Source organism: Streptomyces sp. NPDC045899, from assembly GCF_056431485.1.
The window spans coordinates 54,565-99,406 of the sequence record NZ_JBWKKP010000028.1 but is presented as its reverse complement, the minus strand read 5'-3'; the positions used below and the strand labels follow the sequence as shown (position 1 = coordinate 99,406).

The 44,842-nt window shown below is 72.0% G+C and carries 36 protein-coding genes (1 of these 36 cut by a window edge); 19 read left to right on the top strand and 17 right to left on the bottom strand.

Features of this window, described 5'->3' with window-relative positions; genetic code table 11:
• Positions 1–368: 368 nt before the first annotated feature.
• The gene (gene trpS, locus AC07FT_RS31145) at positions 369–1,388 is read left to right on the top strand and encodes a tryptophan--tRNA ligase (RefSeq protein ID WP_479179320.1); all 1,020 of its coding nucleotides are present in this window, start codon (positions 369–371) and stop codon (positions 1,386–1,388) included.
• A 1-nt stretch (position 1,389) separates the two neighbouring features.
• Here the strand turns inward: trpS and proC are convergent, their stop codons facing one another.
• Positions 1,390–2,199, bottom strand: coding sequence for a pyrroline-5-carboxylate reductase (proC, locus tag AC07FT_RS31140; protein WP_254750527.1), 810 nt, complete (start codon positions 2,197–2,199; stop codon positions 1,390–1,392).
• 895 nt (positions 2,200–3,094) lie between these two features.
• On the opposite strand from proC, the gene AC07FT_RS31135 reads away from it, so the two are divergent.
• Both AC07FT_RS31135 and AC07FT_RS31130 read left to right on the top strand, forming a co-directional pair.
• A complete protein-coding gene (locus AC07FT_RS31135; protein ID WP_479179318.1) occupies positions 3,095–4,675 on the top strand; it encodes a SulP family inorganic anion transporter in 1,581 nt (526 codons plus the stop codon).
• 207 nt (positions 4,676–4,882) lie between these two features.
• Positions 4,883–7,147: a protein kinase domain-containing protein gene (locus AC07FT_RS31130; RefSeq protein WP_479179322.1), complete on the top strand. Its 2,265-nt coding sequence runs from the start codon at positions 4,883–4,885 to the stop codon at positions 7,145–7,147.
• A 39-nt stretch (positions 7,148–7,186) separates the two neighbouring features.
• Here the strand turns inward: AC07FT_RS31130 and AC07FT_RS31125 are convergent, their stop codons facing one another.
• Complete coding sequence (locus AC07FT_RS31125) at positions 7,187–7,501, bottom strand: SH3 domain-containing protein (protein ID WP_471205724.1); 315 nt, start codon at positions 7,499–7,501, stop codon at positions 7,187–7,189.
• Positions 7,502–7,647: 146 nt separating this feature from the next.
• On the opposite strand from AC07FT_RS31125, the gene AC07FT_RS31120 reads away from it, so the two are divergent.
• Positions 7,648–9,936, top strand: a complete 2,289-nt coding sequence (locus AC07FT_RS31120; RefSeq protein WP_479179316.1) for a serine/threonine-protein kinase — start codon at positions 7,648–7,650, stop codon at positions 9,934–9,936.
• Positions 9,937–10,014: 78 nt separating this feature from the next.
• A complete protein-coding gene (locus tag AC07FT_RS31115; protein ID WP_479179314.1) occupies positions 10,015–12,189 on the top strand; it encodes a protein kinase domain-containing protein in 2,175 nt (724 codons plus the stop codon).
• Positions 12,190–12,225: 36 nt separating this feature from the next.
• Here AC07FT_RS31115 and ilvD read toward each other — a convergent pair whose 3' ends face one another.
• The 4 genes from ilvD to AC07FT_RS31095 form a co-directional block, all read right to left on the bottom strand.
• Positions 12,226–14,076, bottom strand: a complete 1,851-nt coding sequence (ilvD, locus tag AC07FT_RS31110; RefSeq protein ID WP_479179312.1) for a dihydroxy-acid dehydratase — start codon at positions 14,074–14,076, stop codon at positions 12,226–12,228.
• 185 nt (positions 14,077–14,261) lie between these two features.
• Positions 14,262–14,882, bottom strand: coding sequence for a TetR/AcrR family transcriptional regulator (locus tag AC07FT_RS31105; protein WP_479179311.1), 621 nt, complete (start codon positions 14,880–14,882; stop codon positions 14,262–14,264).
• On the bottom strand, positions 14,879–15,724 hold the full coding sequence (locus tag AC07FT_RS31100; protein ID WP_479179309.1) for a sugar phosphate isomerase/epimerase family protein: 846 nt from the start codon (positions 15,722–15,724) through the stop codon (positions 14,879–14,881). The genes AC07FT_RS31105 and AC07FT_RS31100 overlap by 4 nt, the downstream gene beginning before the upstream one ends.
• 162 nt (positions 15,725–15,886) lie before the next feature.
• Positions 15,887–16,816, bottom strand: a complete 930-nt coding sequence (locus AC07FT_RS31095) for a Ppx/GppA family phosphatase (RefSeq protein ID WP_479179307.1) — start codon at positions 16,814–16,816, stop codon at positions 15,887–15,889.
• 83 nt (positions 16,817–16,899) lie between these two features.
• Here AC07FT_RS31095 and AC07FT_RS31090 point away from each other — a divergent pair, with 83 nt between their 5' ends.
• Complete coding sequence (locus tag AC07FT_RS31090; protein ID WP_479179305.1) at positions 16,900–17,751, top strand: DUF3109 family protein; 852 nt, start codon at positions 16,900–16,902, stop codon at positions 17,749–17,751.
• Positions 17,752–17,809: 58 nt separating this feature from the next.
• Here AC07FT_RS31090 and AC07FT_RS31085 read toward each other — a convergent pair whose 3' ends face one another.
• Positions 17,810–19,615 (bottom strand): BACON domain-containing protein, encoded by a 1,806-nt coding sequence (locus AC07FT_RS31085; RefSeq protein WP_479179303.1) that lies wholly within the window; start codon positions 19,613–19,615, stop codon positions 17,810–17,812.
• Positions 19,616–19,827: 212 nt separating this feature from the next.
• Between AC07FT_RS31085 and radA the strand changes: the two genes are divergently transcribed.
• On the top strand, positions 19,828–21,252 hold the full coding sequence (gene radA, locus AC07FT_RS31080) for a DNA repair protein RadA (protein ID WP_254750551.1): 1,425 nt from the start codon (positions 19,828–19,830) through the stop codon (positions 21,250–21,252).
• Positions 21,253–21,499: 247 nt separating this feature from the next.
• Positions 21,500–22,558, top strand: coding sequence for a DNA integrity scanning diadenylate cyclase DisA (disA, locus tag AC07FT_RS31075; protein WP_471205853.1), 1,059 nt, complete (start codon positions 21,500–21,502; stop codon positions 22,556–22,558).
• Between the two features lie 54 nt (positions 22,559–22,612).
• On the opposite strand, the gene AC07FT_RS31070 is transcribed toward disA, so the two are convergent.
• The gene (locus AC07FT_RS31070; protein ID WP_479179301.1) at positions 22,613–23,449 is read right to left on the bottom strand and encodes a hypothetical protein; all 837 of its coding nucleotides are present in this window, start codon (positions 23,447–23,449) and stop codon (positions 22,613–22,615) included.
• A 239-nt stretch (positions 23,450–23,688) separates the two neighbouring features.
• On the opposite strand from AC07FT_RS31070, the gene AC07FT_RS31065 reads away from it, so the two are divergent.
• The 5 genes from AC07FT_RS31065 to cseC all read left to right on the top strand — a co-directional run bounded on the left by AC07FT_RS31065 (position 23,689) and on the right by cseC (position 28,173).
• Entirely contained in the window at positions 23,689–24,612 is a 924-nt protein-coding gene (locus AC07FT_RS31065) for an HhH-GPD family protein (RefSeq protein ID WP_254750555.1), read from the top strand.
• Positions 24,613–24,847: 235 nt separating this feature from the next.
• Entirely contained in the window at positions 24,848–25,459 is a 612-nt protein-coding gene (locus AC07FT_RS31060; RefSeq protein ID WP_479179299.1) for a SigE family RNA polymerase sigma factor, read from the top strand.
• Complete coding sequence (locus tag AC07FT_RS31055) at positions 25,447–26,154, top strand: hypothetical protein (RefSeq protein ID WP_479179297.1); 708 nt, start codon at positions 25,447–25,449, stop codon at positions 26,152–26,154. The genes AC07FT_RS31060 and AC07FT_RS31055 overlap by 13 nt, the downstream gene beginning before the upstream one ends.
• A gap of 9 nt (positions 26,155–26,163) precedes the next feature.
• Positions 26,164–26,871 carry a two-component system response regulator CseB gene (cseB, locus tag AC07FT_RS31050; RefSeq protein WP_254750561.1) on the top strand — a complete coding sequence of 236 codons (708 nt, stop codon included), beginning with the start codon at positions 26,164–26,166 and terminating at the stop codon, positions 26,869–26,871.
• 3 nt (positions 26,872–26,874) lie between these two features.
• Positions 26,875–28,173 carry a two-component system sensor histidine kinase CseC gene (gene cseC, locus AC07FT_RS31045; protein WP_479179295.1) on the top strand — a complete coding sequence of 433 codons (1,299 nt, stop codon included), beginning with the start codon at positions 26,875–26,877 and terminating at the stop codon, positions 28,171–28,173.
• A gap of 88 nt (positions 28,174–28,261) precedes the next feature.
• Here cseC and AC07FT_RS31040 read toward each other — a convergent pair whose 3' ends face one another.
• Complete coding sequence (locus AC07FT_RS31040; RefSeq protein WP_479179294.1) at positions 28,262–29,866, bottom strand: MDR family MFS transporter; 1,605 nt, start codon at positions 29,864–29,866, stop codon at positions 28,262–28,264.
• 160 nt (positions 29,867–30,026) lie between these two features.
• Here AC07FT_RS31040 and AC07FT_RS31035 point away from each other — a divergent pair, with 160 nt between their 5' ends.
• Positions 30,027–30,620, top strand: a complete 594-nt coding sequence (locus tag AC07FT_RS31035; RefSeq protein ID WP_479179293.1) for a TetR/AcrR family transcriptional regulator — start codon at positions 30,027–30,029, stop codon at positions 30,618–30,620.
• Here the strand turns inward: AC07FT_RS31035 and AC07FT_RS31030 are convergent.
• Positions 30,614–31,303, bottom strand: coding sequence for a M23 family metallopeptidase (locus tag AC07FT_RS31030; protein ID WP_254750567.1), 690 nt, complete (start codon positions 31,301–31,303; stop codon positions 30,614–30,616). The genes AC07FT_RS31035 and AC07FT_RS31030 overlap by 7 nt on opposite strands.
• Positions 31,304–31,725: 422 nt before the next feature.
• Between AC07FT_RS31030 and AC07FT_RS31025 the strand changes: the two genes are divergently transcribed.
• From AC07FT_RS31025 to AC07FT_RS31015, 3 genes are all read left to right on the top strand, one after another.
• Positions 31,726–32,556, top strand: a complete 831-nt coding sequence (locus AC07FT_RS31025) for a class I SAM-dependent methyltransferase (RefSeq protein ID WP_479179292.1) — start codon at positions 31,726–31,728, stop codon at positions 32,554–32,556.
• Positions 32,557–32,672: 116 nt separating this feature from the next.
• On the top strand, positions 32,673–32,933 hold the full coding sequence (locus AC07FT_RS31020; RefSeq protein ID WP_254750571.1) for an RNA recognition motif domain-containing protein: 261 nt from the start codon (positions 32,673–32,675) through the stop codon (positions 32,931–32,933).
• Between the two features lie 138 nt (positions 32,934–33,071).
• Positions 33,072–34,382: an LmeA family phospholipid-binding protein gene (locus AC07FT_RS31015; protein ID WP_479179291.1), complete on the top strand. Its 1,311-nt coding sequence runs from the start codon at positions 33,072–33,074 to the stop codon at positions 34,380–34,382.
• A 5-nt stretch (positions 34,383–34,387) separates the two neighbouring features.
• Here the strand turns inward: AC07FT_RS31015 and AC07FT_RS31010 are convergent, their stop codons facing one another.
• From AC07FT_RS31010 to AC07FT_RS30990, 5 genes are all read right to left on the bottom strand, one after another.
• Entirely contained in the window at positions 34,388–35,818 is a 1,431-nt protein-coding gene (locus AC07FT_RS31010) for a sensor histidine kinase (RefSeq protein ID WP_479179290.1), read from the bottom strand.
• Positions 35,815–36,555 carry a response regulator transcription factor gene (locus AC07FT_RS31005; RefSeq protein WP_254750577.1) on the bottom strand — a complete coding sequence of 247 codons (741 nt, stop codon included), beginning with the start codon at positions 36,553–36,555 and terminating at the stop codon, positions 35,815–35,817. The genes AC07FT_RS31010 and AC07FT_RS31005 overlap by 4 nt, the downstream gene beginning before the upstream one ends.
• 116 nt (positions 36,556–36,671) lie before the next feature.
• The gene (locus tag AC07FT_RS31000) at positions 36,672–37,775 is read right to left on the bottom strand and encodes a S1C family serine protease (protein WP_479179289.1); all 1,104 of its coding nucleotides are present in this window, start codon (positions 37,773–37,775) and stop codon (positions 36,672–36,674) included.
• A 137-nt stretch (positions 37,776–37,912) separates the two neighbouring features.
• Entirely contained in the window at positions 37,913–38,932 is a 1,020-nt protein-coding gene (locus AC07FT_RS30995; RefSeq protein WP_479179287.1) for a LacI family DNA-binding transcriptional regulator, read from the bottom strand.
• A gap of 24 nt (positions 38,933–38,956) precedes the next feature.
• A complete protein-coding gene (locus AC07FT_RS30990; RefSeq protein ID WP_471205764.1) occupies positions 38,957–39,751 on the bottom strand; it encodes a response regulator transcription factor in 795 nt (264 codons plus the stop codon).
• A 267-nt stretch (positions 39,752–40,018) separates the two neighbouring features.
• Between AC07FT_RS30990 and AC07FT_RS30985 the strand changes: the two genes are divergently transcribed.
• Entirely contained in the window at positions 40,019–40,900 is an 882-nt protein-coding gene (locus AC07FT_RS30985) for an alpha/beta hydrolase (RefSeq protein ID WP_479179285.1), read from the top strand.
• Between the two features lie 46 nt (positions 40,901–40,946).
• Here AC07FT_RS30985 and AC07FT_RS30980 read toward each other — a convergent pair whose 3' ends face one another.
• Both AC07FT_RS30980 and AC07FT_RS30975 read right to left on the bottom strand, forming a co-directional pair.
• Positions 40,947–42,902, bottom strand: coding sequence for an ABC transporter ATP-binding protein (locus AC07FT_RS30980; protein ID WP_479179283.1), 1,956 nt, complete (start codon positions 42,900–42,902; stop codon positions 40,947–40,949).
• Positions 42,903–42,966: 64 nt separating this feature from the next.
• Entirely contained in the window at positions 42,967–44,709 is a 1,743-nt protein-coding gene (locus tag AC07FT_RS30975; protein ID WP_471205770.1) for an ABC transporter ATP-binding protein, read from the bottom strand.
• A 120-nt stretch (positions 44,710–44,829) separates the two neighbouring features.
• Here AC07FT_RS30975 and AC07FT_RS30970 point away from each other — a divergent pair, with 120 nt between their 5' ends.
• A protein-coding gene (locus AC07FT_RS30970) for a MoaD/ThiS family protein (protein ID WP_471205772.1) crosses the window boundary here: on the top strand, positions 44,830–44,842 show its start. Its footprint extends 263 nt past the window's final position; 13 of the gene's 276 nt are visible here — the first part of the coding sequence; its start codon is at positions 44,830–44,832; its stop codon lies beyond the right edge, outside the window.

Here is a 44,842-nt window from a genome sequence, read left to right as displayed (position 1 = left end):
CTCATAATCGAGCTTCCGAACCGAATTCCGGCATGCCGAAATCCATCCCGATGAGGGGCCGTGCAGTAGTGGTGTGCCGCCGGTGCGGCGTGAGTTGCTGTCCCGTTCCCCTGGGGGCTCCGTGACAACCCGCAGAACATTACACGACGCTCCCGTGGCCACCAAACCGTGGCCGTCGACCCCCCGAGCGCGTACTCTCATGCTCATGACGAAGCATGCGCACACCCAGCAGTGGTGGGCCGCCTGACGGCGGCCGCCCAGCGCATGCACTTCCACGGCCGCCCCTCCGGCGGCCGTTCGCGTATCTCCATCCCGCGCACTCCGGCCGCAGGTCCGGCGGTCCTGAGACGGCGGGAGAGAACACCGACATGGCACAGACGAAGACGGCACGTCCGCGGATCTTCAGCGGGATCAAGCCGAGCGGCCATCTGACCCTCGGCAACTACCTGGGGGCCGTGCGCCGGTGGGTCCAGGAGGACCAGCACCGGTCCGACGCGCTGTTCTGCGTCGTCGATCTGCACGCGCTGACCGTGGAGCACGACCCCGCCCGGGTGCGGCGGCTCACCCGGCAGGCGGCCACCCTGCTGCTGGCCTCGGGTCTCGCTCCCGAGCGCTGCACCGTGTACGTCCAGAGTCATGTGGACGCGCACACCCGGCTGTCCTATCTGATGGAGTGCACCGCGACCGACGGTGAGATGCGCCGGATGATCCAGTACAAGGAGAAGACGGCGCGGGAACAGGCGCGGGGCGGGAGCGTACGGCTGTCCCTCCTCACCTATCCCGCGCTGATGGCGGCCGACATCCTGGCGTTCGACACGGAGGAGGTGCCGGTCGGCGACGACCAGGTGCAGCACGTGGAGCTGGCCCGGGATCTGGCACAGCGGTTCAACCAGCGCTACGGCCCGGTCTTCACAGTGCCGCGGGCGACGCGCCCGCAGGTGGCGGCGCGGGTCATGGACCTCCAGGACCCGCGGTCGAAGATGGGGAAGTCGCACGCCGAGACGGCGGGGATCATCTATCTGCTCGATGAGACGGACGTGGTCCGCAAGAAGGTCATGCGCGCGGTGACGGACAGCGGGACGGACGTGGTGTACGACCCGGTGGAGCGTCCGGGGGTGGCCAATCTGCTGGATGTGCTCGCCGCGTGCACCGATGACAAGCCGGAGGTGCTGGCCGGGCAGTTCTCCTCGTACGGGGCGCTGAAGGGCGCGGTGGCCGAGGCGGTGGTGGAACTGCTGCGGCCGGTCCGCGCCCGGCACGCGGAGCTGTGTGCCGACCCCTCTTATGTGGACGGGGTGCTGCGGGCCGGGGCGGAGCGGGCACGGGAGCTGGCGCGGCCCCGGGTCGACGCGGCGTACGCGGCGGTGGGGCTGCTGCCGCCCGCGTGAATCAGCCGTTGCCGGAGGCGAGCTCGCGGCTGCGGTCGCGGGCCGCCTCCAGGGCGGCGATGAGGGCGGCGCGCACGCCGTGGCTCTCCAGTTCCCGGATGGCGTTGATGGTGGTGCCCGCCGGGGAGGTCACCGCCTCGCGCAGCTTGACCGGGTGCTCGCCGCTGTCGCGGAGCATCACCGCGGCGCCGATGGCGGCCTGGACGATGAGGTCATGGGCCTTGTCGCGGGGCAGGCCCAGCAGGATGCCCGCGTCCGTCATGGCCTCGACGAGGAAGTAGAAATAGGCGGGGCCGGAGCCGGAGAGCGCGGTGGTGGCGTCCTGCTGGGACTCGGGGACGCGGAGGGTCTTGCCGACACCGCCGAAGATCGCCTCGGCGTGGGCGAGGTGCTCCTCGGTGGCGTGGCTGCCGGCCGAGATGACCGACATGGCCTCGTCCACCAGGGCGGGGGTGTTGGTCATGACCCGGATGACCGGGGTGCCCGCGGCCAGCCGCTCCTCGAAGAAGGAGGTGGGGATGCCCGCCGCCCCGGAGATGACCAGCCGGTCGGCGGGCACGTGCGGCGCGAGCTCGTCGAGGAGCGTCCCCATGTCCTGCGGTTTGACCGTGAGGATGAGGGTGTCGGCGTACTTGGCGGCCTCCGCGTTGGAGACGGCCTCGACGCCGTGGCGCGCTCGCAGCTCCGCCGCGCGCTCCGGACGGCGGGCGGTGACCAGCAGATCGGAGGGCGACCAGCCGCCCCGGATCATTCCGCCGAGAAGGGCTTCGCCGATCTTTCCCGTGCCGAGCACGGCGACCTTCTCCGTCATGGTGCGGCTCTCCTCATGCCTTGCGGTGGGAAGCGGTGTGGGGCCGAGGGGGCACGGATGGGCGTACCCCGTCCATCAGCCCGTACCCCGCCATCCTCCCATGGGGCGACACGCTGACGTACATCTTATTCATCGTTCGATGAATTAATTTTTGCCCGCTCAGCGGGCGCATGGGGGGAAGTGGATCGCGCCAGCGCTCGCCGGGGTGAACGGAGTCTGATCCTCCTGTTCGATAATCCCGCGTTCACAATTCGGTTACATATCGACTTGCAAATGGTCACGCCCTTCAGGAGACAATGGCAGTCGGTGTCGATACGCGCATGGAGGGGGGCGATGGTGGGGACGCTCCGGAACACCGCACGCGGACTGCTTGCCGTGGTTTCCGTCTTAGTCGCCCTCTTCATCGCAGTCGACTGCGCGTCAGCGCAGGTCAAACCCTCAGAAGCCGTTCATACGGCAGTTGCCGCCGAAACCCGGCCGGCCCTTGGGGCCATCTCCTCGCACCATGACACCGGGGCAGAGGACTGTCACGGTCTCCGTGGCGGACGAGCCCCGTTCACCGCTCCCACACCGAGCGGCAAATACGGATGTGTGTGCGGATGCGACCACGTGGCCTCTGCGCCCCGCACCGCCGTCACCACACCCGTTCCGGAACGGCAGACCGTTCCTCTCATGAGATCGGGCGAGCTGCCCGTACTTCTCCAGATCTTCCGCTGCTGAGAGCTACACCGTCGTAGCCCGACGGTGCCGATCCAACGACACACAGCTCTCACGCTTCTCTTCAGCAAGCGATCCAACCGCCAGCGACCGATTCCATCGATCCCACTGACGTGGCGCTATGCCGTGCCCCCGCCTGCCTTGCGCAGGTCGACGGGGCGCCCTGGAGGCAACCCTCATGCGAAAGATCCTTGACCGATTCCGTGGTGGCTCAGGCACCACGGAAGGCCCCGGAATCGGCACCGGAACGCTCCGTGCCGACTTCACCGCATCCCTCGTCGTCTTCCTCGTCGCCGTGCCCCTGTGTGTGGGCGTGGCGGTGGCCTCCGGTGTTCCGGCCGAGCTCGGCCTGATCACCGGCATCGTCGGAGGGCTGGTCACCGGCTTCCTGCCGGGCAGCAGCCTTCAGGTCAGCGGCCCGGCAGCCGGGCTGACGGTCCTCGTCTACGAGGCCGTCGAGAAGTACGGTCTCGCCGCCCTGGGCGTCCTCGTCCTGGCGGCCGGACTGCTCCAGCTGGCGATGGGCGCGCTGCGCCTGGGCCGCTGGTTCCGCGCGATCTCGGTCGCCGTGGTGCAGGGCATGCTCGCGGGCATCGGCCTGGTGCTGATCGCCTCACAGCTGTACGCGCTCGCCGACGCCAAGGCGCCGAGCAGCGGTCTCGGCAAGATCGGTCACATCCCCGAACTCATCGGCGACGTGGCCGGTTCCGGCACCGCGCTGAAGGCGGTGGCCGTGGGCGTCGCGACGATCGCGGTGCTGGTTCTGTGGCCGCGGTTCCGCAAGGGAGCCGAACTCCTTCCCGCTCCGCTGGCGGCGGTCGCCCTCGCGACGGGCGCGACCGCGGCGTTCGACCTCCCGGTGGCTCGAGTCGAGGTCCAGGGACTCCTGGACGCGGTACAGCCGCCCGGCGGCAGTGAGTTCGCGGCGCTGGCCGAGGTCGGCGTCATCGGCACCATCCTCGCCTTCACCCTGATCGCCTCGGCCGAGAGCCTGTTCAGCGCCGCCGCCGTGGACCGGCTGCACGACGGTCCGCGGACCGACTACGACAAGGAGCTCATGGCACAGGGCGCGGGCAACGCGCTGTGCGGCGCCCTGGGCGCTCTGCCGATGACCGCGGTGATCGTGCGGAGCTCGGCCAATGTGCGGGCGGGCGCGAAGACGAAGGCCTCTCGGGTGCTGCACGGTGTGTGGCTGCTGGTCTTCGCGGTGCTGTTCCCCTCGGCGCTCGGCGTCATCCCGGTGGCGGCGCTGGCGGGTGTGCTGATCCACGCGGGCTGGAAGCTGATCCCGTCCAAGGACCTGCTTCCGCTGTGGCGGGAGCACCGCGGTGAGGCCGTGGTGCTCGTGGCGACCGCGGGGGCGATCGTGGTCACGAACATGTTCGAGGGCGTCATCATCGGTCTGCTGATGGCCGTGGCCAAGACGGCGTGGGAGACCTCGCACGTCCACGTGGAGGTCCGCGGGCTCGACGACGACAACGAGGCGATCCGGGTCCGGGTGCTGGGCAACGCCACGTTCCTGCGGCTGCCCAAGCTGCTCGACGAACTCGAGGCGCTGCCCCGGGAGCGGGTCGTGGAGCTGGATCTGAGCGGGCTGCGCCATGTGGACCACGCCTGCGGTATGGCACTGGCCACCTGGACCGAGCGGCACAACGCGGTCGTCAGCCACGAGGCGGGTTCCACCACCGCGCGGGGCTCCAAGACGCCCGGTTCGCCCGATGCTCCGGAGGCTCCCGAGGAGCACAAGGTCCTGGCGTAGCACCCTCGCACCGGTCCGACGGGCCCCCGGCGCCGCGCGCGCCGGGGGCCCCGGTGCGTCCGGCCGGCGATTCCTGTGCGGGTACGGCCCTGCCGCCCCGCCCCAGGGGCCCCTTAGGCTGAGTCCCCGGGGGACGATGGGGCCGATGGGATGCGTGGGACGGAACGACCCGTACGGCCGCGCGGGGAACGGAGGGGAGGGGTGGCGGTGCCACTGGGCGCGGACGATCCGGAGAGGATCGGCGACTACGCGCTGGAGGACCGGCTCGGCTCCGGCGGCATGGGCGTGGTCCACCTGGCGCGTTCGGCTTCGGGCCGCCGGGTCGCGGTCAAGGTCGTGCACGCGCAGTTCGCCGAGGACGACGAGTTCCGCACCCGCTTCCGCCAGGAGGTGGCGGCCGCGCGGCAGGTCAGCGGCGCGTTCACCGCGCCCGTCGTGGACGCCGATCCGGACGCCCGGCGCCCGTGGATGGCCACCCTCTACGTTCCCGGGCCCACCCTCTCCGAGCGGTTGACCGACGGTGGTCCGCTCGACGCGGGGGAGCTGCGGCGGTTGGCGCTGGGGCTGACCGAGGCGCTGGGCGACATCCACCGGGTGGGGGTGGTGCACCGTGACCTCAAGCCCGCCAACGTGCTGATGGCCGACGACGGCCCGCGCGTCATCGACTTCGGGATATCCAGGGCCGGGGACAGCCAGGCGCTGACGGTGACCGGGCGGGTGATGGGGACCCCGCCGTTCATGTCGCCCGAGCAGCTGAGCCGTCCGCGCGAGGTCACCGCCGCCTCGGACGTCTTCTCGCTGGGCGCGCTGCTGGTCTACGCGGCGACCGGGAGCAGCCCGTTCGACGCCGAGAGCCCGTATATGACGGCCTACCAGGTGGTGCATGAACCGCCCGCGCTGGAGGAGGTGGCGCAGCCGCTGCGCGTCATCGTCGAACGCTGTCTCGCCAAGGATCCGGCCGCCCGTCCGCACCTCTCCGAGCTGGAACGGCTGCTGGCCGGACTGCCGTCCAGCGGTGCGCTCCGGGTGGCGGGCGGTGCCGAGCGCCGGAGACAGGGCCGCGGCGGTGCGCTGCGCACCTGGTCCACCACGCTCAGCGGGATCCGGCGGCGTCGGCCCGTCCTCGCCGCGGTGACGGCCGCCGCCGCGCTCGCCCTCGGCGCCGGCACGGTCGCGCTGGTGACCGCTCCCAGCGGCGGGGTGCGCACCGGCGGCACGGCGGAGCCGGAGCCGTCGCGCCAGGAGCGGGTGATCGCACTGCCGCAGGGCTGGCGACCGTGGCAGCTGTCGCTGATCGAGGCGGCCGGGGGTGATCCGGCCAAGGGCGCGTCGGTCGTCGGCGACGATGTCTCGGGGCACTGCGAGCGCTCCGGCACCGCACTGTTCTGCGGGGGGTACGGCTTCCCCGCGGTCCGGGTGGACGGGGCCACCGGGCATGTCGCATGGCGCGCCAAGGGTCTGTCGGCGGAGCGGGACTCCGCGACGCTCGGCAGCCAGCCCGACGGGGTGCGGGACGGACGCGTGATCGTCCATGACACCCCGAGCGACACCGAGACCCAGGTGGTCGCCCTGGACGCGGAGACGGGCCGGCGGAAGTGGTCGCGTCCTTCGAGCGACACCACCGACACCGCGCTGTTCGGCCACGCAGTGCTGGTCAGCGACCCCGGAGACCATTCACTGACCGCGTGGAAGGTGTCCTCCGGGGAGAAGCTGTGGACGCTGCCCGTGCCGCGGGGGCGGGTCTGCGCGGCCGTGGCGTACGACGACGCCCCGTACGCGCTGTGCGCGGAGGACTTCGAGGACGGGGGCGAGGACGTCCGGTACACCGTGCTGCGTCTGGACCCGCGGGACGGCAGCTCCGAGGAGCTGGTCCGGCTGAGGGACGTCGAGGATCCGCTGGGGGTGTCCGGGCACGAACTGCTGGTGCCGCGCCCGGCCGAGACCTTCGGACAGACGAAGTACACCGCCGTGGTCAGGGTCGATCTGCGCACCGGCGCCACCCGGACGACGCCGCTCCCGGAGAACGCGCGCGGCGATGCCACCCTGCTCGACGGCCGGCTCTACTTCGTGCAGGAGAGCGGCCGGGTCACCGCGGTCGACGCGCGGACCGGACGGGAGGTGTGGAGCGAGCCGACGACCGTGGAGCGGCTGGGGCCGCCATTGCTGACGGAGCGTGAGGACACCCTCTATCTGTCCAGCTCCAGCGGGCGGTTGCTGGCCCTCGACCGGGACAGCGGCACGGAGCGCTGGCAGGGCGCGGCCCGCAGTCCGTCCAGCGGGACCGGTGGCGGGCTGGAGTCGGCGCAGGTGCTGCGGGTGCACGGGGCGGTGGTGGCGCTGGCCAGCGACGGGACGCTGTTCTCGGTGGACCCGCTGCGGCCGGACGCGAAACCCGCCGACAGCCCCGCGCCGCCGCGGACTCCGGACCCGTCCGCGAACGGGGCCCGGAGCACGTCGTGGCCCGGCCACTAGATCCCTGGCCCCGCGGGACCGCGGGGCGGGGATGACCGGTCAGCCGCAGGGTACGGCGACCATGCCGTCGCTGCCGGTCTTCACATACGCGTCGGACACGTACTGACCGGGCGCGATGCAGTCCCAGAGGTCCGTGGTGCCGTACGGGCCGGAGACCTTCTCGCCGTGCCGCTGACAGCGGATGGGGACCCGGGTGTTGTACGGCAGCACCTTGATGAGTCTGTGGTGGGTGCCGGGTCCGCTGCGGACGTTGACCTGGTGGTTGGGTGCGGTCGGATAGGTCACCGCCCCCGCGGCACTCCCGACGGCGCCCTCGTCCGCGGTCTCTCCCATGACGGCTTCGTGGTCGGCCATCTGGCCCCTCCCCCGTTGAACTGCTTTTCCGAGTTGTGTGGATGTCGTGTGACCTGCCACGACATGGGGAGGCTAGCAAGATTCGTACAGGCCATCGACTAGGCTCGCCGAGTCGCAACTGGGGCCCGAATACACGGGGGTGGGGCATGCCGCCGGTGCGCAGACCCGGGTCGGACCCGGAAACGGAGCATCCGGAGTTCGCTGGGCAGTACCGGCTCGAAGCACCTCTCGGCTCGGGTGGCATGGGTGTGGTGCACCTGGCGCGTTCGGCGTCGGGGCGACAGCTCGCGGTCAAGGTCGTGCATGCCGAGTACGCGCAGGACCCCGAGTTCCGGGCTCGCTTCCGACAGGAGGTGGCGGCCGCGCGGCGGGTCAGCGGCGCGTTCACCGCACCGGTGATCGACGCCGACCCGGACGATCCGCGGCCCTGGATGGCGACCCAGTACATCCCTGCCCCCACACTTGCCGAAGAGGTCAAGCGGAACGGGCCGTTGGGGGCGGCTGAGGTGGTGCGGCTGGCCGCGGGGCTGGCGGAGGCGCTGCGGGACATCCACCGGGCGGGAGTGGTGCACCGTGACCTCAAGCCGAGCAATGTGCTGCTCGCGGCGGACGGTCCGAAGGTCATCGACTTCGGTATCTCCCGGCCCGCCGACAGTGAACTGCGCACCGAGACCGGGCAGCTGATCGGGACCCCGCCGTTCATGGCGCCCGAGCAGTTCCAGCGGCCGCGGACGGTGGGTCCGGCCGCGGACGTGTTCGCGCTGGGGTCGGTGCTGGTGCACGCGGCCACCGGACGCGGGCCGTTCGAATCCGAGAGTCCCTATCTGGTGGCGTACCAGGTGGTGCACGACGAGGCCGATCTCGCCGGGGTACCGGCCGAGTTGCTGCCGCTGGTCCAGCGCTGTCTGGCCAAGGACCCCCGTGAACGTCCCACTCCGGACGCCCTGATGACGGTGTTGCGCGCGATGGCCGACCCACTGCCGTCGTCACCGCGCGCCACGGTGCCGCTGGTACCGGCGCAGCGGGCCCCGGATCCGGTGTCGCTGCCGGGCAGGGACGCGGCCGCGGTCCCGGTGCCGACGCCCGGCGAGGGAGCGGGCCGGGCGACGGACGGCGCGGACGCCACCCCCGGCACCCCGGACACCGGCACCGGGGGCACCGACACCCACGTCAAGGAGGCCGCGCCCGGCGCCCGTCCGGTGCGCCGCCGGATGGCGCGCCGTTGGCTGACGGCCGGACTGGTGGCCGCGGTGCTGGCCGCCGCGGGCACGGTCGTGGTGCTGCGCAAGGGCGCCGAACCGCATCCGGACACGCGGGCGGCCGCCGCGGAGCGCGAGGCGCGCAACAGCGCGGCCACCCCGCCCTGGCGCCCGTGGCGGGCCACCCTGGGCGGCGGCCGGGCGGCGGGCACCGGCACCGCGCGGCCCGCGTTCTGCTCGTACGGGGGCGGGGCGCTGTACTGCGCCGGGCGGGGCGTCGGCGCCGCGCGGCTGGACCCGTCCGACGGCCGGGTGGTGTGGTCGCGCCCGGCCGCGGCGCGCGGCGCGGCTGACGGGGTGCCCACCGCCCCGGCGCTCTCCGGCGGATTGCTGCGGGTGGTCTCTCCGGACGGGGCCCGGCTGGAGGCACTGGACCCGAAGACCCACCGGGTGCGCTGGAACCGCGATGTGTCCGGGTACGGCGGCCGGGTCTACCCCGCCGGTGACACGGTGCTGCTGGTCGCCGGGGACGGCACGGTCCGCGCGGTCGACGGCGCCACCAACCGGGAGCGGTGGGACCACCGGCTGTCCGGCCATGTCCGGCCCAGCTTCTTCGCGTACGGAGACGGCCGCACCGCGTACGCCGTGACCACCTCCCCCGACGGTGGGCGCACCCTGGTCACCGCGGTGGACGCGGTGCGCGGGACGACGCGGTGGCGGCACGCGTTCTCCGGGCAGCTCTCCCCGGCCGGGACCGGGCCGCGCGGCGCCCTGCTGCTGACCGAGACCGACCGTCAGACCCGTACCACCGCCGTGGTGCGCTACGAGCCGGGACGGTCCGATGTCCGGCGGGTGGCGCTGACCGCGCCGGTGTCCGCGGCGAGCACGGTCGTCCGGGGCGGGACGGTGTACCTGCTGTGCGCGGACGGCGGGTTGGTGGCGGCGGCCACCGGACGGGGTGAACGGGGCTGGCGGCTGGAGACCTCGGTGGCCAACGCCTCACCGCTGGTGGCCACGGACGGACGGCTGTATTTCTCGGCGGCGGACGGCAGACTGCTCGCCGTGGACGCCCGGAAGGGCACGCTGATCGGCCAGACCGAACCGCGCGCGGGCCGGGCCGGGCGCAGCTATCTGGAACTGGTGCCCGCACCGGTGGCGGCGGACGGCAAGGTGTTCGCGGCGGCGCCCGACGGCACGGTGTTCGGGGTGGACGAGCGGTACCCGGCACGCTGGTGACCCCCGGGTGCCCCTGCGGGCCGTCCTGTCCGCCCGATTAGAGTGACGCTGCATCGAGGGTCGGCAGGGGAAGGACGGATGGCACTGCGCGCGGGAGATCCGGAATCCATCGGCGGGTACGTCCTGGAGGAGCGGCTCGGCCGGGGCGGTATGGGCACGGTGTACCTGGCGCGCTCGTCCTCGGGCCGCCGGATCGCGCTGAAGGTGGTCCACCAGCAGTTCGCCGACGACGATGAGTTCCGGGTGCGGTTCCGGCAGGAGGTCGCGGCCGCGCGCCGGGTCAGCGGTGCCTTCACCGCGCCCGTCGTGGACGCCGACCCGGACGCTTCGCTCCCCTGGATGGCCACCTCCTACGTCCCCGGCCGCACCCTGGCCGAACGGGTCGCCGCGGACGGGCCGCTGCGCGGCGCCGAGCTGCGGCTGCTGGCGATCGGGCTCGGTGAGGCGCTGCGGGACATCCACCGGGCGGGCGTGGTCCACCGCGATCTGAAACCCGCCAACATCGTGCTGTCGGACGAGGGTCCGCGCGTCATCGACTTCGGTATCGCGCGAGCCGCGGACCACCAGACCCTGACGATGACCGGCCGGGTGATGGGCACCCCGCCGTACATGTCCCCGGAGCAGTTGCGCGATCCGCGCGAGGTGGGTCCGGAGTCGGATGTGTTCTCGCTGGCCACGGTGCTGGTGTTCGCCGCCACCGGGCAGAGCCCGTTCGACGCGGACAGCCCGTACATGACGGCGTACCACGTGGTGTACGAACCGCCGGACCTGGACGCGCTGCGGGGGCCGCTGCGGGACGCGCTCGCGGACTGCCTGGGCAAGGAGCCCGGCGAACGGCCGGGTCTCGACACGCTGCTGGCACGGCTGCGGGCGCTGCCCGCCGATGACAGCTGCGTCAGCACCGCGCCCCGGGACGAGGAGCGCGCCCAGGGCGCCGAGGGCCCCGCCGAGGACACGGAAGACAGCGCCACCGGGACCGTGCCGGTCGCCGGCCGTCCACGGCGCCGGGCGAAGCGGGGCGCGGTGGTGGCGGGCGTGGCCGCGGCCACCGCCGGAACGCTCGTCCTGGCCGGTCTCGCGGTGTCGTCCTCGGGCTCGGGGCAGCGCCGGGCCGAGCCCAGACCCTCGTCCACCGCGGCCGGATCGCTGCCGGAGGGCTGGCGGCCCTGGCACCGTACGCTCCCCGCCGACGGGACGTCGGCCGGCCAGGGCGGGCTGGGCGCCGGCAACGGCTTGTCCGGCAGCCGGTGCGCGCACACCGGGACCGAGCTGTACTGCGGCGGTCCGGGAGCCCTCCTCACCCGGCTGACCGCCACCGGGCACGAGGTGTGGCGCCGCGCGGCCGACGACCGCGCCGACCAGCTCGTCGGGCTGGCCGGGAAGCAGGTGATCAGCGTCGTCGACCGCACGGACGGCACCAGCCGGCTGGAGGGCCACCGGCGCACCGACGGGAAGCGCGTCTGGGGCACCGACGTGGGCAGGGCCTTTGTGAGCTCGGTGTTCACCCGGGGCGGGGGCCACGCCGTGCTCACCCAGAACTGGGACGCCGAGACCTTCCAGGCGGTGGACGCCGTCACCGGGGCCATCCGGTGGTCGCACCGGATCAGCCGTCAGCTGAGCTGCAGCGGGGTGGTGATCGCGGAGCGCCCGTACGCCCAGTGCCGTCCGCCGGACGACGACACCGATGAGCACCAGTCGGTGTGGGCCCTCGATCCGCGCACCGGAGCACCCACCCGGATCGCCACCCGGACCCCCGGGACGGTCATCGCGGAGCACGACGGCCGTCTGCTCTTCGTCCAGCAGCGCTCGAAGAAGACCCTCGACTTCACCGATCTGGTGCTCGTCGACCCGGACGGCGAGGACGCACCGCGCCGGGTGGCGCTGCCGCCGGGGCTCCGCGGGGACCAGGTCACCCCGGAACTGCTGGACGGCATCCTGTACTTCGTCCGGGACAACGGCGAGGTCACCGCCCTCACGCTGGACGGCAGGCAGCGGTGGCGCAGCTCGACCCAGGTGGAGTTCCTGGGGCTGCCCGCGCTCTCCAGGCGCCGCGACACCCTCTATCTGGCCACCGCCGCGGGCCGGGTGGTGGCGCTGGACCGGGGCGACGGCCGGGTGCGGTGGCGGGGGAAGCCCCGTACCGACCCGGGCGGGCCCCCGGCGGACACGCTGCTGATGGGCGACGCGCTGTACCTGGTGTACGGATACGAGCGGGTGGAAGTGGCGAGTGTGGACGCCCGCCGCAGGAGTTGAGCCCCCGCGGCGGGGCCGGTGACGGGTCCCGCGCCGTCAGCCCAGGCGGCTGATGTCGCGCACCGCGCCCTTGTCGGCGCTGGTGGCCATCGCCGCGTAGGCGCGCAGCGCGGTGGACACCTTGCGCTCGCGGTCCTTCGGGGCGTAGACGCCGCCGAGGGCCTCCCGGCGGGCCGTCAGTTCCTCGTCGCTCACCAGGAGGTCGATGCTGCGGCCCGGGATGTCGATCCGGATCCGGTCACCGTCCTGGACCAGCGCGATGATGCCGCCGGACGCCGCCTCGGGCGAGGCGTGGCCGATGGACAGGCCCGAGGTGCCGCCGGAGAACCGGCCGTCGGTGATCAGCGCACAGGCCTTGCCCAGTCCCCGGCCCTTGAGGAAGGAGGTCGGGTAGAGCATCTCCTGCATCCCGGGGCCGCCCTTGGGGCCCTCGTAGCGGATGACCACCACGTCGCCCTCGGTGACCCGCTTGTTGAGGATCTTGTCGACGGCCTCTTCCTGCGATTCGCACACCACGGCCGGGCCCTCGAAGGTCCAGATCGACTCATCGACGCCCGCGGTCTTCACCACACAGCCGTCGACGGCCAGATTGCCCGTGAGGACGGCGAGTCCGCCGTCCTGGGAGTAGGCGTGCTCCATGTCGCGGATGCAGCCGCCCGCGGCGTCGGTGTCCAGCGAGTCCCAGCGCTCGGACTGCGAGAAGGCGGTGGCGGAGCGTCGGCAGCCGGGGGCCGCGTGCCACATCTCGACGGCCTCGGCCGACGGTGAACCGCCGCGCACGTCCCAGGTCTTGAGCCAGTCGGCGAGCGAGGAGCTGTGCACGGAGTGGACGTCCTCGTTCAGCAGCCCGCCGCGGAACAGCTCGCCCAGGATCGCCGGGATGCCGCCCGCGCGGTGCACGTCCTCCATGTAGTACGTGCCGCCGGGGGCGACGTTCGGGGCGACCTTGGCCAGGCAGGGCACCCGCCGGGAGACCTCGTTGATATCGCCCAGGTCGTAGTCGAGACCGGCCTCCTGGGCGGCGGCCAGCAGGTGCAGGATCGTGTTGGTCGAGCCGCCCATGGCGATGTCCAGCGCCATGGCGTTCTCGAACGCGGCGCGGGAGCCGATGGAGCGCGGCAGCACGGTGTGGTCGTCCTGCTCGTAGTGGCGCTTGGTGATCTCCACGACGGTGCGGCCGGCGGTCTCGTACAGCGCCTTGCGGGCGGTGTGGGTGGCCAGCACCGAGCCGTTGCCGGGGAGGGCCAGACCCATCGCCTCGGTGAGGCAGTTCATCGAGTTGGCGGTGAACATGCCGGAACAGGAGCCGCAGGTCGGACAGGCGTTCTGCTCGATGCGGAGGATGTCCTCGTCCGAGACGTTCTCGTTGACCGCGTCGGAGATCGCGTTGATCAGGTCCAGCTTGCGGACGGTGCCGTCGACCAGCGTCGCCCGGCCCGCCTCCATGGGGCCGCCGGAGACGAAGACGGTCGGGATGTTGAGCCGCATCGCGGCCATCAGCATCCCGGGCGTGATCTTGTCGCAGTTGGAGATGCAGATCAGCGCGTCCGCGCAGTGCGCCTCGACCATGTACTCGACGGAGTCGGCGATCAGGTCGCGGGAGGGCAGCGAGTAGAGCATCCCGCCGTGGCCCATGGCGATGCCGTCGTCCACCGCGATCGTGTTGAACTCGCGGGGGATGCCGCCCGCCGCGTGGACCGCCTCGCTGACGATCCGGCCGACCGGCTGGAGGTGGGTGTGGCCGGGCACGAACTCGGTGAAGCTGTTGGCCACGGCCACGATGGGCTTGCCGAAGTCCTCGCGCGCTACGCCGGACGCCTGCATCAGGGCGCGGGCGCCCGCCATGTTGCGGCCGTGGGTGACGGTGCGGGACCTCAGCTCGGGCACGGTACTCGGCTCCCTCGTCATACAGGTGGCGATCGTGGTGCGGATCGCGTGGATCGGAGTCTTCTGAGCCTACGCCTCACATCCGCGATCCGGACCGTGTGTCCGGATCGCGGGACGGATGGCTCACTCCTCGGAAGGGTCCGGCCGGTGCCGCGGGGGCTCGCAGGGGAGCTCGCACCCGGAGCTCATTCCTCGGTGAGATAGCGCTGGAGGGTCGGCCCCACCATGGCGATGATCTCCTCGGGATCGGCCGACGCGACCGGCTCCATCTTGATCACATAGCGCAGCATCGAGATCCCGATCATATGGGAGGCGGCCAGCTGCGCCCTCAGCTCAGGGTTGGGAACGTCCAGGTCACCGGCCATCCGCAACAGCACCCGGCGCTGGATCAGCTCGCGCAGCACCTCGGCGGCGGACTCGTTGGTCAGTGCGGAGCGCATCACGGCCAGCAGCGGCAGCCGGGCGACCGGGTTCTCCCAGATGCCCAGGATGGAGCGGGCCATCCGCTCGCCCGCGCCCTCCCGGCTGCCGCCGCCGTGGACGGCGTCGGGCACGGCCATCGCGGGCGCCAGGATCAGTTCGATGGCGGCGCCGAAGACCTTCTCCTTGGCGCCGAAGTAGTGGTGCACCAGCGCGGGGTCCACCTCGGCCGCCTTGGCGATACCGCGGATGGAGGTCTTGTCGTAGCCGTGCTCGGCGAACTCGTTGCGCGCGGCGGCCAGGATCCGGTCACGCGCGGCGGGCTCGGCACCGGCGCTGGAACGGGCCGGACGGCCACGCTTGCGCGGGGTCGCGGGGGTGGTCATGCGCCGGGCACCGCCTTGCCGGAGGAGGACTTCGGGGAGGGCGAGGCCAGATGGAGGCGGGTGAAGGCCAGCGCCTCCGCGAGATCGGCCTCACGCTCGGTGGTGGACATCGCGCGCCGGGTGTTGACCTCGACCACCACATGGCCGTCGAACCCGCGTGCGGCGAGACGTTCGAGCAGCTCGGCGCAGGGCTGCGAACCGCGCCCGGGCACCAGGTGCTCGTCCTTGTTGGAGCCGTGGCCGTCGGCGAGGTGGACATGGCCCAGCCGGTCGCCCATGCGGTCCACCATGCCGAGCGCGTCGGTGCGCGCGGTGGCGGTGTGCGACAGGTCGATCGTGAAGTGGCGGTAGTCGTCCTTGGTGACGTCCCAGTCCGGCGCGTAGGCGAGCATCTCCCGGTCGCGGTAGCGCCACGGGTACATGTTCTCGACAGCGAAGCGCACATCGGTCTCGCCGGCCATCCGCCAGATTCCGCGGACGAACTCCCGGGCGTAGGAGCGCTGCCAGCGGAAGGGCGGGTGGACGACCACGGTGGAGGCGCCCAGCTTCTCCGCCGCCGACCTCGCCCGCTGGAGCTTCACCCAGGGGTCGGTGGACCACACCCGCTGGGTGATCAGCAGGCACGGCGCGTGCACGGCGAGGATCGGCACCTGGTGGTAGTCCGAGAGCCGCCGCAGGGCCTCGATGTCCTGGCTGACCGGATCGGTCCACACCATGACCTCGACCCCGTCGTACCCCAGGCGGGCGGCGATCTCGAAGGCCGTCGCCGTCGACTCCGGATAGACCGAGGCTGTGGACAGCGCGACCTTCGCATCCGGGATGCGCACCACTGGCTCTGTCACGAGGGACAGCGTACGGCCGCCCGTCGGGCGGCGAGCGATACGGGTGGGGAGCACGCCGTCATGGCGCGGTCACAAACGGGTCATGGCCGGACCATGGCGACATCGGGGCGGGCCCAGGGCCCCGCCCCGGCCGCACGGGACCGGAACGGACCGTGGTGAGCGTCACGCCGGCAGATGGTCCAGACGGCGCAGGATGACGCCCTCGCGCAGCGCCCAGGGGCAGATCTCCAGCTCCTCGACCCCGAAGAGGTCCATGGCGCCCTCCGCGACCAGCGCCCCGGCCAGCAGCTGCCCCGCCCGCGCCTCGGAGACACCGGGCAGCCCGGCGCGCTCCGCCGCGGGCATGGCGGCCAGTTTGGGCACCCACTCCTCCAGCGCCTTGCGGGTCAGCTGGCGCTGGACGTACAGGCCGTCACCGGACCGGGCCGCGCCAGCGATCCTGGCCAGCTGCTTGAAGGTCTTGGAGGTGGCCACCACGTGGTCCGGGGCGCCGTGCCGGCTGAAATCGCCGACGGTCCGGGCGATCTCGGCCCGCACATGGCGCCGCAGCGCCCGTACGTCGGCCGGGTCGGGCGGGTCACCGGGCAGCCAGGAGGCGGTGAGCCGGCCCGCGCCCAGCGGCAGCGAGACCGCCGCGTCGGGGTCCTCGTCGATTCCGTAGGCGATCTCCAGCGAACCGCCGCCGATGTCCAGGACCAGCAGCTTCCCGGCCGACCAGCCGTACCAGCGGCGGGCGGCCAGGAAGGTGAGCCGGGCCTCGTCGGCGCCGCTGAGCACCTGGAGCCGCACCCCGGTCTCCTCGGCGACCCGCGCGAGCACGTCATCGGCGTTGGCGGCCTCGCGGACGGCGGAGGTGGCGAACGGCAGGACGTCCTCCACACCCTTGTCCTCGGCCGCCTGAAGGGCCTCCTGGACCACCGTGACCAGGCGCTCCACCCCCTCGGGGCCGATGGCTCCGTCGCCGTCGAGGAGTTCGGCCAGCCGCAGCTCCGCCTTGTGCGAATGCGCGGGCAGCGGGCACGCGCCGGGGTGGGCGTCCACCACGAGGAGGTGGACGGTATTCGAACCCACATCGAGGACACCGAGTCTCATGGCCAGAACGCTACTGCGCGGTGTGCGTCCGCACGTACGGGTCCCCGCCCTCCGCTTCCGGCCGGGGGGCATACGCTTGCACCGTGGCAAAGACGAAAAAGGCGAAGCGGGACAAAGGCCAGAAGAGTGCCCCGGAGCGGAGGGCCGAGGAATCGACCGCGCCCCCGGCCGGGGACGAGGTCGGCCTCGACTTCGCCCGCGCGTGGGTCGAATTCCCCGATCCGGCCGACGACGAACAGGTCTTCCGGTGCGATCTGACCTGGCTGACCTCGCGCTGGACCTGTGTTTTCGGCCAGGGCTGCCAGGGCATCCAGGCGGGTCGCGCGAGCGACGGCTGCTGCACGCTGGGCGCGCACTTCTCGGACGAGGAGGACGAGGAGCGCGTCGGGCGCCATATGGCCCGGCTCACCCCGGAGATCTGGCAGTTCCACGACGAGGGGCACGCCCGGGGCTGGGTGCAGGAGGACGAGGACGGCGACCGCCAGACCCGCCGCCACCAGGGCTCGTGCATCTTCCAGAACCGCGCCGGATTCGCCGGCGGCGCGGGCTGCGCACTGCACATCCTGGCGCTGCGCGAGGGCCGCGAACCGCTGGAGACCAAACCGGACGTGTGCTGGCAGCTGCCGGTCCGCCGGTCCTACGACTGGATCGACCGGCCCGACGACACCCGGGTGCTCCAGGTCACCATCGGCGAGTACGACCGCCGCGGCTGGGGCCCCGGCGGCCATGACCTGCACTGGTGGTGCACCTCGGCGACATCGGCGCACGGCGCCGGGCAACCGGTGTACATCTCCTACCGGCCGGAGCTCACGGAGCTGATGGGCAAGGAGGGGTACGACCGGCTGGCCGAGCTCTGCGAGGCCCGTCTGGCGTCCACACTGCCGCTGCTGGCCCCGCACCCTGCCGACCCGGCCGAGCGGGCCGCCACCGACTGACCGCCGCCGCCCCGGCCGTCCCCGGGCCGGGCCGCGGATCGGCCCGGCCGCGGGGCGCTCAGTCCTTCGCCGTCGCCGTACCCGAGGGAGCGGGGGACGGATCGTGCGGGGACGGGCTCGGGGTGCCGGAGGACTGGCTGGGCCCCGGGGTCGGCTGCGGCGGCGCGCCGTTCCCCTCGATCACCACGACCGCACCCGAGGGCCCGATGGTGACCCGGGCGCTCCAGTGGCCGGACGGCTCGCGCTCCCGGTCCACCCAGACCGTGACCCGGGTGGTCTCGCCGGGACGCAGCACCCCCGTGGTGTGGTTCATCCGGAGCCAGTCCGCCCCGGTGGAGGCCGTCCAGCGGACCGGCGAACTTCCGGAGGCGGTGAGGGTGATCAGCGTGGCGTCGCCCTGTGGCTGGGCCTCGACCGTCAGCCGTCCGGGGCCGGGCGCCGGGCGGGCCGGGCCGGAGCCGCCGCCGGGGCGGTCACCGCGGTCCGAGGAGGTCGGGATGGACGGCCGCCCGTCGCCGTTCTTCCCGCCGTGCTCGCCGTCGATCCGGCCGTAGCGCCGCACCGTGCCGTCCGGGCCGATCACCTCGACCGAGACCGTCGTGGACGAGGCGCGGTCCTTGGGGGTGCGCCCGGTGCCGGCCCGGGCGCCGGAACGGTCCTGCGCGCTGCCGGTGCGCTCGAAGGAGCGTCCGTCCAGTCGCTGGTGGCCGGTCGGGATCTCCTGGGCGCCGTCGACGTCGGCGGCGGCGACCGAGTCGCTGTCGTGCTCGTCACCGGCCAGCGGGGCGCTCCGGTAGGCCGCCCACAGCGCGAGCACCGGCGCCGCCACGACCGTGGCGACCACCGTGGTGGTGAGCGCGCGGCTGCGCATCCGGCTGCGCCGCGCCGCCCGGTCCTGGGGGTCCAGGGGGAAGCCGCGCCGGTCGAAGCGGGGTCCCGCGACGGCGCGCGCGGGACGTGCGCTGAGGGCGCACAACAGCGCGGCCTGCACGGCCGCCCTGGGCGCCTCCACCAGCGGCAGGGCGGCGGGCGCCGCGGCCGTACCGGGCCAGGGTCCGTCCGCCGTGGCCCGCTCGGCCATCCGCCGGCACTCCCGGCAGTCGTCCACGTGCCGCACCAGCTCGCGGCGGAGCGCGGCGGACAGCAGCACCTGGGTGTCGCCCGCGAGCCGGGCGACCACCGGGCAGTGGCCCAGCTCGACGACGGCGAGCGCGGCCCGGGTCCGCTCCACCTCGCAGGCGGCGCTGGCGAGCAGGGCGCGGGTCGTGTCCGGCTCCTTGCCGAGGGCCGCGGCCACCTCGGCCGGGGTGAGCTGATGACGCACGGCGAGTTCGAGCGCCTCGCGCTGCTCGGCGGTGGTCCCGGCGGCCTCCGGCCAGGCGAGCGCGGCCAGTTCACGGCGGCGCTGGGCGGCGATCGGCTCGGGCAGCTCGGCGTCGACGACGGCGGGGACAATGGTTTCGGCGGAGCCCGGCGAGGTGTCCGGGCCCGCGTCGCCACGGCCGCGGACCGCCCGCCAGTCCCTGATGCCGCGGTACTCGCGCCGCTCCTTGAGCTCGGCCAGCTTGCGCAGACAGGCCCAGCGGGCGACCGCGTAGAGCCAGGGGCGGCACAGATCGCCCTCGGCGGGCGCGCGTCCGCGGCCCCGGCCACGGCGCCGCTCGGCCACCGCCAGGACGTCGCCGAGGGTGGCGGCGGCCGCGTCGTGTTCGCACAGGACCGAGAGGCAGTACGTGAACAGGCCGTCGAGATACGGCTCGTAGCGCGCGGGCGGGCGCTGGGGGCGCGTATTGCCGGAGCGGGGCGCACGCCGATGCGTCCGGTGTCCTCCGGTGGTCTGTGTCGAGTGCTCGGACCTGCTCATCACCCGGTGACGGTAGGCGGATGATGCAGACATACTCGCGTTACTTGCGCGGTTTTAACCCTTACGGGTGACCATCTCCCTCATAAGGGGACAGGTATCCCACTCCGGTTGCCGCAACCTGCTATGTGCCCCGGGCACCCCCGGCCGGGGCCCGGAGACCCCCGCCGGGCCCGGAGACCCCCGCTGTCGGCGGGCGGCGCTAGCGTTACGGCATGGCTGCCCGTAGCTCCTCCCGCTCATCCGCCAAGGACCGGCCCTCCTACCGCTGCACCGAATGCGGCTGGACCACCGCCAAGTGGCTCGGCCGCTGTCCGGAGTGCCAGGCGTGGGGCACGGTCGAGGAGTTCGGCGCGCCCGCCGTGCGCACCACCGCGCCCGGCCGGGTCACCTCCGCCGCGCTGCCCATCGGCCAGATCGACGGCCGCCAGGCCACCGCCCGCTCCACCGGGGTGGACGAGCTGGACCGGGTGCTCGGCGGCGGTCTCGTGCCCGGTGCCGTGGTGCTGCTCGCCGGGGAGCCGGGGGTCGGCAAGTCCACGCTGCTGCTGGACGTCTCGGCCAAGGCCGCCGGTGAGGAGCACCGCACGCTGTACATCACCGGGGAGGAGTCGGCGAGCCAGGTGCGGCTGCGCGCGGACCGCATCGGCGCGCTCAGCGAGCATCTGTACCTCGCCGCGGAGACCGATCTCTCCGTCGTCCTCGGCCATCTGGACTCGGTCAAGCCGTCCCTGCTGGTGCTGGACTCGGTGCAGACCGTCGCCTCCCCCGAGATCGACGGCGCGCCCGGCGGGATGGCACAGGTCCGCGAGGTGGCCGGGGCGCTCATCCGCGCCTCCAAGGAGCGCGGGATGTCCACCCTGCTGGTGGGCCATGTGACCAAGGACGGCGCGATCGCGGGCCCGCGGCTGCTGGAGCACCTGGTCGATGTGGTGCTGCACTTCGAGGGTGACCGCCACGCCCGGCTGCGGCTGGTGCGCGGGGTGAAGAACCGCTACGGGGCCACCGACGAGGTCGGCTGCTTCGAACTGCACGACGAGGGCATCACCGGTCTCGCCGACCCCTCCGGGCTGTTCCTCACCCGCCGCGCGGAGCCGGTGCCGGGCACCTGTCTGACCGTCACCCTGGAGGGCCGCAGGCCGCTGGTGGCCGAGGTCCAGGCGCTCACCGTGGACACCCAGATCCCCTCCCCCCGGCGCACCACCTCGGGCCTGGAGACCTCACGGGTGTCGATGATGCTCGCGGTGCTGGAGCAGCGCGGCCGGATCAACGCGCTCGGCAAGCGCGACATCTACAGCGCCACGGTGGGCGGGGTGAAGCTGACCGAGCCCGCCGCGGACCTGGCCGTGGCCCTGGCGCTGGCCAGCGCCGCCAGTGACACCCCGCTGCCGAAGAACCTGGTGGCGATCGGCGAGGTGGGGCTCGCGGGCGAGGTCCGCCGGGTCACCGGGGTGCAGCGGCGGCTGGCCGAGGCCGCCCGGCTCGGCTTCACCCACGCTCTCGTCCCGTCCGACCCGGGCCGGATCCCGGACGGGATGCGGGTGCTGGAGGTCGCGGACATCGGGGACGCGCTGCGGGTGCTGCCCCGGCGCCGGGAGCGGGGCGAGCGGGCGGCGGCGACCGCGGACGACCGCGGCTGAGCCGGGTCGGCTACGGTGCCTCGGGGCGGAGTGCTGAGTGCCGCGCTCCGCTTCCTGCCCACGGGCGTACGCCGGGAGACCCCACGGGGGGTCGGTGACCGCCGGTAGACTTTGCCCTGGTCTCGCCCGTACGTGGCTTCGCACACCGGCGCGGAGGGGCGACCGCGGCACCGAACAGACCTGGCGACGGAGGAGTGCAGTGGCAACAGGCGACCGGGCTCCGGCTCCCGGCAAAGCCGACGGTCTGATGCGTGCCTCCCTGAGCGCGGTCGCGCCCGGCACGGCGCTGCGTGACGGCCTGGAGCGGGTACTCCGCGGCAATACGGGCGGGCTGCTCGTCCTCGGGACGGACCGGACCGTGGAGTCGCTGTGCACCGGCGGCTTCGTCCTGGACGTCGAGTTCACCGCGACCCGGCTGCGCGAGCTGTGCAAGCTGGACGGCGCGCTGATCCTCGACAAGGACATCACCAAGATCGTGCGGGCGGGGGTGCAGCTCGTCCCGGACGCGTCGATCCCCACCGAGGAGACCGGCACCCGTCACCGCACCGCGCAGCGCGTCTCGATCCAGACCGGTTTCCCGGTGGTCTCGGTCAGCCAGTCGATGCGGCTGATCGCGCTGTACGTGGCCGGGCAGCGGCGGGTCCTGGAGGACTCCGCGGCGATCCTCTCCCGTGCCAACCAGGCGCTGGCCACCCTGGAGCGCTACAAGCTCCGGCTGGACGAGGTCGCGGGCACCCTCTCCGCCCTGGAGATCGAGGACCTGGTCACCGTCCGGGACGTGAGCGCGGTCGCGCAGCGGCTGGAGATGGTCCGCCGGATCGCCACCGAGATCGCCGAGTACGTGGTCGAGCTGGGCACCGACGGCCGGCTGCTCTCCCTCCAGCTGGACGAGCTGATCGCGGGCGTGGAGCCGGAGCGCGAACTCGTGGTGCGGGACTACGTGCCCGAGCCGACCGCCAAGCGCACCCGCACCGTGGGCGACGCACTCGCCGAGCTGGACCGGCTGACCCATGCCGAGCTGCTCGAACTGCCCATCGTGGCACGGGCGCTGGGCTACAGCGGCTCGCCCGAGACGCTGGACGCGGCGGTCTCGCCGCGCGGCTTCCGGCTGCTGGCGAAGGTGCCGCGGCTGCCGGGCGCCATCATCGAGCGGCTGGTGGAGCACTTCGGCGGACTGCAGAAGCTGCTGGCCGCGAGCGTGGACGATCTGCAGATGGTCGACGGTGTGGGCGAGGCGCGGGCGCGCTCGGTGCGCGAGGGGCTCTCCCGGCTGGCCGAGTCGTCGATCCTGGAGCGCTACGTCTGACGGTGGCGGAGGGGCCCCGAGGGGCCCGGCCGGCATCCCTTCTCCGGCTTCCGGTCAGTCCTTCTTCAGGAGGAACGACACCTGCGCGGTGCCCAGTCCGTCCAGTTCCGCCTTCACCAGATAGGTACCGGCCGTGGCCGCCGCCCGCCCCGACGGGGTGGCGCAGTGCTCGGCGGTGCGCTTGCGGTTCCACTCCACGATCCGCTTGGTCTCGCCGGAGCCCGGCACCTCGACCAGGGCGGTGGCGCTGCCCTTGGGGCAGTCGCCGGAGGCCCACACATGCTCGTCGTCGGCGTCGGTGATGGTCAGCGTGGCGGCGTCGCGGCCGAAGTCGACCTTGCAGGAGCTGTTCGAGGTGTTCTTCACGACGATCTCGAACGTGGGCTTCTCACCCGGCCCGTAGGAGTTCCTGACCTTCTCGTCCTTGACGCTGCGCACCGTCACGTCGATATCCGCGCGGCGGCAGTCGGGAAGGCTGGACCCGACCGGGAGCGTCCGTCCGTCGCCGGTGCCGATGCCGCCACCGCCGGTGCCGCCCGATCCGGAGCCTCCGGAGCCGGTGCCGGTACCACCGCCGTCGGTGCCGTCGTCGCCGGTCCCGCCGGTGCCGGGGTCACCGTCGTCGGTGCCTCCGCCGCCGTCCGACTCATCGCGCCCGCCCGGCCGTTCACTGTTGACCGGGGTGGACGAGGTGGGTCCCGGCGTGATGGTGGACGCGGGTCCGCCGCCCGGGCGCTTGCCGTCGTCGTGTCCACCGCCGCCCGAACCGCCCCAGCCGGAGGCCCAGATGACGAGGAGGACGAGCAGCCCGAGAAGGGCCAGCGCAACGGCCCTCCGCCGCCAGTAGATGGAGGAGGGAAGCGGCCCGATCGGATTGCGCAGAGATCCCACGCGGAAACTCTACGAGAGATCGGGAGCGCGGCCCGCCAATAATCACCGCTCGGACCCCTACTTTTCTCATCATCGGACAGGATCCGCCATCCGGGGCCGCACCCCGGGGCGGCAAGCGGCCATCCGTTCCCGCCACGACGTCCGGATTGCACGTTTTTTTACCGACGCCGCGCGGCTCGACCCGAACGCCCGCGCCCTCCGCCTCCGCGGCGGGCCTCGGCATGCCAGGATCGACGGTGATGACTGCCAACCCCGCCCTCCAGGCCGCCGTAAGCCCGACCTCCACCGACGGTGCCACGCTCCACCGGCCCGTCATCGACTGGTTCGACGCACACGCCCGCGATCTGCCCTGGCGCCGCCCGGAGGCGGGGGCCTGGGGTGTGATGGTGAGCGAGTTCATGCTGCAGCAGACCCCGGTGAGCCGGGTGCTGCCGGTGTACGAGCAGTGGCTCGCCCGCTGGCCGCGCCCCGCCGACCTGGCCGCCGAACCGCCCGGTGAGGCGGTCCGCGCCTGGGGGCGGCTCGGCTACCCGCGGCGCGCGCTGCGGCTGCACGGCGCGGCGGCGGCGATAAGGGAGCGGCACGGCGGTGACGTCCCCAGCGACCACGCCCAGCTGCTGGCGCTGCCGGGCGTGGGCGAGTACACGGCCGCGGCGGTGGCGTCCTTCGCGTACGGACAGCGCCACGCGGTCCTGGACACCAATGTGCGGCGGGTGTTCGCGCGGGCCGTCGGCGGTACGCAGTACCCGCCGAACGCCACCACCGCCGCCGAGCGCAAGCTGGCCCGCACCCTGCTGCCCGACGACGAGGACACCGCGGCCCGCTGGGCGGCGGCCACGATGGAGCTGGGCGCTCTGGTGTGCACCGCCCGGACACCCGCCTGTGTGCGCTGCCCGATCGTGGCGCACTGCGCCTGGCAGGGGGCCGGGGCACCGGAGCACGACGGACCGCCGCGGCGCGGCCAGACCTACGCCGGGACCGACCGGCAGGTGCGCGGCAAGCTGCTGGCGGTGCTGCGGGAGGCGGTCACGCCGGTTCCGCAGTCGGCGCTGGACCAGGTGTGGGACGAGCCGGTGCAGCGGGCGCGGGCACTGGACGGTCTGGTGGCCGACGGTCTCGTGGAACCGCTCGCCGGCGGGTACTACCGGCTGCCGCTGACGTGACCGCCGTGATCCGGACGACCCCCAACAGCCCTTCTGTGACAGAGCTGTGACAGACCACGGACCCGGTTCTGACACTCCATCGCGCCGGGTTCCGTTGTTACACAACCTATGGGTAGCTGTGCACTGGCCGAGGTGCTGATGCACATAGCGCCGCAACAGCGCCTCCGTAGCGTCCTTCCCGTGCTGGACGACCGCCAGCAATTCGGATGGGGAACACGCGGGATGGAGGCTGCACATGTCCGGCAGCGGCAAGGTTCTGGATTTTGAAGAGTACGTGCGGAACCGGCAGGACGCCCTGCTGCGCAGCGCCCGCCGGCTGGTCCCCGACCCCGTCGAGGCACAGGACCTGCTGCAGACCGCCCTCGTCCGCACCTACGGACGCTGGGACGGCATAGCGGACAAGTCGCTCGCCGACGCCTACCTCCGCCGGGTCATGATCAACACCCGTACCGAGTGGTGGCGCGCCCGCAAGCTGGACGAGGTGCCCACCGAGCAGCTGCCGGAGGCGAGCGTCGAGGACGGCACCGAGCAGCACGCCGACCGCGCCCTCTTGATCGACATCCTCGGAGTTCTGGCTCCCAAGCAGCGCAGCGTCGTGGTGCTGCGACACTGGGAGCAGATGACGACGGAGGAGACGGCGGAGGCGCTCGGTATGTCGACCGGCACGGTCAAGAGCACGCTGCACCGGGCGCTGGCCCGGCTGCGGCAGGAGCTGGAGAGCCGCGATCTGGACGCCCGCGCGCTCGGTCGCCGCGGTGTGGAGGGCGAAACCGCCGCTCCGGCGCGGAAGCCCACCCGGCTCCGCCGTGGCCGCGACGAGCGGGGGCAGGAACGGTGCGCGGCCTGACCAGGGCCTCTTCCGTCAAGAGTGCGGTGATCACCGGCGGCGCGATCGTGGGACTCGCGTCCGCCGGAGGCTGGATGCTGGCCGGATGCGGCTCCACCAGCCAGGGAGTGCGCAATGAGGGGCCGGCCCGGACCTCATGGGCGTCGAGCGCGGCGGACTCCGGAAAACAGTCGGGCGAGGCCTCCGCGCTGCCCGGCCCCAAGGAACAGAAGGTGGACGCGGTCCGGCTGGTGAAGGAGGACCCCCAGGTCAGCGAGGACCTGAAGGACAACCTCAAGCCCTGCCGGAAGCCCACCAAGAGCAAGAGCAGCGGGCTGATCAACGGCTATCCGGTGGACGTCACCCGGGGCAGGCTGACCGGATCCGCCTCCCCCGACCTGGTCATCAACGTCATGGCCTGCACCGACGGCTTCGGTATCGGCTCGTATGTGTACCGCAAGGTCGGAGAGAAGTACCAGAACGTCTTCCAGGACGAGCAGCCTCCCGTCTACGCCGTGATCGTCAAGGACGCGCTCCAGGTCACCCGGCTCGCCTACTCCTCCGGTGACCCCGTCTGCTGCCCCTCGCGCGAGGACCTCATCACCTACCGTTGGTCGGGGCAGCGCCAGGAGTTCGCGGAAGTCAGCCGCAAGCACACCGACTACAGCGCGCCCACGGACGAACCGAACCCGACTCCCGACGGAACGGAAGGCTGATCCCGCGCCGTGGCCGAAACCCATGTGCTCTTCGTCGAGGACGACGATGTCATCCGCGAGGCCACCCAGCTCGCGCTGGAGCGCGACGGTTTCCAGGTGACCGCCGCGCCCGACGGGCTGACCGGGCTGGAGCAGTTCCGGGCCCACCGGCCCGATATCGCGCTGCTGGACGTGATGGTTCCGGGACTGGACGGGGTGAGCCTGTGCCGCCGGATCCGCGATGAGTCCACCGTTCCCGTGATCATGCTGTCGGCCCGCGCCGACGCGATCGACGTGGTGCTCGGCCTGGAGGCCGGTGCCGACGACTACGTCACCAAGCCCTTCGACGGCGCGGTGCTGGTCGCCCGGATCCGGGCGGTGCTGCGCCGCTTCGGCCACGCCAGCGGCCCCGGCGGCCGGAACGGCGAGGACGGCCCGGAGGAGCCGGACTGCGGTGTGCTGCGGTTCGGCGATCTGGAGGTGGACCCCGAGGGCATGGAGGTCCGCAAGGGCGGTGAGCAGGTCGCCCTGACCCCGACCGAGATGCGGCTGCTGCTGGAGTTCTCCTCCGCGCCGGGCACCGTGCTCTCCCGCGACAAGCTGCTGGAGCGGGTCTGGGAGTACGGCTGGGGCGGGGACACCCGGGTGGTGGACGTCCATGTGCAGCGGCTGCGCGGCAAGATAGGCCAGGACCGCATCGAGACGGTCCGTGGCTTCGGCTACAAGCTCAAGGGCTGACCCGTGGTGAAGCTCGCTCTCCGCTCCGGTCTGCGCTGGAAGGTCAGCCTGGCCATCGCCGCCGTCAGCGCGCTCGTCGCCGTGGCGCTGAGCCTGGTGGTGCACAACGCGGCCCGGGTCTCCATGCTGGACAACAGCCGCAATGTGATGGACGAGCGGGTGAAGGTCGCCCAGCGCTGGTACGAGCAGTCCCGGGTGCTGGGCTTCGGCGCCAAACTGGACGACCCCGAACTGCCCGAGCTGCTGAAGAAGGAGGCGTGGCGCGGCCAGCGCGCCACCTATCTGGAGGACTCCGGCACCGGCACCCCCGAGGTGTGGGCCTCGGTCCCGCTGCGGAACGGCAAGGTGCTGTCCGTGCACACCAGGTTCAAGGACCGGTTCGCCGTCCTGGACGATCTGGACCGGGTGCTGATCCTGGGCTCGGTCTCGGTGGTGCTGGGCGGGATCGCGCTCGGGGTGCTCATCGGCGACCAGCTCTCCCGGCGGCTGCGCAAGGCCGCCACCGCCGCCCGCAAACTGGCCGAGGGCGACTCCGAGGTGCGCATCCGGGACGCGATCGGCGGCCGGGTGCGCGATGAGACCGACGACCTCGCCCGCGCCGTCGACGGTATGGCCGAGGCGCTGCAGGAGCGGCTGGAGGCGGAGCGGCGGGTCACCGCGGACATCGCCCATGAGCTGCGCACCCCGGTCACCGGACTGCTCACCGCCGCCGAGCTGCTGCCCCCGGGGCGCCCGACCGAGCTGGTCCGGGACCGGGCGCAGGCCATGCGCACGCTGGTCGAGGATGTGCTGGAGGTGGCGCGTCTCGACGGCTTCGCCGAGCGCGCGGAGCTCCAGGAGATCGAACTGGGCGAGTTCATCACCCGCCGGGTGCGGGTGGTGGCCCCGGACGCGGAGGTCACCGTATTGCGGGACGCCCATGTGTCCACGGATCCGCGCCGTCTGGAGCGGATCCTCGGCAATCTCCTGGCCAACGCGGCCCGGCACGGCAGGGCGCCGTTCGAGGTGACCGTGGAGGGGCGGGTGCTGCGGGTCCGCGACCACGGTCCCGGCTTCCCCGAGTCGCTGCTGAAGGACGGGCCGAGCCGTTTCCGCACCGGCAGCAAGGACCGGGCGGGCAAGGGGCACGGCCTGGGGCTGACCATCGCCGCGGGCCAGGCGCGGGTGCTGGGCGCCCGGCTGACCTTCCGGAACGCGGAGCCGACGGCTGAGGGTGCGGACGGCGCGGTGGCGGTGCTGTGGCTGCCGGAGTCCGCGCCCACCAACACCGGCAGCTTCCCGGTCATCGAGGTCCCGGACTGACAGCGGACTGCCCGGCGCCCTCCCCGGCCCGTGGACACGGGTCCGAGGAGATGGCACCGGGCAGCCCGGCGGGGGATGCGGATCCGGCTCAGACGCTCTCGGCGACCGGAGCCCGGTCGGCCGGTGCCCCGTCAGCGCCGCCCTTGGGCTCCGCGCCGCGCAGCGGCAGCTCCTTGATGAACCAGGAGGCGGCGAAGGCGAGCAGGGCGGCCAGCGAACCCCACAGGAAGACCTGGTGGGTACCGTCGGAGACGGCGTGGGCGTAGGCGTCCCTGACCGCGGTGGGCAGCTTGTCGAGCTGGGAGGGCTCCAGCTGGGCACCGCCCGAGGTCATCGCCTTCCCCTTGTCCCCGGCCCGCTCGACCATGGTGTCCTGCACCTTGTGGGTGAAGAGCGCCCCCAGGATCGCGACACCGAAGGAGCCGCCGAGGGTGCGGAAGAGCGTGGCCGAGGAGGAGCCCACGCCCATGTCCTTCATCTCCACGCTGTTCTGTGCGATCAGCATGGTCAGCTGCATCAGGAAGCCCATACCGGCGCCGAGCACCGCCATGTAGATCCCGGTGGTCAGCCGGCTGGTGCCGGTGTCCATCGTGCCCAGCAGCACCATTCCGGCGGTGAGCAGCACCCCGCCGACGATCGGGAACATCCGGTACTTGCCGGTCTCGCTGGTGATCCGGCCCACGACCAGCGAGATCAGCAGCATGGTCAGCAGCATCGGGAGCAGCAGCAGCCCGGAGTTGGTGGCGGAGGCGCCCTGCACGGTCTGCTGGTACAGCGGCAGGAAGGTGAGCGCGCCGAACATCACGAAGCCGACCAGGAAGCCGACGAAGGTGATCACCGAGAAGTTGCGGCTGCGGAAGATATGCAGCGGAAGCACCGGTTCGGCCGCCCGCCGCTCCACGTACAGGAAGGCGGTGACGGAGGCGACGGCGACCGCGCCGAGTCCGAAGATCTGGACCGAGAGCCAGTCGTACTCGGTGCCGCCCCAGGTGGTGATGAGCACCAGCGCGGTGATCCCGGCGGTCAGCAGCCCGGCTCCGAGGTAGTCGATCCGCGCCTCGGTCCGCTTCTTCGGCAGGTGCAGCACGACGGTGACCGCGGCCAGGGCGATCGCGCCGAGCGGCAGGTTGATGTAGAAGATCCAGCGCCAGCCGAGGTGGTCGGTCAGGGTGCCGCCGGCCAGCGGGCCGCCGATCATGGCGACGCCCATCACCGCGGCCATCATGCCCTGGTACTTGCCGCGCTCCCGCGGCGGCACCAGATCACCGATGATCGCCATCACACCGACCACCAGGCCACCGGCGCCCAGGCCCTGGAGCGCCCGGAAGCCGATCAGCTGTCCCATGGACTGGGCCAGACCGGAGAGCACCGATCCCACCAGGAAGATCACGATCGAGGTGAGGAAGATGCCCTTGCGGCCGTACATGTCGCCCAGCTTGCCCCAGATGGGGGTCGAGGCGGCGGTCGCGAGCGTATAGGCGGTGACCACCCAGGAGAGGTGGTTGAGCCCTCCGAGGTCTCCCACGATGGTGGGCATCGCGGTACCGACGATCATGTTGTCGAGCATCGCGAGCAACATCGTGATCATCAGGGCCAGCATCACCACACCGGTGCTGCGCGGCTTCCGTTCCGGCTTTCCCTGCGGTGGCACCGCGGTGGGCGGCGCTTCGCCTCCCGGCTGGATCTGGGACATGATCTCCACTCCCCCTGGTGTTGACTGAGGTCGCAACCGCCACTTACTTGCCGACCGGCTAGTTGCGTACAGTGGAGACGGTAGGACGTCAACTAGCCGGGCGTCAAGTAAGCAAGGCCGCGGCCCGACGGGGGCCCGGACACGGACACAGGAGACGACCATGGGCAGCACAGCGCGCGGAGGCGAGCCGAAGGCGCGCCGGGGAGACACCCGCCAGCGCATCCAGGACGTCGCCCTGGAGCTCTTCGCCGAGCGCGGCTACGAGAAGACCTCGCTGCGGGAGATCGCCGAGCATCTCGAGGTCACCAAGGCCGCCCTGTACTACCACTTCAAGACCAAGGAGGACATCCTCCTCAGCCTCTTCCAGGACCTCGGACGGCCGCTGGACGAGCTGATCGCCTGGGGCGCGGAGCAGCCCCGCACCCTGGAGACCAAGCAGGAGCTGCTCCGCCGCTACAGCGCCGCGCTGACCAACGCCGCCCCGCTGTTCCGCTTCATGCAGGAGAACCAGGCGACGGTGCGCGAGCTGAGCAGCATCGGCCAGCTCTTCAAGAACCGGATGTTCGCGATGTCCGATCTCATCCGGGAGCACGACGCCTCACTGTCGGACCAGGTCCGCTGTGTGACCGCGCTGTTCAGCATGCACGCGGGACTGTTCGCCCTGCAGACGATCGAGGGCGACCCCGAGGACAAGCGCAAGGCTGCCCTCGAAGTCGCCCTCGATCTGGTGACCCAGGCCCATCAGGGTCAGTAGCGGATGCCACGGTCCTTCATGTAGCGGCCGGTGTCGTAGGCCGAGCCGTAGTCGGGGGTGCTGCGGCCCTCGAAGTGCAGGTGCGGGCCGGTGGAGTTACCGGTGGAGCCGGAGAGGGCGATCTCCTCGCCGGTCTTCACGGTCTCGCCGATCCAGGCGCGGATGTCCGACAGGTGAGCGTACTGGGTGTAGCTGCCGTCGTCGTGCTTGATCACGATGGCGTTGCCGTACGCCGGACCGTCACCGCCGCCGTTCGGGCCCGCCTTGACGACCACACCGTCGTGGACGGCGCGCACCGAGGTGCCGGTCGGTACGACGAAGTCCTGGCCGCTGTGGTTGTTGGTCCACAGGGCGCCCGCGCGGCCGAAGGTGGCGCCGAGCGTGTACTTGGCGACCGGGGTCACCCACGTGTCCTCGGCGGCCTTGGCCGCGGTGACCTTGGTGGCCGCCGCCTTCTCGGCGGTGACGGCCTTCTCCACGGCGGCGGCCTGGGCCTTCACCGAGGCACCGAGGGAGGCGGCGGAGCTCACCGTCAGGGTGTCGGTGCTCTTGGCGGCTTCGGCGGCGAGCGCCGCTCCGGCACCGAGCGCGACCGAGGCGCTCACGCCCGCGGCGACGACGGCGACGCGGGCGCGACGGCCGGAGAGGAGAGAGGAACGGCGGAATATGGCACGCGGCGACATAGAGAAACGACCTCCAGAACGTCAGGGATACCGGCTGGGGGCCGGAGCAGACGCTCCTTGGTATCCCGTCACCACGATTCCGCCAAGATAAGTCTCTACTAAGTAGGCCAGTAGATATTTAAGGGTCAGGATTCCTTTCCCGATCACCCTCCAGGCCGGTTAAAGAGGTCGCAAAAATAGGTCTGAGCTGGAGATTCACGGCAAGTTGATCAATGGGTGAAAACTTGGCCGCCCACTATGCGACCTCACCCCTAATTCCCGTAGTAGGCCCGTAGTGGGCTGTGCCGCATATCACCGGGCCATAAGATCGAATTCCCTTCCGGCGGGACTTACGGCCGTCCGTTTCAGGACCAAGGCCCCGCCCGCCGGCGGCCCCCGGAAATCCGGTCGCCACCCCCGTCCGCAGCCGCTAGCGTCCGGCCATGACCACTGCCGACAACGCCCCCGACTGGCTGACACGCAACCGGGAGAACTGGGACGACCGGGTCGCGGTCCACGCCGCCAGCGACTTCTACGATCTGGCCGGGTTCCGCGCGGGAGCCTCCACCCTGCGCCCCTTCGAACCGACGGAGCTCGGTGACGTACGGGGCAGACGGCTGGCGCACCTCCAGTGCCATATGGGACAGGACACCCTCTCCTGGGCCCGCCGCGGCGCGGAGGTGACCGGCCTGGACTTCTCCGAGCCCGCCGTGCGCACCGCGCGCGGCCTGGCCGGGGACATCGGCCTCGCCGACCGGGCACGGTTCGTCGTCTCGGATGTGTACGCGGCCGTCGAGGCCCTCGGCGGGGCGCGGTTCGACATCGTCTACACCGGACGCGGCTCCCTGCTCTGGCTGCCCGACCTGGTCCGCTGGGCGCGGGTGGTGTCCGAGCTGCTGGTGGACGGGGGCGCGCTGTACCTCGTGGAGTTCCACCCGCTGACCGACACCCTCGACGACGACGGCACCCGCGTCGTCGAGGACTACTTCCAGCCCGGGGCCGAGACCTTCGACTCCCCGCACACCTACACCGACGGTCCGCCGCTCACCAGGACCCTCTCCGTGCAGTGGCTGCATCCGCTGGGCGAGGTGGTGACCGCCCTGGCCGGGGCCGGACTGCGGATCGAGTTCCTGCACGAGCACCCGACCACGGCGTTCCAGCGCTATCCGGCGCTGGAGCGCGACGAGACGCGCGGGTACGCGTTCCCCGAAGGGCATCCGCGGATTCCGCTGATGTACTCGCTCCGCGCGGTGAAGGACGGCGGCGACCGCTGACCGGACCGGCCGCGGCGACCGCCGTATGACCGGTTCGGCCCACCCGTAATGCCTGGGCTGTTGGGAGTTGAGAATATTATCCCGATTCGCTGCACCCAGAACGAGGAGAGCCGGTCATGTCGAAGCGACTGCATGTGGGCAACCTGAGCTACCAGGTGACGAAGGACGACTTGGCGACCCTGTTCGGGCAGATCGGTGAGGTGCTGGACGCCACCGTCATCACCGACCGGGAGAGCGGCCGCTCCCGTGGGTTCGGTTTCGTGGAGATGGAGGACATGGCAGCCGAGAAGGCTATGTCCCAGCTCGACGGGCAGGAGATGAACGGGCGGACGGTGACGGTGACCGAGGCCCGCGCCGTCTCGCGCGGTGGACGGTGAGCGTGCCGTTCGCCACGTATCACCGCTAGGACTTGCAAGGGGTGCAGTATGCCGTGGTGGGATGGTCCGATGCGATCCCCCACACGCATATCTCCACCCCGTCCCCGGAATTCTCACACCGATGTAACCAGCACGGATTTGAACGACATCGCACACCTGCCCGCGTACGACGACACGTACGACAGTGCCCATGACTTCGCGCGCCTCGGCGCGCAGCACCCGGCCCAGGACGCCGCCCCAGCGCCCGACCCGGCCGTGTACAGCAACCCGTATGACGAACTGGCCGAGTTGGCCGACCCGTACGACCCGGACGACCCGCTCGGTCTCGGGCTGAAGGCCGATGACGAGGACGGCGCCGACGGCGAGGGCACCGAGGACGAGCCGTGGACGCCGCCCAACCACCGCCGCCGCTCCCGGCGCGCCCGCAACCGCTTCGCGGCCGTGCCGATCGCGGCGAAGCTGGTGATCGGCGCCCTGGTGACGACCGCTCTGCTGCTGCTGGCCGACCGCTGTGCCGTGATGTACGCGGAGAAGAAGGCCGAGGAACAGCTCCAGAAGAAGATGGGGCTGGCCACCGCGCCGAACGTGACCATCCACGGCTTCCCGTTCCTCACCCAGGTGTGGGACAAGCACCTGGACCGGGTCGACGTCACGGTGCCCGATGTGGCGGCCGACCGGGTCTCGCTCGCCGAAGTGAGCGCCAGGGCCGAGGACATCACCCTCACCGGCGATCTGCCCAGCTCCATCCACGGCGCCGTGGCGGGCCAGATGAAGGGCGATGTGCTGCTGGCCTTCGAGGACCTCAACCGTGAACTGGGCGCCTCCCAGGTGAAGTTCCGGGCCACCGGCCCCGAGTCGGTGCGCGCGGACGGCAAACTCCCGGTCGCGGGACAGCAGGTGACGATGCACGCCATGGCGAAGATCCGCCGTGACGGGGACCGCGGAATCTCCACGAGCGTCAGCGGAATGCGCCTGGACATGCCCGGGGTCGCCACCTACCGCCCCGGCCGCGACGAGGGACTGCGACTGCACCGCAAGACCGCGGAACGGATCAGCCGGGACGCCGAGAAGGCCAAGGCGCTGCTGACGGTGGGATCCGTGGCGCGGCAGCTCGGGGTGGAGCCGGAGTCCGCTGGGCAGTCGCTCCCGCAGAACGAGCGGGTGGAGCGGATCACCAAGTCACCGAAGTTCATCCCGGCGCTGATGAAGGTCAACTTCGTCGATCTGGTGGCCGAACACCCCCAGTTGGTCAAGAAGCTGGGGATCAACCCGGCGGTGGCCTCCGCGCTGACCAAGCTGAAGGTGCCGGAGCTCTCGGAGAAGCTGTCGCTCTCCTTCCAGATGCCGAAGAAGGCCAAGGGCATCCACATCCAGAACATCCATGTGAAGCCGGAAGGCATCGTGGCCGACCTGGTCGGCACCGAACTGCACCTGGGCAAGACCCGCTGAGAGCCTCAGCCCGCCGGCCCCGCCTCGCCGGGCGGGGCCGTCGGCGCTCCCGGGAGCCGGATCCAGGCGACGGTGCCGCCGCCCGCCGCGGGCCGCAGCCCCACCTCGCCACCGGACTGCTGGACGGCACGGGCCACGATCGACAGCCCCAGACCGGAGCCGGGGAGGCTGCGGGCGGACGGGGAACGCCAGAACCGCTCGAAGACATGCGGCAGTTCATCGTCCGCGACACCCGGCCCCCGGTCCCGTACGGTCAGCTCCCCGCCGCTGAGCGCGACATCGACCGCGCCCCCCGGAGGGCTGAACTTCACGGCGTTGTCCAGGAGGTTGACCAACGCCCGCTCCAGGGCCGCCGGTTCCCCGCGGACGTACCAGGGGTCCAGCGCCGCGTCGACGGTCAGCCCCACCCCGCGCAGCCGGGCCCGCTGCACCGCGGCCAGCGCCACCTCGTGCAGCGCGACCACCTGGAGCGGTCCGCTGCCGGGCAGCGCGTCCGGCCGGGCCAGCTCCTGGAGATCGCCGATCAGCGCGGCCAATTCGGTGACCTGCGCCTTCACACTCGACATCAGCGCGTCCCGGTCGGCGGGCGGCAGTGCGCGGCCGGTCTGCTCACTGCGCACCAGCAGTTCCACATTGGTGCGCAGCGAGGTGAGCGGGGTGCGCAACTCATGTCCGGCGTCCGCGATCAGCTGCTGCTGGCGGTCGCGTGAGGAGGCCAGGGCGGCCGCCATGGCGTTGAAGGACCGGGACAGCCGGGCGATCTCGTCGTCGCCCTCGGCCGGGATCCGCACCGCCAGGTCCTCGGTGCGGGCCACGTGCTCGACCGCCTCCGCCAGCCGGTCCACCGGTTTGAGCCCGGTGCGGGCGATCCACAGCCCCGCCGCCCCGGCGCCGAGCACACCGACGCCCGCGACCACCAGCATCACCAGGGCGAGAGTGCCCAGCGGTTCGGTGACCTCGCTCAGCGGCCGGGAGACGGACACCGTCAACGGCGGGATGCCGCCCTGCGGTGAGGTGACGAAGGTGTACACCCGCATCCGGGTGCCGTCCGCCGCCCTGCCGTCGTGGGTGACGTCGTTCAGCCGCCCCCGGGCCACCGCGATGTCGTCCCCGGTCACCTTCACCGCACGGGAGCCACGGGCGACGCACCGGTCCCCGTCGGAGAGCACGAGCTGTACGTCGGAGGCGCCAGGCCGGGATCCGGCGCCCGGCTGGGACTGGGGCGAGCAGGTGCTCTGCGCCTCCACCAGATCGCGGACGTAGACGCCGGAGACGTCGTGGAGCTTGTCGTCCAGCGCGCCCGTGAGCTGCTCCCGGGTGACGAACCAGCAGGCGAACGCGGACAGCGCCACCGCGACCGCGACGGCGACCGCGGTCAGCAGCGCCAGCCGGGAGCGCAGCGGCAGCCGTGCGCGCAGCGGACCGCCCCCGGTCACGAGGGATCGCCGTCCCCGGGGCGCAGGACGTAGCCGACGCCGCGGACGGTGTGCACCAGCCGTGGTTCACCGCCCGCCTCCGTCTTGCGGCGCAGGTACATCACGTACACGTCGAGCGAGTTGGACGAGGGCTCGAAGTCGAAGCCCCACACCGCCTTGAGGATCTGCTCGCGGGTGAGCACCTGTCGGGGGTGGGCGAGGAACATCTCCAGCAGGGTGAACTCGGTCCGGGTCAGCTCCACCCGGCGCGCGCCGCGCGTCACCTCGCGGGTGGCCAGGTCCATCCGCAGGTCGCCGAAGGTGAGCGCGTCGTCCTCGGTAACCGCCTCGTGCGCGGCGGCGGCGTAGGAGCTGCGGCGCAGCAGGGCGCGGATCCGGGCGAGCAGCTCATCGAGTTCGAAGGGTTTGACGAGGTAGTCGTCGGCGCCCGCGTCCAGCCCGGTGACCCGGTCACCGACGGTGTCCCGCGCGGTGAGCATCAGCACCGGGACGGTCACCCCGGACGCGCGCAGCCGCCGGGCGGCCGTCAGCCCGTCCATCCGGGGCATCAGCACATCGAGGACGATCAGCTCGGGGGCCCAGCTCGCGGCCTTCTCCAGCGCGTCCAGACCGTCGACGGCGACCTCGGTCGTGTAGCCCTCGAAGACCAGACTGCGGCGCAGGGCTTCGCGGACGGCCGGCTCGTCGTCGACGATCAGGATGCGGGCGGGCTGATCGCCCTGGTCGGCGGGGGTCATGGGCCGGTTTCCTCACAGATGACGGTGGGGCGGTGCTCCCCGCCGGCGGGGCCGCTCCGCCCCGGACGGTGGCGGGCGTCGCTGCCAGCCTCGCACGGCGGGCGCCGCGGCGGTGGTCAGGAGTCGGCTCCGCCGTCCCGCAGGGTGTCGAGATCGGCCTTGAGGGTGTTGACCGGGATGGAGAAGCCGAGGCCGACGCTGCCCGCGGAGCCGCCGGAGGCGCGCTCCGAAGCCGATGAGTACATCGCCGAGTTGATGCCGATGACCTGGCCCTTCATATTGATCAGGGCACCGCCGGAGTTGCCGGGGTTGAGCGAGGCATCGGTCTGGATGGCCTTGTAGGACGTGGTGGAGGAGCCGACGTCGCCGTTGTACTGGCCGCCGTCGAACTCGAAGGGCCACCGGCCGCCGTCCCCTCCCCGGCCCCGGTCCTGGCCCTCCCCCGTGGAGACGGTGACCTTGCGGTCGAGCGCGGAGACGATGCCGCTGGTGACGGTGCCGGTCAGCCCCTCGGGCGAGCCGATGGCCACCACCTGGTCGCCCACCTGGACCTCGCTGGAGTCGCCGAGGGTGGCGGGCTTGAGCCCGTCGGCGTCCTTCACCTTGATCAGCGCGAGGTCCTTGCCGCTGTCGGTGCCGATGACCGACGCGCTCCTGGTGCTGCCGTCGCTGAAGGACACCTTGACCGAGTCCGCGCCGGAGATCACGTGGTTGTTGGTGATGATCTCGCCGTCCCGGGTGAGCACCACACCGGAGCCGGTGGACTTGCCGGCGGCCGAGGAAGCGCTGATCTCGACGATGCTCGGACTCACCGCCGCGGCCACCGCCGAGACCCCGCTGTCACTGCCGGAGCCGGTGTTGACGACCGGAGTGGAGACCTCGGCGGCGGGTTTGTCCGCGGCCTGGACGACCAGCGCCGACGCCCCGCCGCCGACCAGCGCGGAGGCCACCGCCACCGCCGCGATCAGCGCCAGGGAGCGCGGTGCGCGGCGCCGGGCGCGACGGCCGCCGGGCGGCGGACCGTCCGGGAGAGCGGCGGTGGTGCCCCCGCCGCCGTCCGCACCGCCCGCACCGCCCGGACCCGGCCACACGGTGGCCCCGGAGGGCGTGATGACCGGCTGCGCGGGCGGGTACGCGGGCGGCACCGGGTGGCCCGGCGTACCGCCGTAGGAGAAGGGCTGGGGCTCGTCGTCGCGGCTGTGGCGCGTGCTGTCCGTCATGGTTCGACGGTGTCGCGGCCGGATGAGAGCAGCGTGAGGAGCCGCTGAGAAGCCCGGCAGAAACCGGTATGCCCGGGATAAGGACGCCGGCCGCGGCGGTCACGGCCGCCCGGCCGCGGGCCCGTTCCGGCTCGGGGTCAGGCGCAGCCGCAGGAGCGCCGGATCACCAGCGCCGACGGGAACTGCTTGACCCGCTCCCGGCGCGAACCGCCCCGTACGCCGTCGTCCAGCACCAGGTCCACCGCGGCCCGCGCCATCGCCGGGCGGTCGGAACCGACCGTGGTCAGCGGCGGATCGGTGAGCCCCGCCTCCTTCACGTCGTCGAAGCCCGCGACCGCCAGCTCGCCGGGGACGTCGATACGCAGTTCGCGTGCCGCCCGCAGCACACCGAACGCCTGGTCGTCGGTGGCGCAGAAGAGCGCGGGGGGCCGGTCGGGGCCGGCCAGCAGGTCCAGGGCGACCCGGTAGGCGTCGTAGCGGTTGTACGGGGCGTGGAAGAGCCGTCCCTCGGTGGACCGTCCGGCCTCCTGCATGGCCCGGCGCCAGCCCTCGACGTGGTCGGTCACCGGGTCGCCGACGGTGGGCGTTATCTCGGTGCCGCCCAGACAGGCGACGTACGGGTGGCCGTGCTCCAGCAGATGGCGCACCGCGAGCTGGGCGCCGCCGACGTCGTCCAGCACCACGGCGACATCGTCGATGGCCTCGGGGCGCTCGTGGAGCAGCACCACCCGGGCGTCCCACGCCTCGATCTCGGCGGCGGCGTTCTCGCTGGGGCCCTGGCTGATCAGGATCAGCCCGGACACCCGCATCCCCAGGAAGGCGCGCAGATAGTGCACTTCGCGGTCGTCGAGGTAGTCCGAGTTGCCGACCAGGACCATCTTTCCGCGCTCGGCCGCCGCCTGCTCGACGGCGTGTGCCATCTCCGCGAAGAACGGCTGCCGGGCGTCCGGGACGATCAGCCCTATGAGGTCGGTACGGCGGCTCGCCATCGCCTGCGCGACGCGGTCCGGCCGGTAGCCGAGCTCCTTGATCGCGGCAAGCACCCGCTCGCGCGTGGCCGGGGCGACCGGCCTTGGTCCGTTATTGATGACGTAGCTGACGACCGCGGTCGAGGTCCCCGCCAGTCTTGCCACATCATCCCGCGTCACCTTGGCCACGCGCGGCAGTCTACGCGGGTCCAGCTAGGTATTGGCCGGTCGTGCGCCGGCCGCTTCGGCCGCGGTCCGCGCACCGCCCCCGGGGACCTCGCGGGCGGGCTTCGGCGCCGACGCCTTGGCCCTGGCCTCCTCGGCGGCGCGCTCGACCTTCTCGGGCACGACGAACCGGTAACCGACGTTCCGGACGGTCCCGATGAGGGACTCGTGCTCCGGCCCCAGCTTGGCCCGCAGCCGCCGGACGTGGACGTCGACGGTGCGGGTGCCTCCGAAGTAGTCGTAGCCCCAGACCTCCTGGAGCAGCTGGGCGCGGGTGAAGACGCGGCCGGGGTGCTGGGCCAGGTACTTCAGCAGCTCGAACTCCTTGAATGTGAGATCGAGCACACGCCCCTTGAGCTTGGCGCTGTAGGTGGCCTCGTCGACCGAGAGATCACCGTTGCGGATCTCCATCGGGCTGTCGTCGGTGGTGATCTGCTGACGGCCCATGGCCAGTCGCAGCCGGGCCTCCACCTCGGCCGGACCCGCGGTGTCCAGCAGAACGTCGTCGATGCCCCAGTCCGCGGTGACGGCGGCGAGTCCGCCCTCGGTCACCACCAGGACCAGCGGACAGCCGGGGCCGGTGGACCGCAGCAGCTGGCACAGGCTGCGCACCTGCGGCAGATCGCGGCGGCCGTCGATCAGGATGACGTCGGCGCCCGGGGTGTCCACCAGGGCCGGGCCCTCCGCCGGGGCGACCCGCACGTTGTGCAGCAGCAGGCCGAGGGCGGGGAGCACCTCCGTCGAGGGCTGGAGTGCGTTGGTCAGCAGCAGGAGGGAACTCATCGTCCACCACCCGCCTCGGTCGTGGTCCTGACATTGAGCACGCTTCGCTCGCCCATTACCTCGGTTCCTCCTCGGTCCCTTGCGAGAGGGGGCACCTCCCAGGCAGCGCCTGGGGGAGTCTGCGGCTACTTCTCCGGCTACTTCTTCGTGTCCGCGGTCCGCGCCCTCGAAGGCTTGTGCCCGCTCCTGCGCACACCGTGCCCCTGAAAGCACAAAAGGACCCGGGGGCAACGCTGCCCGGATCCTCTTCACAGCAGAATAACCCACATGACACCCGGAGGAGAGGCTCGATCTGCTCGCCGTTCCGTGCCGTCGGTCACTGCGCGCGATCACAGGGCCACCCTGCTGACGGCCGACGGGGTACCGATCGAGGCCCGTTACGAGCCGCCCCCGCCGGCCGCCGCGGCGGCCGGGGACGGCCTTGCGCTGGTGGTCGCGCACGGGTTCACCGGTGCGCTGGAGCGCCCGGCGCTGCGGCGGGTGGCGCGAGCGTTCGCCCAGCGTACGGCCGTGATCACGTTCTCCTTCCGAGGGCATGGACGGTCCGGTGGGCGGTCCACGGTGGGCGACCGGGAGGTACTGGACCTCGCCGAGGCGGTGCGCTGGGCCCGGCGGCTCGGCCATCGGCGGGTCGCCACGGTGGGCTTCTCGATGGGCGGCTCGGTGGTGCTCCGGCAGGCCGCGCTCCAGGGAGCGGACTTCGAAAATCAGCCGTCCGAGGGAACCGTGAGCGAGGAGCACGGGGGGCGCATGGGCGCGCGCGCCGATGCCGTGATCTCCGTGAGCGCCCCCGCCCGCTGGTACTACCGGGGAACCGCTCCGATGCGCCGGGTGCACTGGGCGATCACCCGCCCGGCCGGACGGCTGGTCTCCCGCTACGGGCTGGGCACCCGGATCGACGGCCGCGGCTGGGACCCCGAGCCGCTGCCGCCGGTGGCCGCGGTGCCGCTGATCGCACCGACCCCGCTGCTGCTGGTGCACGGTGACCGGGACCCGTACTTCCCGCTGGACCATCCACGGATGCTGGCGGGCGCGGCCGATCCGTCGTCCACAGAGCTGTGGATCGAGCCGGGCTTCGGCCACGCCGAGACGGCGGCGCCGGACGCCCTGCTGGAGCGGGTGACGGACTGGGCGCTGGCCCGCGCCTGAGCGGCACCGGGCCCCAGCGGTCCCCGGGACCGGCGCCGCGACCGTCCTACTCCGCCTCGACCGCCGCCTCCGCGAACTGCGCCGTGTACAGCCGGGCGTAGGCACCCTCGGCGGCCAGCAGCGCGTCATGGGTGCCCTGTTCCACGATCCGCCCGTTCTCCATCACCAGGATGACGTCGGCGTCGCGGATGGTGGACAGCCGGTGCGCGATCACGAAGCTGGTCCGGCCCGTCCGCAGTGAGGCCATCGCCCGCTGGATCAGCACCTCGGTGCGGGTGTCCACCGAACTGGTCGCCTCGTCCAGCACCAGGATCGACGGCTCGGAGAGGAACGCCCGGGCGATGGTGATCAGCTGCTTCTCACCGACGCTGACGTTGGAGCCCTCCTCGTCGATCACCGTGTCGTAGCCGTCGGGCAGGGTCCGCACGAAGCGGTCGACGTAGGTGGCCTTCGCGGCCGCCACGATCCGCTCGGAGCTCGCGCCCTCCGCGCCGTACGCGATGTTCTCCGCGATGGTGCCGCCGAACAGCCAGGTGTCCTGGAGCACCATGCCGATGTGGGAGCGCAGATCCTCCCGCGACATCGCGGCGATGTCCTCCCCGTCCAGGGTGATCCGTCCACCGCTGACCTCGTAGAACCGCATCAGCAGATTGACCAGGGTGGTCTTCCCGGCGCCGGTCGGCCCGACGATGGCCACGGTCTGGCCGGGCCGCACCGACAGCGTGAGGCCGTCGATCAGCGGCTTCTCCGGCTGGTAGCGGAAGGAGACCTCCTCGAACTCCACCTGGCCGCGCACGGCCTCCGGCCGCGGCGCGCCCTCGGGGTCCGGGCTCTGCTCCTCGGCGTCCAGCAGTTCGAAGACCCGCTCGGCCGACGCCACCCCGGACTGCACCAGATTGGCCATCGAGGCGACCTGGGTCAGCGGCTGGCTGAACTGCCGGGAGTACTGCACGAACGCCTGCACATCACCGATGGACAGCGCGCCACTGGCCACCCGCAGCCCGCCGACGACCGCGACCAGTACGTAGTTGAGGTTGCCGATGAACATCATCGCGGGCTGGATCAGCCCGGAGATGAACTGGGCCCGGAAGCCCGCCTCGTACAGCTTCTCGTTCTGCTCGCGGAACAGCTCCGCGGACTCCTTCTCCCGCCCGAAGACCTTCACCAGCGAATGGCCGGTGTACATCTCCTCGATATGGGCGTTGAGCGTGCCCGTGGTCTTCCACTGGCTGACGAACTGCGGCTGCGCCCGCTTGCCGATCTTGGTGGCGACCACCACCGACACCGGCACGGTCACCAGCGCCACCAGCGCCAGCAGCGGCGAGATCCAGAACATCATCGCCAGCACCCCGATGATCGTCAGCAGCGAGACCATGATCTGGCTCAGGGTCTGCTGGAACGTCTGCTGGATGTTGTCGATGTCGTTGGTGGCGCGGGAGAGCACCTCACCGCGCGGCTGGCGGTCGAAGTACGCCAACGGCAGCCGCGCCAGCTTGTGTTCGACGTCCTCGCGCAGCCGGAAGACCACCCGCTGGACCACCACCGTGGCCACCCGCGCCTGGACCAGGCCCAGCAGCGAGGCGAAGACGTAGATCGCCAGCACCCACAGCAGCACATCGCCGACCGCGCCGAAGTCGATGCCCCGGCCGGGGTGGACGTCCATGGAGGCGACCATGTCGGCCAGCGTGTCCTCGCCGTCCCGGCGCAGCCGCTCGACAGCCTGCTCCCTGGTGACGCCGTCCGGCAGCTCCCGCCCGATGATTCCCGCGAAGATCAGGTCGGTCGCCCTGCCGAGGATCAGCGGACCCAGCACCGACAGCGCGACGCTGACCGTGCACAGGGCCAGTACGACCAGCACGATCCCGCGCTCGGGGCGCAGTCTGCCCAGCAGCCGGCGGCCGGAGCCACGGAAGTCCATGGACCGCTCGGTGGGCTGGCCGCCCATGAAGCGGGCGGGCCCGGCGGCGGGAGCCGGGCCCCTGCGGGGCGCCGGGGTACTCATGGGCGGTCCTTCGGGGGCGCGGACGGGAACGACGGGCGGCGGGGGCGGCCGGGCGGCGGGCCGCTCATGCGGCCTCCTGCTCGGTGAGCTGGGAGAGCACGATCTCGCGGTAGGTCTCGTTGTCCGCCATCAGCTCGGTGTGGGTGCCGGTGCCCACGACCCGCCCCGCGTCGAGGACGACGATCTGGTCGGCGCCGCGGATGGTGGAGACCCGCTGGGCGACGATGACGACGGTGGCGTCCCGTGTCTCGTCCGTCAGCGCCGCCCGCAGCCGGGCGTCGGTGGCGTAGTCGAGCGCCGAGAAGGAGTCGTCGAAGAGGTAGACCGAGGGCCTGCGGACCAGGGCGCGGGCGATGGCCAGCCGCTGCCGCTGGCCGCCGGAGACATTGGAGCCGCCCTGGGCGATCGGGGCCTCGAGCCCGCCCTCCATGGCTGCCACGAAGTCCCGCGCCTGGGCGGTCTCCAGGGCCTGCCACAGCTCCTCGTCGGTGGCGTCCGGTTTGCCGTAGCGCAGGTTGGATCCGACGGTGCCGGAGAAGAGGTACGGCTTCTGCGGTACGAGCCCGATGGACTGCGACATGATCTCGGTGTCGAGGTCGCGGACGTCCACCCCGTCGATGTGGACGCTGCCGTCGGTGGCGTCGAACAGCCGGGGCACCAGCCCCAGCAGGGTGGACTTGCCACTGCCGGTCGAGCCGATCACGGCGGTGGTCCGGCCGGGCCGGGCGATCAGCGAGATCTCGCGGAGCACGGGCTCCTCGGCACCGGGGTAGCGGAACTCCACACCGCGCAGCTCCAGCAGACCCCGTCCGCCGCCGGTGGGCGCGGGCGGGACGGGCACCAGCGGCGGAACCACACTGGTCCGGGTGTCCAGCACCTCCTGGACGCGCTCGGCGCAGACCTCGGCGCGCGGCACCATCATGAACATGAAGGTGGCCATCATGACGGCCATCAGGATCTGCATCAGATAGCTGATGAACGCGGTCAGCGCGCCGATCTGCATTCCGCCGCTGTCGATCCGGTGTCCGCCGAACCAGACCACGGCGACGCTGGAGACGTTCACCACCAGCATCACCGCGGGGAACATCAGCGCCATCAGCCGCCCGGCGCGCAGCGAGACGTCCATCAGCTCGCCGTTGGCCCCGGTGAAGCGGTCGCGCTCATGGCTGTCCCGGACGAAGGCGCGGATGACCCGGATCCCGGTGATCTGCTCGCGCAGCACCCGGTTGACGGTGTCGATGCGCTCCTGGACGCCGCGGAACAGCGGGCGCATCCGGCGGACGATCAGGGTGACGATGACACCGAGGACCGGGACGATCAGCAGCAGCAGTCCGGAGAGCGGGACGTCCTGGTTGAGGGCCATGATCACTCCGCCGACGCACATGATCGGCGCCGAGACCATCAGCGTGAAACCCATCAGGCACAGCATCTGCACCTGCTGGACGTCATTGGTGGTGCGGGTGATCAGCGAGGGCGCCCCGAAGTGGCCCATTTCACGGGAGGAGAAGGACTGCACCTGGTCGAAGACCGCGGCCCGGACGTCCCGGCCGAGCGCCATGGCGGTGCGGGCGCTGAAGTAGACGGCGCCGATGGCGCACACGATCTGCGCCAGCGTGACGGCGATCATGAAACCGCCGATGCGCAGGATGTAGCCGGTGTCCCCCTCCACCACCCCGCCGTCGATGATGTCGGCGTTGAGCGAGGGCAGATAGAGCGTGGCCAGCGTCTGCACCAGCTGCAACAGCACGATCAGCGCGATCGTTCGGGCGTGGGGCCTGAGATACCCCCGTATGAGTCGGACCAGCACACCGAAACAGTAAGCGAGGACACCGACAGCGGGCCTCTCATTTCCCTCGGACCGCCGGTGGTCCGGACCGGTGCCCGCACCCGTCATCATGGAGGCGGCAGTAGACGGGAAGGGATCGCGATGGCGATGAAGA

Bases quoted from the DNA above. Each gene is read 5' to 3' on its own strand.
- trpS (WP_479179320.1), top strand. From the start codon at position 369: ATGGCACAGACGAAGACGGCACGTCCGCGGATCTTCAGCGGGATCAAG.
- proC (WP_254750527.1), bottom strand. From the start codon at position 2,199: ATGACGGAGAAGGTCGCCGTGCTCGGCACGGGAAAGATCGGCGAAGCC.
- AC07FT_RS31135 (WP_479179318.1), top strand. From the start codon at position 3,095: ATGCGAAAGATCCTTGACCGATTCCGTGGTGGCTCAGGCACCACGGAA.
- AC07FT_RS31125 (WP_471205724.1), bottom strand. From the start codon at position 7,501: ATGGCCGACCACGAAGCCGTCATGGGAGAGACCGCGGACGAGGGCGCC.
- AC07FT_RS31120 (WP_479179316.1), top strand. From the start codon at position 7,648: ATGCCGCCGGTGCGCAGACCCGGGTCGGACCCGGAAACGGAGCATCCG.
- AC07FT_RS31115 (WP_479179314.1), top strand. From the start codon at position 10,015: ATGGCACTGCGCGCGGGAGATCCGGAATCCATCGGCGGGTACGTCCTG.
- AC07FT_RS31105 (WP_479179311.1), bottom strand. From the start codon at position 14,882: ATGACCACCCCCGCGACCCCGCGCAAGCGTGGCCGTCCGGCCCGTTCC.
- AC07FT_RS31095 (WP_479179307.1), bottom strand. From the start codon at position 16,816: ATGAGACTCGGTGTCCTCGATGTGGGTTCGAATACCGTCCACCTCCTC.
- AC07FT_RS31085 (WP_479179303.1), bottom strand. From the start codon at position 19,615: ATGAGCAGGTCCGAGCACTCGACACAGACCACCGGAGGACACCGGACG.
- radA (WP_254750551.1), top strand. From the start codon at position 19,828: ATGGCTGCCCGTAGCTCCTCCCGCTCATCCGCCAAGGACCGGCCCTCC.
- disA (WP_471205853.1), top strand. From the start codon at position 21,500: ATGCGTGCCTCCCTGAGCGCGGTCGCGCCCGGCACGGCGCTGCGTGAC.
- AC07FT_RS31065 (WP_254750555.1), top strand. From the start codon at position 23,689: ATGACTGCCAACCCCGCCCTCCAGGCCGCCGTAAGCCCGACCTCCACC.
- AC07FT_RS31060 (WP_479179299.1), top strand. From the start codon at position 24,848: ATGTCCGGCAGCGGCAAGGTTCTGGATTTTGAAGAGTACGTGCGGAAC.
- AC07FT_RS31040 (WP_479179294.1), bottom strand. From the start codon at position 29,866: ATGTCCCAGATCCAGCCGGGAGGCGAAGCGCCGCCCACCGCGGTGCCA.
- AC07FT_RS31035 (WP_479179293.1), top strand. From the start codon at position 30,027: ATGGGCAGCACAGCGCGCGGAGGCGAGCCGAAGGCGCGCCGGGGAGAC.
- AC07FT_RS31030 (WP_254750567.1), bottom strand. From the start codon at position 31,303: ATGTCGCCGCGTGCCATATTCCGCCGTTCCTCTCTCCTCTCCGGCCGT.
- AC07FT_RS31025 (WP_479179292.1), top strand. From the start codon at position 31,726: ATGACCACTGCCGACAACGCCCCCGACTGGCTGACACGCAACCGGGAG.
- AC07FT_RS31020 (WP_254750571.1), top strand. From the start codon at position 32,673: ATGTCGAAGCGACTGCATGTGGGCAACCTGAGCTACCAGGTGACGAAG.
- AC07FT_RS31005 (WP_254750577.1), bottom strand. From the start codon at position 36,555: ATGACCCCCGCCGACCAGGGCGATCAGCCCGCCCGCATCCTGATCGTC.
- AC07FT_RS31000 (WP_479179289.1), bottom strand. From the start codon at position 37,775: ATGACGGACAGCACGCGCCACAGCCGCGACGACGAGCCCCAGCCCTTC.
- AC07FT_RS30990 (WP_471205764.1), bottom strand. From the start codon at position 39,751: ATGAGTTCCCTCCTGCTGCTGACCAACGCACTCCAGCCCTCGACGGAG.
- AC07FT_RS30985 (WP_479179285.1), top strand. From the start codon at position 40,019: ATGACACCCGGAGGAGAGGCTCGATCTGCTCGCCGTTCCGTGCCGTCG.
- AC07FT_RS30980 (WP_479179283.1), bottom strand. From the start codon at position 42,902: ATGAGTACCCCGGCGCCCCGCAGGGGCCCGGCTCCCGCCGCCGGGCCC.